The sequence below is a fragment of the Bacillus sp. HY001 genome (assembly GCF_007558965.1).
Taxonomy (GTDB): domain Bacteria; phylum Bacillota; class Bacilli; order Bacillales; family Bacillaceae_G; genus Bacillus_A; species Bacillus_A mobilis.
In genome coordinates, this window is the sequence record NZ_VLTE01000059.1 from 1 (window position 1) to 57,671 (window position 57,671).

General features: G+C 35.9%; 59 protein-coding genes (1 of these 59 running past the window's edge). 20 read left to right on the forward strand and 39 right to left on the reverse strand.

The window, feature by feature from the left end; all coding sequences use genetic code 11:
* Positions 1-340: 340 nt before the first annotated feature.
* On the forward strand, positions 341-697 hold the full coding sequence (locus FOT98_RS24060) for a YgzB family protein (RefSeq protein WP_000025063.1): 357 nt from the start codon (positions 341-343) through the stop codon (positions 695-697).
* Positions 698-898: 201 nt separating this feature from the next.
* Here FOT98_RS24060 and perR read toward each other — a convergent pair whose 3' ends face one another.
* From perR to FOT98_RS24090, 6 genes are all read right to left on the reverse strand, one after another.
* Positions 899-1,327, reverse strand: coding sequence for a peroxide-responsive transcriptional repressor PerR (gene perR / locus FOT98_RS24065; RefSeq protein ID WP_000237831.1), 429 nt, complete (start codon positions 1,325-1,327; stop codon positions 899-901).
* A gap of 298 nt (positions 1,328-1,625) precedes the next feature.
* Positions 1,626-2,081: a thioredoxin-dependent thiol peroxidase gene (gene bcp / locus FOT98_RS24070; protein ID WP_063263164.1), complete on the reverse strand. Its 456-nt coding sequence runs from the start codon at positions 2,079-2,081 to the stop codon at positions 1,626-1,628.
* Positions 2,082-2,125: 44 nt separating this feature from the next.
* Positions 2,126-2,530: a potassium channel family protein gene (locus FOT98_RS24075; RefSeq protein ID WP_061676758.1), complete on the reverse strand. Its 405-nt coding sequence runs from the start codon at positions 2,528-2,530 to the stop codon at positions 2,126-2,128.
* A 72-nt stretch (positions 2,531-2,602) separates the two neighbouring features.
* Positions 2,603-3,388: an ABC transporter permease gene (locus FOT98_RS24080; RefSeq protein WP_061676757.1), complete on the reverse strand. Its 786-nt coding sequence runs from the start codon at positions 3,386-3,388 to the stop codon at positions 2,603-2,605.
* 4 nt (positions 3,389-3,392) lie between these two features.
* Positions 3,393-4,184 (reverse strand): ABC transporter permease, encoded by a 792-nt coding sequence (locus FOT98_RS24085; protein WP_000521523.1) that lies wholly within the window; start codon positions 4,182-4,184, stop codon positions 3,393-3,395.
* Positions 4,177-5,190: an ABC transporter ATP-binding protein gene (locus FOT98_RS24090; RefSeq protein ID WP_000843649.1), complete on the reverse strand. Its 1,014-nt coding sequence runs from the start codon at positions 5,188-5,190 to the stop codon at positions 4,177-4,179. The genes FOT98_RS24085 and FOT98_RS24090 overlap by 8 nt, the downstream gene beginning before the upstream one ends.
* 127 nt (positions 5,191-5,317) lie before the next feature.
* On the opposite strand from FOT98_RS24090, the gene hemL reads away from it, so the two are divergent.
* The 3 genes from hemL to FOT98_RS24105 all read left to right on the forward strand — a co-directional run bounded on the left by hemL (position 5,318) and on the right by FOT98_RS24105 (position 12,598).
* Positions 5,318-6,616, forward strand: a complete 1,299-nt coding sequence (gene hemL / locus FOT98_RS24095; protein ID WP_061676755.1) for a glutamate-1-semialdehyde-2,1-aminomutase — start codon at positions 5,318-5,320, stop codon at positions 6,614-6,616.
* A gap of 198 nt (positions 6,617-6,814) precedes the next feature.
* Complete coding sequence (locus FOT98_RS24100; RefSeq protein ID WP_063263165.1) at positions 6,815-11,251, forward strand: glutamate synthase-related protein; 4,437 nt, start codon at positions 6,815-6,817, stop codon at positions 11,249-11,251.
* Between the two features lie 258 nt (positions 11,252-11,509).
* Positions 11,510-12,598, forward strand: a complete 1,089-nt coding sequence (locus FOT98_RS24105) for an aromatic acid exporter family protein (RefSeq protein ID WP_063263166.1) — start codon at positions 11,510-11,512, stop codon at positions 12,596-12,598.
* A gap of 15 nt (positions 12,599-12,613) precedes the next feature.
* Here the strand turns inward: FOT98_RS24105 and FOT98_RS24110 are convergent, their stop codons facing one another.
* The 4 genes from FOT98_RS24110 to FOT98_RS24125 all read right to left on the reverse strand — a co-directional run bounded on the left by FOT98_RS24110 (position 12,614) and on the right by FOT98_RS24125 (position 15,941).
* A complete protein-coding gene (locus FOT98_RS24110) occupies positions 12,614-14,374 on the reverse strand; it encodes an ABC transporter ATP-binding protein (protein WP_063263167.1) in 1,761 nt (586 codons plus the stop codon).
* Between the two features lie 54 nt (positions 14,375-14,428).
* Entirely contained in the window at positions 14,429-14,959 is a 531-nt protein-coding gene (gene ntdP, locus FOT98_RS24115; RefSeq protein WP_061676751.1) for a nucleoside tri-diphosphate phosphatase, read from the reverse strand.
* A 251-nt stretch (positions 14,960-15,210) separates the two neighbouring features.
* On the reverse strand, positions 15,211-15,471 hold the full coding sequence (locus FOT98_RS24120; protein WP_000997582.1) for a YgaB family protein: 261 nt from the start codon (positions 15,469-15,471) through the stop codon (positions 15,211-15,213).
* Between the two features lie 188 nt (positions 15,472-15,659).
* Positions 15,660-15,941: a gamma-type small acid-soluble spore protein gene (locus FOT98_RS24125; RefSeq protein WP_063263168.1), complete on the reverse strand. Its 282-nt coding sequence runs from the start codon at positions 15,939-15,941 to the stop codon at positions 15,660-15,662.
* Between the two features lie 125 nt (positions 15,942-16,066).
* Between FOT98_RS24125 and FOT98_RS24130 the strand changes: the two genes are divergently transcribed.
* Positions 16,067-16,291: a hypothetical protein gene (locus FOT98_RS24130; RefSeq protein WP_063263169.1), complete on the forward strand. Its 225-nt coding sequence runs from the start codon at positions 16,067-16,069 to the stop codon at positions 16,289-16,291.
* 34 nt (positions 16,292-16,325) lie between these two features.
* Here the strand turns inward: FOT98_RS24130 and mutY are convergent, their stop codons facing one another.
* Complete coding sequence (gene mutY, locus FOT98_RS24135) at positions 16,326-17,423, reverse strand: A/G-specific adenine glycosylase (protein ID WP_063263170.1); 1,098 nt, start codon at positions 17,421-17,423, stop codon at positions 16,326-16,328.
* Between the two features lie 150 nt (positions 17,424-17,573).
* Here mutY and FOT98_RS24140 point away from each other — a divergent pair, with 150 nt between their 5' ends.
* Complete coding sequence (locus FOT98_RS24140; RefSeq protein ID WP_061676747.1) at positions 17,574-18,554, forward strand: metal-dependent hydrolase; 981 nt, start codon at positions 17,574-17,576, stop codon at positions 18,552-18,554.
* A gap of 24 nt (positions 18,555-18,578) precedes the next feature.
* Here FOT98_RS24140 and FOT98_RS24145 read toward each other — a convergent pair whose 3' ends face one another.
* Complete coding sequence (locus tag FOT98_RS24145; RefSeq protein WP_000997857.1) at positions 18,579-18,845, reverse strand: YfhJ family protein; 267 nt, start codon at positions 18,843-18,845, stop codon at positions 18,579-18,581.
* 123 nt (positions 18,846-18,968) lie between these two features.
* Between FOT98_RS24145 and FOT98_RS24150 the strand changes: the two genes are divergently transcribed.
* Together FOT98_RS24150 and FOT98_RS24155 are read left to right on the forward strand one after the other, a co-directional pair.
* The gene (locus tag FOT98_RS24150) at positions 18,969-19,127 is read left to right on the forward strand and encodes a small, acid-soluble spore protein K (protein WP_000517891.1); all 159 of its coding nucleotides are present in this window, start codon (positions 18,969-18,971) and stop codon (positions 19,125-19,127) included.
* Positions 19,128-19,164: 37 nt separating this feature from the next.
* A complete protein-coding gene (locus tag FOT98_RS24155; protein WP_000122093.1) occupies positions 19,165-19,317 on the forward strand; it encodes a YpzG family protein in 153 nt (50 codons plus the stop codon).
* A 64-nt stretch (positions 19,318-19,381) separates the two neighbouring features.
* Here FOT98_RS24155 and FOT98_RS24160 read toward each other — a convergent pair whose 3' ends face one another.
* Both FOT98_RS24160 and recX read right to left on the reverse strand, forming a co-directional pair.
* Positions 19,382-19,699, reverse strand: a complete 318-nt coding sequence (locus tag FOT98_RS24160; protein WP_063263171.1) for a YfhH family protein — start codon at positions 19,697-19,699, stop codon at positions 19,382-19,384.
* A 10-nt stretch (positions 19,700-19,709) separates the two neighbouring features.
* On the reverse strand, positions 19,710-20,522 hold the full coding sequence (gene recX / locus FOT98_RS24165; protein ID WP_063263172.1) for a recombination regulator RecX: 813 nt from the start codon (positions 20,520-20,522) through the stop codon (positions 19,710-19,712).
* Positions 20,523-20,603: 81 nt separating this feature from the next.
* Between recX and FOT98_RS24170 the strand changes: the two genes are divergently transcribed.
* From FOT98_RS24170 to FOT98_RS24185, 4 genes are all read left to right on the forward strand, one after another.
* Complete coding sequence (locus FOT98_RS24170; protein WP_063263173.1) at positions 20,604-21,509, forward strand: TIGR01777 family oxidoreductase; 906 nt, start codon at positions 20,604-20,606, stop codon at positions 21,507-21,509.
* A gap of 140 nt (positions 21,510-21,649) precedes the next feature.
* Positions 21,650-22,780, forward strand: a complete 1,131-nt coding sequence (locus FOT98_RS24175) for an amidohydrolase (protein WP_000698308.1) — start codon at positions 21,650-21,652, stop codon at positions 22,778-22,780.
* A 241-nt stretch (positions 22,781-23,021) separates the two neighbouring features.
* Entirely contained in the window at positions 23,022-23,579 is a 558-nt protein-coding gene (locus tag FOT98_RS24180; RefSeq protein WP_000914737.1) for a GNAT family N-acetyltransferase, read from the forward strand.
* Positions 23,580-23,689: 110 nt separating this feature from the next.
* Positions 23,690-23,809, forward strand: a complete 120-nt coding sequence (locus FOT98_RS24185; protein ID WP_000358484.1) for a YfhE family protein — start codon at positions 23,690-23,692, stop codon at positions 23,807-23,809.
* Between the two features lie 525 nt (positions 23,810-24,334).
* Here the strand turns inward: FOT98_RS24185 and FOT98_RS24190 are convergent.
* From FOT98_RS24190 to FOT98_RS33300, 13 genes are all read right to left on the reverse strand, one after another.
* Positions 24,335-25,501, reverse strand: a complete 1,167-nt coding sequence (locus FOT98_RS24190) for a diglucosyl diacylglycerol synthase (protein ID WP_063263174.1) — start codon at positions 25,499-25,501, stop codon at positions 24,335-24,337.
* Positions 25,502-25,913: 412 nt separating this feature from the next.
* Positions 25,914-26,645 carry a pyruvate formate-lyase-activating protein gene (gene pflA, locus FOT98_RS24195; RefSeq protein ID WP_063263175.1) on the reverse strand — a complete coding sequence of 244 codons (732 nt, stop codon included), beginning with the start codon at positions 26,643-26,645 and terminating at the stop codon, positions 25,914-25,916.
* 68 nt (positions 26,646-26,713) lie between these two features.
* Positions 26,714-28,963 carry a formate C-acetyltransferase gene (gene pflB / locus FOT98_RS24200; protein ID WP_063263176.1) on the reverse strand — a complete coding sequence of 750 codons (2,250 nt, stop codon included), beginning with the start codon at positions 28,961-28,963 and terminating at the stop codon, positions 26,714-26,716.
* A 339-nt stretch (positions 28,964-29,302) separates the two neighbouring features.
* Positions 29,303-30,850: a glycosyltransferase family 2 protein gene (locus FOT98_RS24205; protein ID WP_063263177.1), complete on the reverse strand. Its 1,548-nt coding sequence runs from the start codon at positions 30,848-30,850 to the stop codon at positions 29,303-29,305.
* A complete protein-coding gene (locus FOT98_RS24210) occupies positions 30,843-31,808 on the reverse strand; it encodes an NAD-dependent epimerase/dehydratase family protein (RefSeq protein ID WP_063263178.1) in 966 nt (321 codons plus the stop codon). The genes FOT98_RS24205 and FOT98_RS24210 overlap by 8 nt, the downstream gene beginning before the upstream one ends.
* Positions 31,805-33,049: a nucleotide sugar dehydrogenase gene (locus FOT98_RS24215; RefSeq protein WP_063263179.1), complete on the reverse strand. Its 1,245-nt coding sequence runs from the start codon at positions 33,047-33,049 to the stop codon at positions 31,805-31,807. The genes FOT98_RS24210 and FOT98_RS24215 overlap by 4 nt, the downstream gene beginning before the upstream one ends.
* Complete coding sequence (locus FOT98_RS24220) at positions 33,039-34,619, reverse strand: glycosyltransferase family 2 protein (RefSeq protein WP_186292137.1); 1,581 nt, start codon at positions 34,617-34,619, stop codon at positions 33,039-33,041. Before FOT98_RS24220 ends, FOT98_RS24215 begins: the two co-directional genes overlap by 11 nt.
* A complete protein-coding gene (locus FOT98_RS24225) occupies positions 34,600-34,794 on the reverse strand; it encodes an LSm family protein (RefSeq protein WP_063263180.1) in 195 nt (64 codons plus the stop codon). The genes FOT98_RS24220 and FOT98_RS24225 overlap by 20 nt, the downstream gene beginning before the upstream one ends.
* A gap of 16 nt (positions 34,795-34,810) precedes the next feature.
* Positions 34,811-35,212, reverse strand: coding sequence for an LSm family protein (locus FOT98_RS24230; protein ID WP_000335520.1), 402 nt, complete (start codon positions 35,210-35,212; stop codon positions 34,811-34,813).
* A gap of 167 nt (positions 35,213-35,379) precedes the next feature.
* Entirely contained in the window at positions 35,380-36,195 is an 816-nt protein-coding gene (locus tag FOT98_RS24235) for a hypothetical protein (RefSeq protein ID WP_063263181.1), read from the reverse strand.
* A 136-nt stretch (positions 36,196-36,331) separates the two neighbouring features.
* The gene (locus FOT98_RS24245; RefSeq protein ID WP_063263182.1) at positions 36,332-37,573 is read right to left on the reverse strand and encodes a serine hydrolase domain-containing protein; all 1,242 of its coding nucleotides are present in this window, start codon (positions 37,571-37,573) and stop codon (positions 36,332-36,334) included.
* Positions 37,574-37,835: 262 nt separating this feature from the next.
* Positions 37,836-39,338, reverse strand: a complete 1,503-nt coding sequence (gene nagE / locus FOT98_RS24250; RefSeq protein WP_063263183.1) for an N-acetylglucosamine-specific PTS transporter subunit IIBC — start codon at positions 39,336-39,338, stop codon at positions 37,836-37,838.
* Between the two features lie 141 nt (positions 39,339-39,479).
* A complete protein-coding gene (locus FOT98_RS33300) occupies positions 39,480-39,593 on the reverse strand; it encodes a transcriptional regulator (RefSeq protein ID WP_071724377.1) in 114 nt (37 codons plus the stop codon).
* A 69-nt stretch (positions 39,594-39,662) separates the two neighbouring features.
* Between FOT98_RS33300 and glsA the strand changes: the two genes are divergently transcribed.
* A complete protein-coding gene (gene glsA, locus FOT98_RS24260) occupies positions 39,663-40,592 on the forward strand; it encodes a glutaminase A (RefSeq protein ID WP_063263184.1) in 930 nt (309 codons plus the stop codon).
* Positions 40,593-40,767: 175 nt separating this feature from the next.
* Positions 40,768-41,109 carry a DUF3969 family protein gene (locus FOT98_RS24265; RefSeq protein ID WP_000766602.1) on the forward strand — a complete coding sequence of 114 codons (342 nt, stop codon included), beginning with the start codon at positions 40,768-40,770 and terminating at the stop codon, positions 41,107-41,109.
* A gap of 122 nt (positions 41,110-41,231) precedes the next feature.
* On the opposite strand, the gene ytaF is transcribed toward FOT98_RS24265, so the two are convergent.
* Entirely contained in the window at positions 41,232-41,843 is a 612-nt protein-coding gene (ytaF, locus tag FOT98_RS24270) for a sporulation membrane protein YtaF (protein WP_063263185.1), read from the reverse strand.
* A gap of 130 nt (positions 41,844-41,973) precedes the next feature.
* Between ytaF and FOT98_RS24275 the strand changes: the two genes are divergently transcribed.
* A complete protein-coding gene (locus FOT98_RS24275; RefSeq protein ID WP_063263186.1) occupies positions 41,974-42,627 on the forward strand; it encodes a DUF1232 domain-containing protein in 654 nt (217 codons plus the stop codon).
* Positions 42,628-42,726: 99 nt separating this feature from the next.
* On the opposite strand, the gene FOT98_RS24280 is transcribed toward FOT98_RS24275, so the two are convergent.
* From FOT98_RS24280 to FOT98_RS24290, 3 genes are all read right to left on the reverse strand, one after another.
* Positions 42,727-44,001, reverse strand: coding sequence for an acetylornithine deacetylase (locus FOT98_RS24280; RefSeq protein WP_063263187.1), 1,275 nt, complete (start codon positions 43,999-44,001; stop codon positions 42,727-42,729).
* 108 nt (positions 44,002-44,109) lie between these two features.
* The gene (locus tag FOT98_RS24285) at positions 44,110-45,531 is read right to left on the reverse strand and encodes an amino acid permease (RefSeq protein ID WP_063263188.1); all 1,422 of its coding nucleotides are present in this window, start codon (positions 45,529-45,531) and stop codon (positions 44,110-44,112) included.
* Positions 45,532-45,629: 98 nt separating this feature from the next.
* Positions 45,630-45,884: a biotin/lipoyl-containing protein gene (locus FOT98_RS24290; RefSeq protein WP_000859483.1), complete on the reverse strand. Its 255-nt coding sequence runs from the start codon at positions 45,882-45,884 to the stop codon at positions 45,630-45,632.
* 275 nt (positions 45,885-46,159) lie between these two features.
* Between FOT98_RS24290 and FOT98_RS24295 the strand changes: the two genes are divergently transcribed.
* The 4 genes from FOT98_RS24295 (at position 46,160) to FOT98_RS24310 (ending at position 49,134) form a co-directional block, all read left to right on the forward strand.
* The gene (locus FOT98_RS24295) at positions 46,160-47,563 is read left to right on the forward strand and encodes a sigma-54 interaction domain-containing protein (protein WP_063263189.1); all 1,404 of its coding nucleotides are present in this window, start codon (positions 46,160-46,162) and stop codon (positions 47,561-47,563) included.
* A 149-nt stretch (positions 47,564-47,712) separates the two neighbouring features.
* Positions 47,713-47,910 (forward strand): hypothetical protein, encoded by a 198-nt coding sequence (locus FOT98_RS24300; protein WP_063263190.1) that lies wholly within the window; start codon positions 47,713-47,715, stop codon positions 47,908-47,910.
* A 224-nt stretch (positions 47,911-48,134) separates the two neighbouring features.
* Positions 48,135-48,770, forward strand: coding sequence for a hypothetical protein (locus FOT98_RS24305; protein WP_063263191.1), 636 nt, complete (start codon positions 48,135-48,137; stop codon positions 48,768-48,770).
* A 19-nt stretch (positions 48,771-48,789) separates the two neighbouring features.
* Entirely contained in the window at positions 48,790-49,134 is a 345-nt protein-coding gene (locus FOT98_RS24310; RefSeq protein ID WP_061676724.1) for a DUF4064 domain-containing protein, read from the forward strand.
* A gap of 41 nt (positions 49,135-49,175) precedes the next feature.
* On the opposite strand, the gene truA is transcribed toward FOT98_RS24310, so the two are convergent.
* From truA to FOT98_RS24340, 6 genes are all read right to left on the reverse strand, one after another.
* Entirely contained in the window at positions 49,176-49,913 is a 738-nt protein-coding gene (truA, locus tag FOT98_RS24315; protein ID WP_061676723.1) for a tRNA pseudouridine(38-40) synthase TruA, read from the reverse strand.
* Positions 49,914-49,969: 56 nt separating this feature from the next.
* Positions 49,970-51,349, reverse strand: a complete 1,380-nt coding sequence (gene rlmD / locus FOT98_RS24320; RefSeq protein WP_061676722.1) for a 23S rRNA (uracil(1939)-C(5))-methyltransferase RlmD — start codon at positions 51,347-51,349, stop codon at positions 49,970-49,972.
* Between the two features lie 10 nt (positions 51,350-51,359).
* Positions 51,360-52,223, reverse strand: coding sequence for a DNA-3-methyladenine glycosylase family protein (locus FOT98_RS24325; RefSeq protein ID WP_061676721.1), 864 nt, complete (start codon positions 52,221-52,223; stop codon positions 51,360-51,362).
* Positions 52,224-52,282: 59 nt separating this feature from the next.
* Entirely contained in the window at positions 52,283-53,065 is a 783-nt protein-coding gene (pdaA, locus tag FOT98_RS24330) for a delta-lactam-biosynthetic de-N-acetylase (RefSeq protein ID WP_063263192.1), read from the reverse strand.
* A 126-nt stretch (positions 53,066-53,191) separates the two neighbouring features.
* Positions 53,192-54,712, reverse strand: a complete 1,521-nt coding sequence (gene fumA / locus FOT98_RS24335) for a class I fumarate hydratase (protein WP_080467825.1) — start codon at positions 54,710-54,712, stop codon at positions 53,192-53,194.
* A gap of 206 nt (positions 54,713-54,918) precedes the next feature.
* Complete coding sequence (locus tag FOT98_RS24340; protein ID WP_000513558.1) at positions 54,919-55,101, reverse strand: SE1561 family protein; 183 nt, start codon at positions 55,099-55,101, stop codon at positions 54,919-54,921.
* A gap of 213 nt (positions 55,102-55,314) precedes the next feature.
* Between FOT98_RS24340 and yfkAB the strand changes: the two genes are divergently transcribed.
* Entirely contained in the window at positions 55,315-56,442 is a 1,128-nt protein-coding gene (gene yfkAB / locus FOT98_RS24345) for a radical SAM/CxCxxxxC motif protein YfkAB (RefSeq protein WP_063263193.1), read from the forward strand.
* 35 nt (positions 56,443-56,477) lie between these two features.
* Here the strand turns inward: yfkAB and FOT98_RS24350 are convergent, their stop codons facing one another.
* Entirely contained in the window at positions 56,478-57,275 is a 798-nt protein-coding gene (locus FOT98_RS24350; protein WP_061676717.1) for a YfkD famly protein, read from the reverse strand.
* Positions 57,276-57,356: 81 nt separating this feature from the next.
* A protein-coding gene (cax, locus tag FOT98_RS24355) for a calcium/proton exchanger (RefSeq protein WP_061676716.1) crosses the window boundary here: on the reverse strand, positions 57,357-57,671 show its 3' end. 741 nt of this gene lie beyond the right edge of the window; only the last 315 of its 1,056 coding nucleotides appear in the window; its start codon lies beyond the right edge, outside the window; its stop codon occupies positions 57,357-57,359.

Here is a 57,671-nt window from a genome sequence, read left to right on the forward strand (position 1 = left end):
GTTTTCAAAGAACTACTTGGTCGCTCATTTGCGACTTCCTTATGTTAACATCTTCGTTTTTCGATGTCAACTAAGTTTTTCAATTTCTTTTTTGTCGTTTTCTGCGTTTCCGCATCAGCGACGGTTATTAATATATCATGCAGTACATACAGGGTCAATACTTTTTATAAAAAAATTTCACATCCCGTTAAAATCTTAAAACCATGTTCCAAAAACCATTATAACCTCCCTTCATTCTTCATCATACTCCATATCTCCTATCTTATTGGTTTATCACATTTACGAACGAGTGAAAATTCTAAATTTTATGTTATATTATTATTATAGGGGAGTGGTGAGAATGAGCATTAAGTATTCAAACAAAATCAATAAAATCCGGACCTTTGCATTAAGTTTAGTATTTATCGGCCTCTTCATTGCATACTTAGGAGTCTTTTTCCGTGAAAACATTATTATTATGACAACATTTATGATGGTTGGCTTCTTAGCTGTTATCGCTAGTACTGTCGTTTACTTTTGGATTGGCATGTTATCTACTAAAACTGTACAAATTATTTGTCCAAGCTGCGATAAGCCAACAAAAATGCTCGGTCGTGTCGACGCATGTATGCATTGCAACCAACCTTTAACAATGGATCGAAATCTAGAAGGAAAAGAATTTGATGAGAAATATAATAAGAAGAGCTATAAATCATAGGTATATACGGGTACAATGTAGCCTTACAAAACTAAACAGTAAAAGGTGATTTCTTAACCAAGAAATCACCTTTTGTATTTATCCTTAATTAAATTAGATTCTTCACTGAACATTGTAAACCCTCCTGAACCTAACGCGATTCCCATATACAATAAAGAAAGAGGCTGACGTAAAGCCGTCAGCCTCTTTCTTTATTATATATTACGCCTTATGACACTCTGGACAAACGCCATAAATTTCTAAGCGATGACTATTAATAACGAAGCCTGTCGTTTTCGCAGCTTCCTCTTCAAGCTGTTCCAAACCTCCATAAGGAAAATCAACAATCTTACCACATTTTTCGCAAATCACATGATAATGTTGACTTGTAACATAATCAAATCTACTTGAAGCGTCTCCATAAGTTAATTCCTTTACAAGTCCAACCTCTTTAAATACACGTAAGTTATTATAAACAGTTGCAACACTCATATTTGGAAACTTACCTTCTAATGCTTTATAAATGTCATCCGCTGTTGGGTGCGTCATAGATTCCACAAGGTACTCTAAAATAGCATGACGCTGTGGAGTAATGCGTACACCCGTATTTTTCAGCATTTCTAGCGCTTCTTTTAATTCTTCTTTGACCACCGTCATGCACCCCGATTCTATACGGATTATTATTTTATAATTCTTATAAAGAGTGTACTCCTTTTCTTATAAATCGTCAATATTTCTACTATAAGTATGTGGTTTATTTTTGTATATAGCCCTATTCTTATATATCTTTCCCCATTTTCTATACATTTACATAGAAAAAAAGTGCGACATAATCGCACTTGGAATACTATCATCTGAGGAGGTATGCCCTACACTTCACTTTATGTAAGACGATAAAATATGTATAGACACTTGCCTTACTTCTATATATTTTATCTCCGCAGTGAATTTATTTTATATAAGAAAGAACATCCTCAATATGTCCTTTCACTTTCACTTTACGCCATTCTTTTACAAGCTCACCGTCTTTATTAATAAGGAATGTAGAACGCTCGATTCCCATGTACTCTTTCCCAAAGTTCTTTTTCAATTTCCAAACATCGTACAATTCTGCTACCTTATGATCTTCATCTACTAAAAGCACAAATGGAAGTTCATGCTTCTCAATAAATTTCAGATGTCTGTTCGCTGAATCAGGGCTTACACCAAGAATAACTGTATCTTTTTCTTGGAATAATCCATATGCATCTCGAAAATCACAAGCTTCAGTTGTACACCCTGGAGTCATATCTTTCGGATAAAAATATAGAACTACATTTTTATCACGAAAATCAGCTAAGCGAACTTGTTCCCCGTTACTTCCCTCTAATGTAAATTCTGGAGCCATTTCTCCTACTGTGATCATTGTTATCACTCCTACTCTTTTCTTTTACTATATCAAATGCTATCTTATTTTTCATTGTCTATTACAGACCTCATGACAAAAGCAAACGGTAATGTATATCCAATTAGCGCTTCTGCAATTGCAATCCATCTCCCTATTCCAATCGGAGCTATATCACCATACCCAACGGACAATAAAGTAACTGCGCTAAAATATAAGCAAATTTCTACAAGTTGAAAAGATTGGGCATGCAAGCTTTCTCCATCTTCTTTCAAAACTGCAAAGCCCATTTCTTCTAATACAACATAACTTAACCCAAACGCAATCAATACCGTTGTATAAATTAAAAATAAGGAGGCTAAATTATAAAGCGAAAAGAAACGCCTAGAATCTGAATATGAACTCCATAACAATTGGACACTTCTCAAAATAGCAATTGCTACAATTAATAGAATAAATCCCCATAACATGTCCTCCACCTCATTTTATATGTATGAGACAGCTATTGGATTTATCCCTTAGAAACAAACAAGCTTCTATAATTAATTCCCAGCACCACGGTACCTTTTTACCCCTTGATTCCAAAGAGTAATTGCAATCGTAAAACAGATAACCCCAACGAATGGTGTTGCAAATGCATAGCTATTCCACTCTGTTTTTCTTAAAAAGTATGCCGCTGGATACACTCCGACAAACGCAAATGGTAAAACAAACGTTAAAATGAAACGAATCACACGGTTATAAATGTTAACAGGATAGCGACCATAGTTACCTATGTTATACATTAGCGGCATAATTGAACTTTTCGCATCCGACCAAAAACCAAGGCTTGCAAGCGTAACAAATATCCCTCCGTATACAAGGGCGCCCCCTCCTACCATCAGTAAGAATAAGAAGAAATCGTACCAGTAAAAAGATAATTGCAACTCCACCGCTGCGTAGCCCATTACAATTATTCCTGTAATCGCTCCAATTAAAGATTCAAGCTCCATTCTTTCTAATATAATTTGGAACAAACTATGAATCGGTCTCGTTAATATACGATCCATTTCTCCTTTAATAATGTAACGATCATTAAAGTCCCATATGTTAAAGAAAGCTGAGAAAATGGCAAACGGCACTAAAAAGAAACCATAAATAAAGATAACTTCTTCTCTACTCCAGCCTTTTAATGCTTGCGTATGCCCAAACACAACGAGAATAAAGATTAAATTAACAGCCTGCAGTGATAAATCAGAAAGTAATCCAACGATAAAATCGCCCCGATACTCCAATTTTGTTTTTATATATTGACTTGCATATTGCAAAAATAGGTTTATATATATCATCTCATCATCCCCCCTGTACAATTAGACGTTTTCTCGCCGTTCTCCACATGAGTACAATTGGAATAATAAGTACAATTGCCCAAATTACTTGGAATAATAATGCCTCATACAATTTACTTCCTTGTATACCTTCTGAAAAAATCATACTCGGAATATAACTAATGGCCTGAAACGGTAAAAACACCATCGCCTTCTGAGCCCATAACGGATAAAAACTAATTGGTAATAATAGACCTGAGAACAAATCAATAACAACACGTTTTGCATACATAATTCCACTATTGTTAAATAGGAAGAACGTGAGCATTCCCGTCATTAAATTAATTTGTGTATTAATAATAAAACTAAATATTAAAGATAAGAAGAAATATAACCACGTTTGAAAATTCGTTGTGATTTGCAATGAAAATAATAAGGTAACGATAACCATACCTGGAATGGAAAAGAAGGCAAAACGAAATATTCCTTCACCGAGACCTTGCATTACTTTCATCCCTAAATAGTTATATGGACGAATCAGTTCTACCGCTACACGTCCTTCTTGAATCTCCATCGCAATTTCCCTGTCTATATTATTAAAATAAAAGGCACGTGCCATCCACGCAATTGCGATATACGTAGTCATTTGCGAAATAGATAAACTTTCAATATTCTCTTTTCCGCTATAAATTGCTTGCCATAAAAAATAATACGCACCGATATTAATTGTATAAATTAAAATCCCGCTATAATAGTTTGTACGATACGCAAGCATCATTAAAAAGCGAATCCGGATCATTTCAATATACTTACCCATGTTTAATACCTTCTTCATAAATGTTACGAATGATTTCCTCTGTAGACACTTCGTTAATTTTTAAATCTTTAATTTGAAATGCTTGTACTACTTTAGAAATAAGCATTGAAATGATAACTTCTTCATTCGGTATTTTTGCAACCCACGCGTTTTCCTCTTTTGCTTTCGACCAAACGACATGACTATCTGGCATAACCATTGATAAAGCCTGATAGGAAACTGGTGCAATAAATTGAAAATGTATTTCCTTCTCTGCTCCCCACTGCGTACGAAGATTATTTAAAGAACCGTCATACATAATATTTCCTTCATCCAGCATGATAACGCGCTCACATAAAGCTTCAATATCAGTAATATCATGGGTTGTTAATAAAATTGTTGTTTTATAGCGTTCATTCATTTCTTTTAAAAATTCACGTATTTTCAATTTCACAAGAACATCTAACCCAATTGTAGGTTCATCTAAAAATAATAATGGCGGATTATGAATTAATGCTGCGGCTAATTCACAACGCATTCTTTGACCTAGAGATAACTTTCGAACTGGCTTATCTAATAAAGGACCAATATCTAACGTTTCAATTACGTGCTCCATATGCTCTTTATACTGAGCGTCTGATACACCGTACACCTTTTTTAATAAACGAAACGATTCTTGTACAGCAATATCCCACCAAAGTTGCGAGCGTTGACCGAAAACAACACCAATTGTTCTTACAAATTCTTCTCTCTGCTTATGTGGGTTCATCCCATTTACTAAAATCTCTCCTGATGTCGGAGTCAAAATCCCCGTAAGCATTTTAATTGTCGTTGATTTACCGGCACCATTCTCACCAATATACCCAACCATTTCACCTTGTTTCACAGTAAAAGATACGTCATTTACTGCTGGTACTATTTTATAATTACGATTTAATAAATCGCGAAATGCACCCTTTAAACCTGGACGACTTGAATAGGCTGTAAACTCTTTACGTAACCCTTGTACCTCAATTACCGATTTCATAACCGGACCCCCTTCCTAAATGTCACAACGAATAGTTTACCCAACTGCCTTCTCTATCACAAACAATACGTCTTTTCGAAAAACATGTTAGAATAATACATAGATTTTTGTAAGGAGATGAATTGTAGTGAAATTCACAAAATCAGAAGCATTACATAAAGAAGCTTTAGAACATATTGTTGGCGGCGTTAATAGTCCTTCTCGTTCTTTTAAAGCCGTTGGCGGTGGCGCTCCTGTTGCTATGGAACGTGGAAAAGGTGCTTATTTCTGGGATGTAGACGGAAATAAATATATCGATTATTTAGCAGCATACGGTCCTATTATTACTGGACATGCTCACCCGCACATTACAAAAGCAATTACAACAGCTGCTGAAAATGGTGTACTTTACGGAACACCAACAGCGCTAGAAGTAAAATTTGCAAAAATGTTAAAAGAAGCAATGCCTGCATTAGATAAAGTCCGCTTCGTAAACTCTGGTACTGAATCAGTAATGACAACAATTCGTGTTGCTCGTGCTTACACAGGCCGCACAAAAATTATGAAATTCGCTGGTTGTTACCACGGTCATTCTGATTTAGTACTTGTAGCAGCTGGATCAGGCCCTTCTACGCTAGGAACTCCTGACTCAGCCGGTGTACCACAAAGTATCGCTCAAGAAGTTATTACCGTTCCATTTAATAATGTAGAAACTTTAAAAGAAGCATTAGATAAATGGGGACATGAAGTAGCAGCTATCCTTGTAGAACCGATTGTTGGAAACTTCGGGATTGTAGAGCCAAAACCTGGCTTCCTTGAGAAAGTGAATGAACTTGTTCACGAAGCTGGCGCACTAGTAATTTATGATGAAGTTATTACTGCGTTCCGCTTCATGTACGGTGGTGCTCAAGACTTACTTGGCGTAACACCAGACTTAACAGCGCTTGGTAAAGTTATTGGCGGCGGACTTCCGATCGGTGCTTACGGTGGTAAGAAAGAAATTATGGAACAAGTTGCCCCGCTTGGACCTGCATATCAAGCTGGTACAATGGCAGGAAATCCTGCTTCTATGGCATCTGGTATCGCTTGTCTAGAAGTTCTTCAACAAGAAGGGCTTTATGAGAAATTAGATGAACTTGGTGCGATGCTTGAAAAGGGAATTTTAGAGCAAGCTACAAAACATAATATCGATATTACATTAAACCGACTAAAAGGTGCTTTAACTGTATACTTCACAACAAATACAATTGAAGATTACGATGCAGCACAAGATACAGACGGTGAAATGTTCGGTAAATTCTTCAAGCTTATGCTGCAAGAAGGCGTTAACTTAGCACCTTCGAAATATGAGGCATGGTTCTTAACGACAGAACATACAAAAGAAGATATTGAATATACAATCGAAGCTGTAGGCAGAGCATTTGCTGCTTTAGCGGAGAATAAATAATCCCGTCATTACAAGGAAAAAAGAAAGCACATCTTTCTTTTTTCCTTTTTTCTATTTCATAAATCCCTCATTAATAGTATAATTATTCATAATTATCTGTTTAATTTTCTTTTATATCCTTACTATCCTTGTATACAAGGCTGCTCACGCCTTAAATAGTAAGATTATTCAAACTTCAATAAGAGGGGGGATTGACGGATGCTCAATAAAACAAATACATGGACACCGTCTTTATTTCGAGGTTATAAAAATGCAGAACACGATGCGTGTGGAATCGTTTCCGTTATGGAGAAACAAAAAATTCCTACAAAAGAAAACATTGACCTTTGTATACAATCACTAGTCAAAATGAATCATCGGGCTGGCTTCATTAATGGTGAAGGAGATGGAATCGGCATTCACATTGATGTCCCAAAAGCACTTTGGAATGAAAAACTAAAAAGTAGCGGATATAATCCAACGATCGTGGATCATCCCCACTTTATCGTTGGACATTTTTTTCTAAACAAAAATGCAAATATAGTTAATTTAAAGAATCATATTCGTACGCAATTAAATAACGAAAATTTCACTATGATTTTCGAAAGTGACGACGTAACAAATTCCGATGCACTCGGTCCACTTGGTAAACAGGAAGAACCTTTATTTTGGCAAGTTGCTCTTATCGCGGAAAATAAAGTTAAACATATTGAGCAAACATTATTTTCAGTAACGATTAAAATAGAGGAAAACGAAGCGATTCATGTTGCTTCTTTAAGTCGTGACCATGTTGTATATAAAGTTCTAGGTGCTGGGGATACACTTGTTGCCTATTACAATGATTTACAACACCCACTTATCGCTTCAACTATGACACTTGGACATAATCGCTATTCTACTAATACATTATCTAATTTTTTTCGTGTACAACCATTTAGCGTTCTCGGACATAATGGTGAAATTAACACAATTGCAAAATTACGCGATCAAGCTGAAATGATCCATGTTCCACTTACTGCTGGGGGCAGTGACTCCCAAGATTTAAACCGCACCTTAGAAACTCTACTTGTTCAATACGACTACAGTTTATTTGAAGCAATGGACATACTATTCCCACCAATTATTAATGAAATTAAACTTTATGAACCACATTTACAAGATTTATATACGTATATACGTGAAGCTTGGGGCCATTTTGCGCAAGGTCCAGCTGGTATTATTTCACGTTATAAAGATGAAGCTGTTTTCAGCGTTGATTCCCTTGGACTACGACCGGTATGGAAAGTTGAAACAGAAAGCTCTTATATTTTCTCTTCTGAACCTGGAGTTGTATCACCAACTGAATATGTAGCAGAACCGAAACCACTCGCTCCTGGAGAAAAAGTCGGCCTAAAGTGGAATGAACAAGATGAGCTTGTACTCTACGAATACGATGACTACCAAACTCAAGTATATAACCGTTTTAAAAAACGAGTGGATACTAAAGGTTATCATTTAAACTTATCCATCCCTGAAACGAAAGAAACCTCGGGACTATGTGATTCTATGCAAGTTGAGACGAAGCAATATGTTGCTTTTGGATGGGATCGAGAGCATATTCAACTTCTTGAACAGATGGCAACAAAAGGCGTTGAGCCAATTCGCTCACTGGGGCATGACTCACCACTTGCCGCACTCGATACTGATAGACGAAATATCGCTGACTTCATTAAGGAAAGTGTAGCTGTCGTTACAAATCCAGCAATCGATCGCGATCGAGAGGTCGAACACTTCTCCACACGAACGATACTTGGAGAACGCCCAAGTTTATTAAGCGGTGCTAAACAACCATTTGTAGTTGAAATGCTTTCCCCCGTTATTTTAGAAGGAAGTGTAGCACAATCTATTACAGAGGAATTACAAACAATTACGTACGAACAACTTATACAGCTATTCAATACTCATAGCTCTATCGCTACAATCTCTGCTACATTCAGTCCGGCAGAAACTTTACAATGCGCCTTAAATCGAATTAGTTCTGCAGCGATAAAGGCCGTGAACGATGGAGCTTCCCTACTATTAATAGACGATGCCGACGCTCATCTAAATGAACGGTTATGGATTGATCCGCATTTAATTACCGCTAAAGTACATCAAGTATTAAGCGAAAATAAATTACGCCGAAACTGCTCTCTCGTTATACGTTCTGGTGCCCTTCGCTCCTTACATGATATCGTCACACTGTATGGATTAGGAGCAGATAGTATTAATCCATATTTATTATTTGCAACCGTAAATGATGGGACAAAAACACCCATTACGAATTTATATCACGCTCTTAATAAAGGGCTGGAAAAAGTCATTTCAACAATTGGAATTCATGAATTACGCGGTTACGGTCGCCTCTATTCTTCTATCGGATTACATGAGGAAATCGCAAATATATTACAAATTACGAATTTCTTCGGTTCAAATAATTTAGCCTTTTCGCTTGCTTCACTTGCTGAAGATGCACAAATGCGCGCAGATGATTACAACGATCCTAAAGTTAGAATGCGAAAATCTTTTCATATATTCCCGCGAATTTGGAAAGCAATCGGCGATGTCGCAAAAGGAAACTCTTATGATGATTACCGTGACAAGTTAAGTGAATTAGAAGAAAATAACCCAATTGCAATTAGACACCTAGTTCAAATGAAAGAAACAAAACATATCGTTCCGGCTGAAGAAGTGTCGATCCGCATTCAAAATCATGATTTACCATTTATTATTAGTTCCATGTCATTCGGTTCTCAAAATGAAGTTGCCTTTCGTTCGTATGCAGAAGCAGCTGACCAGCTAAATATGATCAGTTTGAACGGTGAGGGCGGCGAAATTAAAGACATGATCGGAAAGTATCCACATACACGCGGACAACAAGTTGCATCTGGGCGATTTGGTGTAAACGCCGAACTACTAAATTCATCAAACTTAATTGAAATAAAAATTGGTCAAGGCGCAAAGCCTGGTGAAGGTGGACATTTACCAGGTTCAAAAGTAACAGCAAAAATCGCTGAAGCACGTAACGCTACAATTGGCTCAGATTTAATTTCACCTTCTAACAACCATGATATTTATTCCATTGAAGATTTAGCTCAAATGATTACAGAAATTAAAACCGCCAATCAACTTGCGAAAGTAGCTGTAAAAGTTCCTGTTGTCCCTAACATTGGAACAATTGCTGTCGGTATCGCAAAAGCTGGCGCTGATTTTATTAACATTAGCGGATTTGATGGCGGTACAGGAGCTGCACGTATTCACGCATTGCAACATGTAGGCCTTCCTGTAGAAATCGGTGTGAAAGCCGCTCACAATGCTTTATTAGAAGCAAATATGAGACACAAGGTAGAAATTTGGGCAGACGGTGGTATTCGAAGTGTGAATGACGCCTTGAAAATCATGCTTCTTGGGGCAAACCGTATTGGATTTGGTACATTATCCATGATTGCAATCGGCTGTACAACTTGTCGCGGATGTCATCTAGATACTTGTCACGTTGGAATTGCAACACAAATTGAGTCTGAAGCTCAGGCGAAAGAACATGGATTACGCCGCTTCGTCCCACGCGAATTAGAAAGCGCCGTTGCTGGATTATTACATTTATTCACCACTTTTGGTGTAGAACTAAAACGATTAACAGGAAATCTTGGTTATACAAATTTACAAGAAATTGTCGGACGTTCCGATTTATTAGAACAAGTTCGAGGCGAAAATTCATTAGACTTATGTAATTTACTACAAACGATAGAACATCCATCTGTTACACAAACAGAATACGTACCGGAAAAACAATTTGAAACAGTTCATTCCCCTCATTCGAAAGAATTAGTAGGCGTTGGCGTAGAGCAACGCGTTATGGGTGGTCTAGAATCTTGCTATCGCGTTCGTAGTAAATTATATGAAGACACGAAGCTTGAACCACTTACATTAAAGTATACGAATGGTTCTATTCCCGGAAATGGATTAGGTGCTTACAATAGCGAGAACTTATTTATACACGTAAATGGCGGTGCACAAGATGGCATTGGTAAAACCTCCTTTGGTGGTGGTATTTATATAACGAAAGCAAAAGGAAAAGACGGCATATATTATAACGGTTCTGTCGGAAAAGGTTTTGGATACGGTGCACAAAAAGGATCGCTATACGTTCAAGGCAATGCTGATGCTCGCGCTGGTATCCGCCTCTCTGGAGCAGACATGATAATTGGAGGGCGTATGACAAAGCCACTCCGTGAAAGAGAGCAAGGGAATATAGGGGCATACTCTAATATTAAAGGTTTCGCTTTTGAATATATGACAAATGGGCGAGCGCTTGTTTTAGGGGATCCTGGTCCATGGATTTGTGCTGGTATGACTGGCGGTGTTGTATATTTACGTCATGATTCAAGCTTAGGTTTAACTGAACAGGCTTTAAAAAGAAGAATCGCAAAAGGAGCAAATGTTACATTACAACCAATTAGTAAAAATGGTGTGCAAGATGTGACTGAGTTATTGCTAGATTATATTCGTGTATTAAATGAGCATGAGCAATACGAGGAAGTTGCTTTATTAACACCGTTACTCGATGATATGCAGCAACAGTTTTTTGAAATTATCCCGAAAAAAGAGCAGGCTGATCCATCTATCTCAACAGAGTGATATACCTAACTTTCATTTTCAAGAATAAATTGACGAAGTACACTTCTCATAGTAATCTATAGTAACAATTTGAAACCTGCTGAAATTCAGCAGGTTTTTTTACTAAAAATTGATGTTTAAAAAGAATTAGGAAAAAGTATAAATGAATCTTAATTTCTTATTAACGTCACTAAAATATCACTTGCTAACATATTGTAATGAATGTATAGTATCATGTTGTACATTCATTATGACAAGAGAAAGGATCTTATTAAGGGTATGAAACTTGGTGCTCGCATTTTAAAAACGGGTATTGCCATCACATTAGCTTTATTTGCTTGTATTTTACTTCAATTACCGAGTCCGGTATTTGCGGGAATCTCAGCTATATTCGCTGTTCAACCGTCTGTATACCGCTCGTATTTAACTGCTCTTGAGCAAATTCAAGCAAACGTCATTGGCGCGGTATTCGCTATCGTATTTGCTACTGCTTTTGGACATAATCCTTTTATTATTGGATTAACATGTATATTAGTAATTGCGCTTACGTTACAATTACGATTAGAAAACACAATATCAATTGCTTTAGTAACAGTTATCGCCATTATGGAGTATCAAGGCGAAGATTTCTTCAGTTTTGCCTTACTTCGCTTTGCGACGATTATGATTGGAATTATTGCGGCTTCACTTGTAAATTTAGTGTTTATGCCGCCAAAATACGAAACAAAATTGTATCATCGTATCGTTGATAATACAGAAGAAATTGTAAAGTGGATTCGAATGAATAGCAGGCAAGCTTCTGATTTTACAACGCTAAAAACTGATATTGATCGTATGAAAGAAAAAATGATCAAACTAAACCATTACTATTTGCTGTATAAAGAAGAAAGAAGCTACACGAAAAAAGTACAGTTCGCAAAAATTCGTAAGCTCGTTTTATTCAGACAAATGTTAGCGACGACAAGCCGTGCTTTAAGTACGCTAAAATCATTACATCGTACTGAAAATGAACTGCGCTATATGCCAGAAGAATTTCAGGAATCTATCCAAAACGAACTTGATTCATTAACGCATTATCATGAACAAGTGCTATTAAAATTTATTGGCAAAGCAAAAAAACAACAATCCGTTGAAATGCTTGATGAAGTTGAAATAGGTAAACAAGAATTAATTGATATCTTTATGGATTATCAAAACAAAGACGATGAGGAAGCGTATAAAACATGGCTACACCTCTTCCCTCTAATTTCTGCCATTATTAACTATAGTGAAGAAGTAGAGCACTTAGATTTACTTGTGGATAGCTTCTACACATACCATAAACCAGAAGCAGAACTCCAAATCGAAGATAAAAAAGAAGACGAATAAAGAAAACAGCTCCTTTTACGCTAAAGGAGCTGTTTCTGTTATATGTTGAAGTTGATATAAATTGTAATAAAACCCTCTTTTTTTCATTAACTCTTCATGAGAACCTGTTTCTTTAATTTCACCATCTTCAATATAAATAATCGTATCCACATGCGTAATCGTCGCCAATCGATGTGCGATTATGATCGTCGTTCGATCAGCAGCTAACGTCTGAAGCGCCTCTTGAATATACCGTTCATTTTCTAAATCTAAAGCTGATGTCGCTTCATCTAATATAAGTAACGATGGATTCTTTAGAAACACTCGTGCAATCGCTACACGTTGCCTTTGCCCACCAGATAACTTCACACCGCGTTCCCCAACGACAGTATCATAACCATCAGGTAACTCTATAATAAAATCATGAATTTGCGCAGCTTTGGCAGCTGCAATCACTTCTTCCTCTGTAGCTTTCGGATTTCCATATAAAATATTTGCCCCGATTGTATCACTAAATAACAAATTATCTTGCAGTACAATTCCAATATGACTACGTAAATTTCTCATATCATACTTTCTAACATCTATCCCATCTACATAAACTGCGCCTGAAGAAACATCATAGAAACGCGGGATTAAACTAGCAAGAGATGACTTCCCTCCCCCACTTGCTCCTACAAGTGCTACCTTTTCTCCTGGAAACATAGTTAATGAAAGGTTATGTAATATCTCTTTTTCATCTGAATTGTAACGAAAAGATACATTATCAAATATCACTTCACCATTTAATTTTTTCGTTTGTACCGCACTTGGCACATTCACAATATCGTATTTCTCATCTAACAATTCAAACACTCGATCCATCGATGCGAAAGACTGCGTTAATGTCGTAGAAGAATTAACAAGTCGGCGCAGCGGACTATACAAACTATCCATATATCCAACAAAGGCAACCATAGTCCCCAATGTTAATTGCCCCTGAATCACTTCGTACGCTGCAAAACCGATCACAAGTAACGGTCCTAAATCTGTTAACGTATTCACTGCCGAAAATGTTCTCGCCGTCCAACTCGTATGTGTTAACGCTTTCGTCAAAAACTCATTATTTCTTTTTTCAAACTGCCTACCCTCATACTCTTCTAACGCAAAGCTACGTGTCACTTGCATCCCTTGAATACGTTCATGTAAATACCCTTGCATCGTTGCTAAAGCTTGTGAGCGCTCTTTCGTCAATTTCCGAAGGCGTCCGAAAAAATATTTCACTGCCACTACATAAATAGGTAAAATTAATAGCGCAACAAATGTTAATTTTACATTCATAGAAAACATAACAATAATAGCAATGGCAATTGTTGCCGTATCTAACCAAACATTCATCAAACCAGTAATTACAAAATCCTTCGTTTGTTCTACATCATGAATGACACGTGAAATAATCTCTCCTGTTTTTGTATTCGAATAATAGCGTAAACTCAACTTTTGCAAATGACCAAAAATATGTTTTCGTAAATCATATAGTATTGTGTTCGCGATACGCTGCGCGAAATATTGACGATAATATTCAATCGGCGGTCTTAGTACTGCAAAAATAAAAAAGGCAATCCCAACAGCTGTTACTAATTGGGATGTTTTATCTTGAAGTGACCCTCCGCCTTGAATTACATCATCGATAATATATTTTAATAACCACGGCATAATAAGCGGGATGCCGAATTTAACTAGACCAATCATAATCGTAATCGCAATAAGCCATCGATATGGTTTAACAAATTGCAAATATCTTTTTATACCCTGCACATAATCCCCCCTCTAATAGGACAAACCTGCTGGGAAATCCCCTGCAGGTTCGTTTTAATTTCTGTACATTAAATATCTTTCATACCACATATCTACGAAATCAGGCGCGAATGGCCCTTTTCTCTGATGAATCCATTGCGTTAATTGTGCTACATTTCGTTTTAAAATCGTATCAATAACAGGTGGGTATTGCATAATTTGACTATGCTTTTCATACTCATCTTCATCTAAAAGCGTATATGTCATATCTGGATACACTTTAATATCTAAATCATAATCAATGTACTTCAATGCCTCAGAATCATATGCAAAAGGTGAGCCTAAATTACAATAATAATATACTCCCTCTTCCCTTAGCATCCCAATCACATTAAACCAATAGTTTGCATGAAAATAACAAATTGCTGGTTCACGAGTAATCCATGTTCGGCCATCTGATTCTGTCACTACTGTACGATCATTTGCCCCGATCACAAGACTCTGTGTCCCTTTTAAAATTGTTGTCTCTTCCCACATTCTATGAATGGAGCCATTATGTTTATAACTATGTATTTGTACTCTTTCTCCTTCTTTGGGAAATCCCATATATGCTCCCTTCTTTCAACTGCAAATGCCCTTTGAACTGCATCCACTTTTTTTCTATTATAACTTTTTTGTCGAAATTTTAAAACTAAAGCGACAAGACTCTGTTTTTTCACACTGTATACCATATCTCTAAGCTTCTTAGGTGCTAGATCCTTCGCTACATTATTTAGACACGAGGAAGTGAGAATAGAAAAAGCCCTTCCTTATTTCTCTCTAAAGAAGGGCCTTTCACCGAAAGGTAACAATATGTCTTATCCTAAATTCGAAATCATTTTTTCAGTTTCAAAAGATTGAATCACACTATTTGTTTGCTCTTCAAATTTCTCATGTAACAGTTTTAACGCTAATTCTGTTCTATATATTTCTTGGCGGATAAAATGTAATTCCTTTTTATCGCACGTATCCTTTTCGCTCATTTCAATTTGCTGATACTTCTCTAGATGCGCTTGTAACTTTAACAACTCATCCATCGTTTCCAATTGCTCTCCTACCAACTTATCAAAATCGTTCATTACTTACCCCCTTTTGGACTTATTTATCAGTTATTATTCCTCATTACATATTTCTAATCTTTAACTTCCTTCTCCTTTGACTACATTTGTTGACTTATTAGAAGTTATGTCGTTCACTTTCTTTTCATTACCATGGCCCAAGCACAAAGAAAACACTTCTCTTGAGTTAGAGAAGTGTTTTTCTTTCATTACTGATTTGAACTAGAAGATTGTGATTGTTTTGCAGCTGATTGTGCATTTTGTTTTTGTACAGCATGCACATCTGTTTCAGTTGCAAATTCTGTACCATAACTAGCGTTTGCACTTTGTGCACCAGAAGCTTGCGCTTTCTTTGCTTCTGATTGTGCGTTTGCTTGTTTTACTGCTTGTACATTTGTTTCAGTCGCAAACTCTGTACCATAACTAGCATTTGTACTTTGAATGCTAGCACCAGAAGTTGCTTTGTTATAACCTTGTTGTTTTTTACTCATCTTTCTCACCTCCACAACCAATAATGTAACCAATTCCTTTAGAAGCTATCCGTCATTTTCTTTTGAAAAAATTTTGTATATATCTCTCATCACCCATTCAAACTATAGAAAATGGAGGTGGAAATATGTATATAGGACGCGATATGACTGAACTAACGATGGTTTCAAAAAGTGAATGGAAAGAAGATGAATTAGCTTATTTTCATCATTCATTACAACAGATTTTGCCTTATTTAAATGCAGAGGGTCAAAGTATTTACAAAGAAATTGTAATAGAAATTGAATCAAGAGGTGGCTTACAAGAAGGTGAAGCTAATTGGACTCATGGGACAAGAATTTCTTATGATTAAAAAAGTGTTCCCAATCTAGGGAACACTTTTTTACTTATTGCATCGTAATTTTCTCAACGCAATTCTCATAAATCGTACGATGCGATTTCGAGAAAGGTAACTGCTCAAATGCTTCTTTCGATACAAATTTCAATGTATCTGTTTCAACAATATCACCGGTTACTTTTCCGTAAAACACAAATATATCCCAAGTACGATGTGTAAACGTATGTTGCACATTCATTGCGTATTCTTCAATAGAAATCGAGAGCTCAAATTTTTCTTTCATATAATCTGTAAGCTGCTCTTTCTGGTTCCGAATCCCTTCGCCAAGTTCAGCATTTGGAAACTCCCACATGTTAGCTAATAACCCGGTACTTGGACGTTTATTAATGACGTAACGACCATCTTCCGTTTGAAGTACCCCTGCAACGATCGGTACCATTGTCGGAGCCTTCGCTTTACTTTTTACTGGTAACTCCTTTTGAACACCTTCAGCGTATCCTCGGCAATGCTCACGTACTGGACAAAGTAAGCATGCTGGATTTTTGGGAATACAAATCAGTGCACCTAATTCCATCAAACCTTGATTAAAATAAGATGGGTTTTCAGCCGAAATAATTTCACGTACAATCTCTTCAAACACTTTTCTAGTTTTCGGTTTTGCAATGTCATCCCATACTGATAAAATACGGGATAATACACGCATAACATTTCCGTCAACTGCCGGCTCTGGTATACCATATGCGATACTTAAAATAGCACCTTTTGTATAGGGTCCGACTCCTTTTAATTTTTCGATCTTCTTTACATCATTCGGTACAATCCCGCCGTATACTTCTTTTACTTCTTTTACGGCCGCATGTAAATTTCGTGCTCTAGAATAATACCCTAAACCTTCCCACGCTTTTAACACTTCTTCATCATCTGCATTTGCCAAAGCTTCTAGAGTAGGAAACTTCCCCATAAAATTCGCGTAATATGGTTTTACAGCTTCTACCCTTGTTTGCTGCAACATAATTTCTGAAACCCAGACGCGGTATGGATCTTTATTTTTACGCCACGGTAAGTCGCGTTGCTCTTTTTCAAACCAACCAATTAAATCATTTTGAAACTGCTCTATGTTAAAATTATTTAATATTTCAAGTGTCAAACTTGATCCCCCTCATTTTTTTGCATATAAGTACTATTATAAAGATTTTAGGAAAAAATTTAAGTAAGATGACATAGGAAATAGAAGGCAAAGGACTTGAGGTATCGAATAAAAAGAGTTACATTAATAAAAAAACGGAGGTGTATTTCTATGGACACAGCCACTCACCTTGTTATGGGCGTTACTCTAGGCAGTTTGGCAACGTTAGATCCAGCCATAGCACAAAGTGATATTGGACCACAAGCAGTTATGCTTGCTACAATTGCCGGTTCCAATATTCCTGACATCGATACAGTTTTAAAATTGCGTAATAACGCTAAATATATAAGAAACCATCGCGGGATTACTCATTCCATTCCTGCAGTGATTCTTTGGTCATTCCTTATAAGTGGCATCTCTTTCGCCTTCTTTTTAGACGCCCCATATTTGCACCTACTACTTTGGTCATTTATTGCCGTCTTTCTTCATGTCTTTGTAGATATTTTTAATGCCTACGGTACACAGGCATTACGACCCTTCACAAAAAAATGGGTAGCGCTCGGTATCATTAATACATTCGATACCGTCATTTTCTTTATTCATCTACTCGCTATTGCATGTATGCTCGTCGGTTCCCATAAAGGTTATACTGCCTTAGCAGCATATATATTGATGATCGTTTACTATATCGGACGGATTATGATGCATCGAAACATACGTAGCGTCGTATATAAACGTTTCAATAACGTTGAGAAGATAATCATTTCCCCTTCTTACAGATTTTATCATTATCATTTAGCAATCGTTACAACTGATTATTACTACGTTGCTAGATGGCATCGTGGTAACATCATGGTCTATGATAAATTCGACCGGGTACCGTTCCCAGATAACGCTATTATGCGCGCAGCGAAACAAGATGAAAACATCTCAGCATTTCTATCTTTTTCCCCTGTATATCGCTGGGACGTTTTCGATTATGATCATTATTACGAAGTTCGATTCATTGATTTGCGATATCGCAGTAAAGACTATTATCCATTCGTTGCAATCGTTCAACTCGATCATAATTTAAATATTATTAGTTCCTATACAGGATGGATTTTTAGTGAAGAAAAACTTCGAAAAAAGCTGGAGTTACTTCCACATTAAAAAAAGCGACTTAAGTCGCTTTTTTTAATGTTTCAAATGATCTTCTTGATTGATTAAATGACTATATTTCGGATTATTTGTACGCATTTCATGAAGGCGACCTCCATGATTATTAATCCATGTTCGTACCACTTGTTCAGTCATTTCATCACCTTGATAACGACCTGATTTAGCATAAGTTGTTTGAAAATCTTCCCACAATAATTCAACCCACGCACGAGCTTGTGCGTAAGAAAGTTTGTCATTTTTGTCTAATAATTCTTTTGTTAATGTTTCGTGAATATCATTCATGTTCTATTCTCCTTTTACCTATTTATTCCCTTAATTTCTAAAGGATAGTTTCTTCTATTTTGCACATTCTATAAGTGATACTTCTTAAATAGGTATCAACTGATGATGAGGAGGGCGTTCGCAATGGGTAAACAAGCCGAATTTTGGTCTGAGTCAAAAAACAACAGCAAAATCGACGGTCAACCGAAAGCGAAATCACGCTTCGCTTCGAAACGACCTAACGGCACAATTAACACGCACCCACAAGAACGTATGCGTGCTGCAAATCAGCAGGAAGAGTAGTACAAATTAAATTAACTTCCTACACGAGGTGATAAAGATGAGCTACCGTGATCGCTTAGATAGTCGTTCTGAATTATTTAACCATACGTGGACTCGTCCGAAACATGCTAAAGCGCAAGTTAACGGACAGACGCAACAAACCCAGTCTCTCATTATACTGGCGAATGAATGTAAAAAACGCCAATTTTAGAATCTCCTATCTCCTGTAACGCCTACCAAAGATGAAAACCAGAGAGATATTCGCTCTCTGGTTTTTATTTTTCTTGCAGTAAGGAAATCGGTATTCCAATCTCTTCATTATCATTTTGCTTATGTCCCCAAGCAAATACCCCATTGAAATACGTAATTTTAAATAATATACCAGGTTCTTCTACTAATTCATATGTCTCACCAATATGGAATTTATTTATGTCCGTCATATAAGCGCGAGCCATTGCCATCTTTCTCATTAATACATCGAACTCATTTACAATTCCAAGCTGCTCTGCCTTTATTGCTTGCTCTTTCAAAACCCCAATTTCTTCCCTTAGCTCATGTGGTGTCATCTCACTGTAGCGCTTTGGCATATTCATCTTATTCCCCTCATCCCTCTTCGCGTTTCATCTGCAAATATATCTCTATCTCATCAATAGAGAATCCTTTGCGATATAACGCTTGTTTCATCTTATTTTCGAATGTCCATCCATCATACTTCTTATATTTCTCATAATATTTATTCCCATGATAGTGTAACGCTTCTTGTTGCTGCTCGTCATCTTTTTCGTCTTTCAATCCTTCTAAACAAATTTGAATCACATCTCTAGAATATCCTTTACGAACGAGCATTTCGTCTAACTTTAGCTTCATTTGTAAAAAGGAATGCTTTTGATAAGACCTTTTCTTCTTTTCTATAAGAATTAAAGCATTCTCAATTTGCTTTTCCTTCGGATATTCTTGTAAACTATGCGTAATAATTAGATCCTGAACACCTTTATTTAACAACTCTCTTTTAATAACAGTGGGACCTTTTCGATTCACATTACTTTGCGTTCTCGTATATAAAACAGCGTACTCTTTATCATTAATATATCGGTCATGTAATAATTTCGAAACGACTTCAGAGATGATGGCCTGTCCCACTTCTTTTTTTCGTAAAAAATCTTCTATTTCTTGTTTCGTTCTCATTTGATAGGATAAATAGGAGACTGCTTGTAAATATGCTTTTTGTACCTCTTCATTGTACAAAATATTTCCTAACGCTATTTCATCAATTTCTAAGCCCTTTTGTAATCCGTGTTTTATTAAGATTACTTCATTCACACTAAACCCGTACTCTTCACCTTGACCTTTATCAATATAAATATTAAACCGTTCTTTCGATCGTTTTTGCACTTCTATTTTTGTAATGACAGCCATACTCTCACCTCTCTATTATTTTAACATAGTCAAGGAACGTTTTTGCTTTTCAAGAATATATATAATGAGGAGGAAATAATTGTGAGAATCGCAATTTCTGGTGGTACCGGCTTTATCGGTAAATACCTTTCTACTTTTTTTATTCAAAAAGGATATAATGTTTACATTCTTACTCGAAACAAAACTATTGAAACTTCCCGCCCTAACCTTCAATACGTACAATGGACACCAGATTTACAAACATTCCCCCTCTCTTCTATTGATGTAGTTATTAATCTAGCTGGAGAGTCTATTAATAGTAGATGGACAAAGAAACAAAAAGACTCCATTTTAAACAGTAGAATTCAAACAACAAAAGGACTCATTAAACAATTGCAAAAACTAAATACAAAACCACACACATTTATTAACGCAAGTGCTATTGGCTACTATGGAACGTCTGAAACTGAGTCTTTTACAGAACAGCATGAGATTCCTGGAAATGACTTTTTAGCAAATACAGTATATTCATGGGAACAAGAAGCATCTAAAGCTCGTTCTCTCGGAATGCGAACAATCTACGCTAGACTCGGAGTTGTATTAGGCGCAGACGGAGGAGCTCTTCCCAAAATGCTACTCCCTTATCAATTCTATATCGGAGGTACAATTGGATCTGGAAACCAATGGTTATCATGGATTCATATAGACGATGTCGTTCACCTTATTGATTTCATCATACACAAAGAAGAAATTGATGGACCTTTTAACATTACAGCTCCCCTACCTATAAGAATGAAGGAATTTGGAGAAACCATTGCAACTATAATGAAAAAACCTCATTGGTTACCTGTCCCTTCATTTATGCTTCACGCTTTATTGGGTGAGATGAGTATACTTGTACTAGAAGGACAACACGTATTACCTAGTAAAGCAATTAAACATGGGTATCAATACACATTTCCGGCAATAGACCATGCATTACAAAATATACTTTCGCATACAATGTAGTACTTCTAAAACACAGTTTTACAGGGGCCCCTTTCAAAACTTTCATGTTCTAGAATCCGGAGCATTATTACACAAATAATCTTTCAGTTACTTTCCCTTAAATTCCATTAATATTGTAAAGTAACAGAAATGAGGTACCTATGAAAATATTGCTCAAACAAGCCATTGTCTACCCTATTACATCCCAAAAATTTCAAGGGGATGTACTCGTTATAGGAGAAAGAATTGCCGAGGTCAAACCTTCCATTCAACCTACACAAGATATGACAGTTATAGACGCTCGTGCTCTTCATCTTTTACCTGGATTTATTGATGTTCATACTCATCTTGGTCTCTATGATGAAGGTACTGGTTGGGCTGGCAATGATGCAAATGAAACATCTGAAGTTTCAACACCACATATCCGTTCTTTGGACGGAATCCACCCTTTTGATATTGCATTTCAAGATGCTGTACAAAACGGAATCACAACTGTTCACGTTATGCCAGGAAGTCAAAACATTATCGGTGGTACTACTTGTGTAATAAAAACAGCTGGAACTTGTATTGATCATATGATTATTCAAGAACCTGCCGGCTTAAAGATTGCCTTTGGAGAAAATCCTAAAAAGGTCCATAGTAATGGAACAAAAGAATCCATTACACGTATGGGAATTATGGGATTACTTCGGGAATCATTCTATGAAGCACAGCACTACGGGCATGAAGCTGATTTTCGAATGCTACCTATCTTAAAAGCATTACGCCGCGAAATACCTGTACGTATCCACGCTCACCGAGCAGATGATATTAGTTCAGCTCTACGCTTTGCAACAGAATTCAACCTTGATTTACGCATTGAACATTGTACAGAAGGACACTTTATTGTTGAAGAGCTTTCAAAACACAATTTGAAGGTTTCAGTTGGCCCCACTCTTACACGCCGTTCTAAAATCGAACTTAAAAACAAAACATGGGATACTTACCATATATTATCGAAAAATGGAGTGGAAGTTTCTATAACAACAGATCACCCTTATACACCAATTCAATATTTAAATGTTTGTGCTGCTGTCGCAGTAAGAGAAGGATTAGACGAAAAAACTGCACTAGAAGGAATCACTATATTTCCAGCACGAAATTTACGTTTAGAGGATAGAATTGGCAGCATTGAGGTTGGAAAAGACGCTGATCTCGTGTTATGGACTCATCATCCTTTCCATTATTTAGCCAAGCCTGTACTAACCATGATTGATGGAAAAATAATTTACAAAAAAAATAAAAAAAACTAGTTTATTTTTTTGACTAGATAAAGTATTATACGATTATAAACTGAATGAAACCATAATCAATTTGTGTCGTGATTATCATTTTCAAATTGATGAATGGGGAAGGCAAATGGTGCGCCACCAGCGTTAGAAACTGGTTCTAGTGGGTTCGATTCCCACCCCGAAATTTTTTAAAGATTGATATAAAAATTTCGAGGGTGGGGTGCTTTTTCGTCATGCTACCCTCGTGTGAGGAGGAGTTAGTATGTTGAAAAAACGCGACTTACACGACAGCCACGTTCTATACGAGTTAATGGTGGATCCAGCTGTCTTCCCTTTTGTGCGTCAAAAGGCTTATTCTTATGAGGAATATTTATTTTTAACGAAACAAACGATTGAAGCTGAAGAGCGTGGGGAATTAATTTCACGCACAATTTTAGATGAATGGGGTAACCCTATCGGAACAATTACTTTATTTGATGTGCAAGAAAAAGCCGGATTTCTTGGAACATGGCTTGGCAAACCCTATCATGGAAAAGGCTATAATAAATTGGCGAAAGATTCATTTTTTAGTGAACTTTTCTATGAATTAGATATTGAAACAATTTTTATGCGTATTCGCAAAATAAATATTCGTTCTATTAAAGCTGCCGAAAAACTACAATATGTAAATCTAGCAAACGAAACAAGAAAAGCCGTTTATGATGAAATTAACGCAAATGAAGAAGTATATAACTTATATGAAATTCCAAAAGATCAATATACACTTGCTACAATGCGAGATACAACGTTCCAAGATGCTCACCAATTAAAAGAAGCATAATCTAAATTTTTAGAAAAAATAATTAATCATTAACATTTTGCCATATACGTATATCACCCCATGTCTTTGGAAACGATAGATAGTGACTTTAGGACACGAGGTGATTTGTAATGGATAAAAAGAAACGTGACAAAGCAAAAAACACATTATCTAGTACACAAGAGGTTCTCTACCAACGAGAATTTCGCAAAGCAGATCGCGCAGCGGGTTATCGCTCGAAAAGTATTTAAAGTGAGAATGAATAATTAGAAGTTTTCCCCCCTAATTATTCATTCTCATTACATATTTTTTCTACGTGATAGAATAGACAAAAAAGGTTCCTTATAAATAAGGAACCTTTTTTGTGGATAACGTTATCCACAAAAAAATATAGAATTGTGAATAAATTCTGCAAACCCTTCACAAATTTATATATTGTAACGCATAGTAAATGTTAGAATTGTGGATATTTTTCTAAAAATTGTGGACAATGTGGATATAGTTGTTAATATTTAGACTTTACTGTTTAATGAAAGCGTAATCTTCATGTGGATAAGTTAATACTTACTTTATCTTATAAAGTGAAACTTTAATCAGTGGGGGTTTTCTTCATCCCCCACTGATTATTAGCCCTCACCAATCGGACTTTTATGGGCAGTTGATCCCACACCTAACTTCTTTGCTTTCGCTGCATTTTGAGGTGGGGGTCTTACTGCCCATTAAAGCGGGATAAAACATAAAGAACCCTCTTTAAACATATAAAAGAGGGTTTCATATTAAGTAAATAATTGTGCAAGAGCAGGTGATTTAATAGGTATATGATTCGGTTCTACATGATTTTCTGCCAAAATTGTATCCACAATATGACCAGCTGGCTCCGGACGATAAATGCTTTTCATCGCTTCTTTCATTTGAAGAAGCTTCATATCATCTTGTAATAATGCCTCTGTCTTTGCAAAAACCTCACTATCATCACGAATGACAACTGCAGCTCCTTTTCTTTCAAAGTACATCGCATTTTCATTTTCTTGTCCTGGAACAGGCTTATATAAAATGACAGGTACTTGCAATGCTGCCGCTTCACTTAACGTAATACCGCCTGGCTTCGTAATCATACAAGAAGTAACACGGAATAATTCATCAATATTTTCAACATAACCAAATACTTTTAATGCATCAGGATTCTTTTCCTGTAACCCTAATAAATCCTGTTTTAACGCTTCATTTTTCCCACAAACGACAACTACTTGTAAATCAGGTACTGACATAAAGGATTGGCATAGTTCTTTTACACTTCCTAATACCCCATGAGCACCTGCTACAATTAGTAAAATCTTTTTATTCTTACATAACTGATATTTATTATATATAATGTCTGAATTGATCTTTAGTTCAAAACTACTACGAATCGGAATTCCAGTTTCAACAATTTGCTCCGCAGGCACACCGATATCAACCATAACTTTTTTCACGTGATCAGTTGCTACAAAATAACGATCTACTTCCCGATGAATCCATATTTTGTGCACACAAAAATCCGTTAATACGTTATACACAGGAATTGAAATACCTGTTTGCTTTTTCAACTCTGGTACAGCTATGATCGGAAAAGTATTAATAACAATATCCGGTTTCTCTGCTTGTAAAAGTAATTTCAAACGTTTTCTTCCAAAGTTCGCATACCAAGATGCTATTTTTTTATCATAAATTTTTTCTACGCCGTAATAAAACAAGCGGTATAATTCTTTTCCTATTGTATAACTTTTCAAATATAAATATTTTGTAATATCGGTTATAACTGGATGTGATTCTCCGAACAAATCACATACAATTACATCTTCAATTCCTTTTTGGCGAAATGTTTGTTCTAATGTTTTCGCTACTTGCACATGACCATTACCGTAATGTGCAGTTAATATTAAAACCTTGGGGTTTTTTATCAAACAAATCCACTCCTAGCTTATTGTTTCTCCATATTGCATATACGACAATAGGAAAAACATTTTCCTTAAAAATTACATAAACAGATTCTAATACTTCTCTTTCAGCTATGTACCTGTCGTGGATATGCAAAGCATATAAGATTGACCCCTTAATCCTATCTGTGCTCATATCTTTACATTATACTTTCCTATAAGAGCTTTCGCAATAACTTACAAATGTTCTCTATTCCATGATACTCACTCTTTTACTTCTTAATTCTTTTTACTATTTTGATTTCCCTTTACAATTATGTAAATTTCTCCACTTATTCCTTACAAAAATATGGATATTCTATTTTCAGTATACTCTTTTCCATATACATACTCTAGGTTTTATTGTGAAGAAAGCAAAAAGCCTAACCCAATATTTGGATTAGACTGCTTGTAAAATATGTCTTGCTTGTTCTACATTTTTTTCAGTAGGTGGTTCTACATTCGCAAGTGGATACTTATGTCCAAGTGCCTCCCATTTATATACACCAAGCTTATGGTACGGTAGCACTTCGACTTTCTGAACATTAGACAGACTTTGAATAAAGCTAGATAATTTTTGTAGATCCTCTTCATTATCCGTAATACCAGGAACTAATACGTGTCGTACCCAAATCGGTTTATTTTTATCCGATAAATAACGAGCAAATTGTAAAATATGTTCATTTGGTTTTCCTGTTAATTTACGATGTTTCTTTGAATCAATATGTTTCAAATCCAATAAAACTAAATCTGTGTAATCCATTAAAATATCTAGCTTATTTTGGAATTCTGGTTCTTCAGAATAACAACCACCCGAAGAGTCAATTGTTGTATGAATTCCAGCTTCCTTACATTTCTTAAATAATTCAATTAAGAAATCTAGCTGTAATAATGGTTCACCACCACTAACTGTTATACCGCCTCCAGAAGCTTCAATAAACGGAAGGTAACATGTCACATCCTGCATTACTTCTTCAACTGTTATTTCGTTTCCTTTACCAATCTCCCACGTATCAGCATTATGACAATATTGACAACGTAATAAACACCCTTGTGTAAATATGACATAACGAATTCCTGGGCCATCGACAGTACCACAAGACTCTACAGAATGAATTCTTCCTTTTACCATGTTACTTCCTCCTTTATTGAAGCAGCCTCCCTCTGCTATTTATATAAAGCAGAGGGACACTTTTTCACTTACATACTTTCATGCATTGTGCGGTTAATTACATCGATTTGTTGTTCACGAGTTAATTTAATAAAGTTTACAGCGTAACCAGATACGCGAATTGTTAATTGTGGATATTTTTCAGGATGTTCCATTGCATCCATTAATGTTTCACGATTAAATACGTTAATATTTAAGTGATGACCTTCTTTTACTGCATAACCATCAAGCATTGATACTAAGTTACGTACTTGTACATCATCTTCTTTACCAAGTGCTTTTGGAATAATAGAGAATGTATTAGAAATACCATCTTGTGCATCTTCATATGGTAATTTAGCTACAGATAATAATGAAGCTAATGCACCTTTTGTATCACGGCCATGCATTGGGTTCGCACCTGGTGCAAATGGTTCTCCAGTACGGCGACCATCTGGAGTGTTACCAGTTTTCTTACCGTATACAACGTTAGATGTGATTGTTAAGATCGACATTGTATGAACAGAATTTCTGTATGTTTTATGTTTACGAAGTTTATTCATAAATGTTTTTACAAGATTTACAGCGATTTCATCTACACGATCATCATTGTTACCGTATTTAGGGAAATCTCCTTCGATTTCAAAGTCAACTGCAATTCCGTTTTCATCACGAATTGGTTTTACTTTTGCGTGTTTAATTGCACTTAAAGAGTCTGCTACTACAGATAGACCCGCGATACCTGTTGCCATTGTACGAAGAACATTTGTATCATGAAGTGCCATTTCAATACGTTCGTAGCTATATTTATCGTGCATGTAATGAATAACATTTAATGTGTTTAAGTATAGACCCGCTAACCATTCCATTGTCATATCAAACTTATGCATAACTTCTTCATAATCTAATACTTCAGAAGTAATTGGTGCGTACTCAGGACCAACTTGTGCTTTAGATTTTTCATCTTTACCACCGTTAATCGCATATAATAATGCTTTTGCTAAGTTTGCACGTGCACCGAAGAACTGCATTTGTTTACCAATTCTCATTGCAGATACACAACAAGCAATTCCGTAATCATCGCCGTAGTCAGCACGCATAATGTCATCATTTTCATATTGAATTGCTGATGTTTTAATAGACATTTTCGCACAGTAGTTTTTAAAGTTCTGTGGTAATTGTTTAGACCAAAGAACTGTTAAGTTTGGCTCTGGAGCTGGTCCTAAATTATCTAATGTATGCAAGAAACGGAATGAGTTCTTTGTTACTAATGGACGACCATCTAATGCCATACCACCGATAGACTCAGTTACCCAAGTTGGGTCACCAGAGAATAATTCATTATAATCAGGTGTTCTTGCAAATTTCACAAGACGTAATTTCATAATGAAGTGATCCACAATTTCTTGTACTTCTTCTTCTGTTAAAGTACCATTTGCTAAATCTCTTTCAATATAAATATCTAAGAATGTAGAAGTACGTCCAAGACTCATCGCAGCTCCGTTTTGCTCTTTAATTGCTGCAAGATATGCGAAGTATAACCATTGGAATGCTTCTTGCGCGTTTGTTGCAGGCTTAGAAATATCAAAGCCATGAGAAGCAGCCATTTGTTTTAACTCTTGAAGGGCACGCATTTGCTCAGATAACTCTTCGCGTAAACGCATTGTATCTTCACTCATTACACCGCCAGTTAAATTCAAATCAGCTTTTTTCACTTCAATTAAATGATCAATACCATATAATGCTACGCGTCGGTAGTCACCGATAATACGTCCACGTCCGTATGCATCTGGAAGACCAGTAATTACACCTGATCTACGAGCCGCTTTCATTTCTGGTGTGTATGCATCAAATACACCTTGATTATGCGTTTTTCTCCAATCCCTGAAAATACGACTAAGTTCTTTATCCATTTCGTATCCATAAGATTCACAAGCTTGTTCCGCCATACGAATACCACCATATGGTTGTAAAGAACGTTTAAATGGTTTTTCAGTTTGGAAACCGACTACTTTTTCAATATCTTTATTTAAATATCCTGGTTCATGTGATGTAATAGAAGAAACAATTTTTGTATCCATATCAAGAACGCCACCGTTTTCACGTTCTTTCGTTGTTAAATCCATTACTTGATCCCAAAGTTGTTTCGTTGCTTCAGTTGCTCCCGCTAAGAAAGATTCATCTCCTTCGAAAACGTTTACATTATTTAAAATGAAATCGCGAACATCAATCTCTGCTTTCCATTTTTCACCTTTAAAGTTTTCCCATGCGTTTTTAACATTTTCTAATACTTGAGTCATCCTAATCTCCTCCATTTTTGATTAGTACAGGACTAAGATTTTTTATATAACAGCTTACACACTTAGAATACTACTTTTTGGCGAAAGTGAACGAAATAGTTGTGACATGTTTGTGAAATGTTGAGCAATCTACTATATGCATAGTGTTAACTTCACTTAAAAGTCTTTATAATTAACCCTTTCCTTAATTGTATTTTTTTGGTATCCTTATATACGAGTCCTATTTTGTAATACAAGAACAATACCCATTGTAGAGCTGTAATACTCTTATCTCCTAATCTGTTATAGTTTTTATAACAGAACAAAAAAGTGTACATATGTTGTACACTTTTTTTGTTACTACTCTAAAACATCTCTTTTTCTATTCCCATCATAGAATCCACCACGACTACCCTCTAATACAATTAATTGCTCGAATCCTTCTATATGATCACCTATAATTCGCAAGACAGCTGGAGGGTGACCTATTTTTGCAAAATGTTCACTGGGACGAATACGGTTCATCCTATCAACCTCTACACGACTTACACATGCAATCTCGAATCCCGACAAAATAGCTTTCACTTGAGCTACACAAGGTGAAAGTAAAGATCTATACCCGATTTCTTTCAAACACTTACGACTAAACGCATTCGGTACAGCGATAAGAGAGCCTACTCCTAGATCTTTTCTATCACAAGCTAAATTTAATGCATATTTAAATGCAGTTACAAGATGAAGCGGTACTCTTAAATCTAAATAATGATTTAGATCATTTAAGGCGACATCCATTCCATCTGCAATAGCTTTTGCGAAAGGATATAATTCCCTAGCTGGAATAACAAAGTCACCGTCTATAAATAATACAATTTCCCCTTTTGCAAAATAAGTTCCAAGTGAACGCCCCACATCATTTCCAAGTGCTTCTTTATATACAATTGTTGTTGCTCCCTTGTCTTTTGCAATCGTTGCCGTTTGATCAGACGAACCATTTACAACAACGATAATTTCAAAAGGTTCAATTTTGCGGAGCTCTTCTATAACGTTTCCAATTGTTTTCTCTTCATCTTGTACAGGAATAATGACCGATAATTGCTTTCCTTTATACAACTTAGATGTGACGCCCCATCCTTGATAAAAATCTTCGAAACTTAAAGTATGATAAACACACTCTCTTTTCCTATTTCCATCATAATACCCTCCGCGCTCATCACTGCCCGCTATTCGCTCCGCTACAGCTTCTATATGGTCACCTATCATCCGTTTTTCAGATTGAGAAAGACCCGTGCCATACGCAGCATGCTCGGTTGGCCGAAATTTATTTGGCGTAATAACATCTATTGCACAATGACGACTAATTCTCCATTTGCTTTGTACTAAGCGTAAATGAGCTACAATAGGATTCACAAAACATTCATATCCAATGCTTTGAACAACTTCTTTCGTCAACGCATGAGGTACAGATAATAAAGAATCAATTTTTAACTCTTCACGCTCTAACATTGCATTTAATATTTGGCGCCATACTGTCACGGAGTGCGGTTTTTGTTTCTTTAAAAATAGTGCGTCCAAATTATTTAAAACGATGTCGGCCTGATCATGTAAAATTGGATTCAGGAATAATTGTAATTTTGAAGTTTGAATAGCAAAATCTCCATCTATAAATAGTAGTACATCACCTATCGCGTGTTTTGCACCGACTGCGCGTCCAACATCGTTCCCGAGTAGCTCTGTATACTCAATTACTTTACACCCTAAACGACTGGCAACCTCTTCTGTACCATCGTTACAACCGTTTGCTACTACAATAATCTCTACTGGATTTAATCCTTTTACCGATTGAATAACGTCTGAAATCGTATCCGCTTCATTACATACAGGTATAATAATTGATAGCGACTTAGCCATTGTTTTCTTCACGAAACCATTTAATAGTTTCTTTCAATCCTTGTTCCCACGTTACTATCGCTTCAAACTGCACAAGTTCTTTTAATTTCGTTACATCTGGTCTTCTATTTGGAATTTCTTCAAAGCCATGTGGATATACCTCTTCGAAAGGAACTTGGACAATCTTTGAAGAAGATTTCGTTAGCTTTTTAATTACTTCTGCTACTTGTTTTATACTCTTTTCATTCTCAGAACCTATATTAATAATCTCACCATTTACCTTCTCATCCATTGCCCGAATCGTTGCCTCTACGGCATCACTTACATACGTAAAGCAACGTGTCTGCTTTCCATCTCCATATACGAGAATGTCTTCTCCTTGCAGAGCCGCACTGATAAATCGTGGGATTACCCCTGCATACGGACCATCTTTCGCTCTTGGACCATAAATATTAAAATAACGAACAATCGTTACAGGTAAACCTTCTAAAGCGTATCCTAAACATAATGTTTCTTCTAATGTTTTACAAATTGCATAACTCCAACGTATTTTAGAAGTCGCCCCGTATAATCGATCCCCCTCTTCAGAGAAGGGCGGCTTTGCTTTACCATATACTTCTGAGGTAGACGCAAAGACTACTTTCTTCTTTTCTTTTAGCGCTGCTTGTAAAATGTTTCTCGTTCCATCAAAATTCGTTTCAATCAGCTCTATACTCTTTTCCATTGTCGTTTTCACACCTAAAATTGCTGCTAAATGAAACACTACATCATGTTGATTTACTAATTCATAAATTGAGCTTTTATCTAAAACGCTTATTGGAATAACCCGAATTTCTTTCATTAACTCATCATGATATTTATTTTTTCCTTTATAGAAGTTATCCACGATTGTGACCCCATAACCTCTTTTCACCAATTCTTCAGCTAGATGCGATCCAATGAATCCTGCTCCACCTGTAATTAAACATTTTTTACTCATACACTCACCTTCTTTACAATTCCACGTGTATCTACTACTCGCTTCATTCCTTTAAAAAGCTTCCAATCGATATTAGAGTGATCAGTTAAAATTAAAATACAACCCGCTTGTTTCATGACTTGTTCATCCAAAGAAACAGATTGGTACACCTTATCTCCAAATTTTGCAGAAGAAATATATGGATCATGATATTCTATCTCATATCCTTCTTCTATTAACAATTCAATAATTGGCAACGCTGGTGATTCTCTTAAGTCATTTACATCTTTCTTATACGCAATTCCTACAATTAAAACTGATGCAGGTGATTGCACCATGCCTTTTACTTTCCGAACTATTTTCTCTGGCATTTCTTCATTAATTACATGTGCCGCCTCAATTAATTGACTAATTGCTCCATTCTTTTTTATTCTCCATTGAAAATATAAAGGGTCTACTGGAATGCAGTGTCCCCCTATCCCTGGCCCTGGCCAATATGGGGTAAATCCAAACGGTTTTGTAGATGCAGCTTCAAGTGCCTCGTAAAAATCAATTCCTAAACTTTCACATAGTGTGTTTAACTCATTTACTAATGAAATATTGACTAGACGCTGAATATTTTCAAATAACTTACACATTTCCGCTACTTTCGGAGAACTAACTGGAACAACTACATCAAATATAGTGCTATATAACTCCTGTACTTTTTGTTTACACTTTTCTGTTTGTCCACTAATAACTTTTGGAATCGTTTGAACGGAATAGTGACTATTAGCCGGATCAATTCTCTCAGGGGAATATCCGATATAGAAATCTTCTCCTACCTTTTTTCCTGTTTGAGAAATAATCGGAATGATAACTTCCTCGAGCGTACCTGGATATGTGGAGCTTTCGAAAATGAAGGTTTGTCCTTTTTGAAGGTGTTGTTGTATATAATGCGAGGCTGAAATGAGGGCACTTAAGTCTGGTTCTCTTTTTTCATTAATTGGAGTCGGAACAGTGACAATAACATAATCACTATTTTGAAAATCAGCAATACCTTGATCCGGTGTATTTACTATTAATTTTTTTTTATCCAATAAACTTTGTAACAATTTAGAAGAAACATCTGGAATATAACTTTCTCCTTTTATAATTGATTCTATTTTTCTAGTATCTTTATCTAATCCAATTACTGTATGTCCTCTCTCTGCAAAATGAACTGCTAAAGGAAGGCCAACATATCCTAATCCGATAATAGCAACTGTACTACTAACATTCATCTGTATTCTCTTCTTCCTTTCTCAATTGTTGAATTATATTTCTATCCCGCTCTCCATCTGTAAAACTCCCGCGTTCATCTGTGGATTGCAATAAATATGCAATTGCCTCAAGTTGGTCACCGAAAATACGGTCAAATGCTGGAATACGTCCATTTACAAATCCATGTTGCTCTGGGCGTACACGATTTGTTTTTATAACATCTACAAACTCTACCGCTGTAATAAAGAATCCCTCCAAAATAGCTTTCATTTGAGCTAGTGGCGGAATGATAAGAGAATCATATCCTATTTTCTCTATTACCTTTTTATGCATAGCATGTGGTACTGCCGTTAATGAGTTATTCCATAAATCTGGTCGTTTCGCTACCAAATTCACAAAATATTTTCCCATGCTAATTGGATCTGCCGGATGAAACATATCTAATAAACACTGTAAATCATTTAATGCCACATCATGCCCATCTTCAATCGCATGTAAAAATGGAATTAATTTTTTTCCCGGAATAACAAAATCACCGTCGACAAATAAACAAATATCGGCCGTGGCATGCATAGCTCCTATCGCTCGGGCCACATTATGTCCGAGTGCTTCCTCAAATTCAATAACGATAACATGCTCTAACTTTGCTTGTTTAATTGTCTCCATATCAGCTCCATTCGCAACCACTATAATTTCATCTACACCTGCTTTTTTTACTTCTTGTATAACAGATCTTATAGTCATTTTTTCTTCTGATACAGGGATAATAGCACTATATTTTGCTTTTTTCTTTTGTAATACAACTGGTTTATACTTTCCTACAAACTCTCTATCCCTAGTTCCTTCCGAAAAACCACCACGCTTACCATAGGTTTCGATTACGTATTGCAAAGCACGTAAATGATCTCCCATAATACGACTAGTCGCTTTCGGATAAGGCGAACCGGGAGATGTACCAGTATGAACAGGACGCACTTTATTTGTATGAATAACATCGACCGAAGCCATATCGACAATATCTACTCCTCTAGACATCGCCATTGCTTGAAACAGTGCTGGATCGGCTAAATTCCACCAACCAAATTTCTGAATAACTTCTCTACTTATTGCATGTGGAATTGCGATTAAAGAACCAACAACAAGCTCTTTTTTATCCAAATAACGATTCAACATAAACTTTCCAACTGTCGTATAATGCGGCCTCATCTTTAAATAAACGGACCATGTTAAATTATTCACAACAATTTGGTGACCTTGCTGAATTCCTTTTATGAAACGTTGCAATTCTTTATTATCAATAACGATGTCACCGTCTAAAAATAAAACAATGTCACCCTTCGCTTCTCTTGCTCCAATCGCCCGTCCAACATCATTGCCAAGAGAATATTTATAATAAATTACTCGGCAATGGTGTTGTAACGCTATTTCTTTTGTCCCATCTGTCGATCCATTATCTACTACGATAATTTCATAAGGTTTCAATTTCTCTACTTCTACTAAAACTTGTGATACAGTACTTGCTTCATTATGCACTGGAATAACAACTGATACTCTCATACTTGTATCACGCTTACCCTTCCAAGCGAACATAAGAAATAATAGGGATACGTACAACTACATCTTCCGGTGGTCCATAAGAAGGCGAAGTACGAACACTTACTGCCCCGTCTGTCACAGATAACAGAATACCTGCAACAATTTCGACCGCTGTCACAACTTGCACTAACTCACCAATATGATTACGCAATTCATCAGTAAATAACATATATAAGTCTCCTTTCTTACGCCTCTTTAATTGATATAATACTTGTAAATGGTAATAAAACTTCTGTTCCTATTCCTTCTTGCAGTGTTAAGAAATCATCACCAACTGCTACAATCACACCCGTTAACTGTCCAACCGTTACAGTAATTTCTACGTTTTTACCCAAATACTGCTCTGCAATTTCTTTAAAAGGTGATGTATTACATTCTTTTAAAATGTTACAAATAATAGATTGAAATCTACTTGATTCAATAAATTCTTCCGTAGCTTGCTTAGAGTTTCTTTGAATAAACCTTGCAAAGTTTTGCGAAAATAAAAGTCGTTCCACAGCAGGTAATAACTTATTATCTAAAAAATAATCCAATTGCCTATTAAACAATCTCGATAACTTTTTCCAATACTTACCGAACAGACACATACACTTCTCCTCCTATTATTTTTAAAGTATACAAAATACATCTATACATCTTAATGTATACAAAGCAGGCTTTTTTTGTGATAGGTAAGACATACATTTTTCAACGAAACAATATGTTCTAAACACAAAAAAAGATAGATGGTATCCCATCTATCTTTATATATATATTAATTTTTAATTGTAATTATGGCAGAGACACTGTAATAAACCGCTCGTGGCAATTCTGCCTGTTCACTTATAGAAGCTGTAACAAGTGAACCACCGCTTGCTGAAAAATACTTAACAGCTTCTAACGGAATACCATCCTCTTTCACATCAATATGCGTTCCATCTCGCCAGTCTATTTTCTGCATTGTTGCTGAAAGGTCCCCAGTCACTTTAGCATATTCTTTACCATCCACCCCTAAAAAAATCCATTCCCACTTTGTTAAACTTAGTACTTGTTTCAATTCTCCAATTTTCTTTCCCTCTACATCGGAAAAAATATAGAAATGGCGTACTCCCATCTTCTTTTGAACACGCAACAATCTTTCTCCCGAGTAATTATATAAATAAAATTGTTGCTTATGTAGTCCCTTAACAAAAAAAGAAAGTACAGCTTGCCATACACGTTGCATAACAAAATCATACTCTTCTTTTAAAAACCCTACTGCACTGCCATCTAACCCAAAGTATGTTATTACTTGAAATATCCCTACCTCTTTGCGAACAACAAATTTTCGTTGCTCTAATAATTCAGAAGCCTCTATATTATAAATTTCCTGCTTAAGCATTTTCGATCTTCTTTTTTCTATAAAGCTATATATTAATAATCCAAATGCTGGTAGTACAACACCTATTAATTTTAGATTTTCTTTCTCCGAAGTGAATAGCATCCCCTTTTTATATTCCATTACTAATCCAATTGCGACAATAATCCATACGATGACAGCTACAAAAAAAATGCGTTTCGCGTTACGTGCGTGATGCTTATGTATACCCATATCCCTCTCCCTTTTCCATTTATCCCGCTATTCGCCGTGCAGTGAGACCCCCACTGATTAAAGTTTCACTTTATTTCATTATCTCATTGCACATACACGTCCTCAATAAAAAAAGACCATCCAAAAGGATAGTCTCTTACACTTCAACATTTCGCAACATCGTGTAAATGTCGTTATTCACTTTACCAAATGATTTAATGTTGTTTTGAATGTTAGATAATAAAACGACATACACACTTCCGTTTTTACTAAATCCATTTAAACAATTCCATCCTGGCATTACACCGTGATTCGAATAACTTCCTGGGTCTACATACCAACCAAATCCGTAATCCTTTTTCACGGCCGTAAACATTTGATCATAACTCTCTTTTGAAATTAACTTTCCAGAGAAGAGTGCTTCATTAAATAAATATAAATCATGTGCACTTGTATATATATCACCACAACCATATAGTTGTGACATACTTGGAATATTAGGTGTTGTCATATTGTTATTTACTATTTTATAACCTGTCGATGGAAACCTTGTTTGCTCTAGCGCTTTGCCGAAACCAGACTGCTTCATACCCGCAGTAGCAAAAATATGTTGTTTAATATACTCATCTAACGGTTGTCCACTTACCTTCTCAGCGATGTAGGCCAGTATCGAATAGTTCGAATCAGAATACTTCCATTTCTCTCCTGGACTCCCAATACGCTTTTGTTTTCCTATTCGTTTTATCAATTCCTCATGAGAAATATCCTCTGTTCCCTGTTCATACTCTGGAATCCCTGATGTATGTGTTAGTAAATGTTTTAACTGAATACCATTACCTTGAGGGAAATCTGGAATATACTTTGCAACCGTATCCTCTACGTTCAACTTATTTTGATCTTTTAATTGCATAATAGCAGTTGCTACAAACGCCTTTGAAATAGATCCAATATAAAAAGTTGTCTCTGAATTATTCGGTACTTGTTTCTCTTTGTTCGCCATACCGTATCCTTTATTCAAAAGAACTTTTCCGTTCTTCACAATAACAGCTGTCCCGCTAAATCCTGCGTTTTGTAAATATTGATCTAATTGAGCGTTTTCATTAATTTCTTGAGGTGGTCCCTCGGCAGGCTTCTCCACAGCTTGCGCTTGCTTCACTTGTTCTTCCTGCTCTTTTTGTTTTTGTGCTTCTTGCTTCTTTTTTTCTTCTTTCTTTTTTAGCTCTTCTTGTTTCTTCATTTCTGCCGCTGCTTTTAAAGTTTCTTCTTTCTTATTATCCGCAACAATTTTTGTATACATGAAATATACAACTGAAAATAGTAAGACGAGAATGATTGTTCTTTTTATGTATACAATCGGCCGACGTGCTTTCCCATTCGCATTAATTTTTTCCTGATCCATGATTGCTTTTTTCCCCTTATTTACCGATAATTTAATTCCACTACACAAGATTCATTTCGGATCTTTTTCATAGATTTTCGACATTCCATTCGACGTCATCCCTACTTTATCACGCACTGCACATATTACCAACCTATATGTATAAAAAAGAAAAAGAAAATTTACAAAAGTAAGATTGCTGTTAAAATTTTAATATAAAAAAGAGGATATCCCCTAAAAGTTGATGTTATCAATCTTTTTGGATATCCTCTTATCTCATTATTTATACGTGTTTTTTCATATCATCGGCAACAGATTCAACATTTGTACCTACGATAACTTGGACACTCGTGTTACTTAATTTCATAACACCTTTTGCACCAGCACGTTTTAATGCTGCTTCGTTTACTTGACCAGCATCTTTCACTTGTAAGCGTAGACGTGTTGCACAGTTATCAATAACTGTTAAGTTTTCTTTTCCACCTAAAGCTGCTACGTAAGTTTCACCAATTGAACCTGCAACTGGAGCTTCTTCACCTTCAGCTAGCTCCTCTTCGTCTTCACGACCAGGAGTTTTTAGGTCGAACTTCTTAATTAAGAAGTAGAATACAACGAAATAAATTACTGCGTAAATTAAACCGACTCCCGCGAGTAATACTGGTTTTGTTGCAATACCGAAGTTTAAGAAGTAATCGATTGCACCGGCACTAAACGTGAAACCATCGTGAATGCCAAGAGTTGTTGTAATGAATAGAGACAGACCTGTTAATACAGCATGAATACCATATAATACTGGTGATAAGAACATGAATGAGAATTCAATTGGTTCTGTAATACCAGTTAAGAATGAAGTTAATGCTAGACCACCTAACATACCTGTAACCATTTTACGTTTTTCTGGCTTAGCAGCTGCAATCATTGCGAAACATGCTGCTGGTAAACCGAACATCATAACTGGGAAGAAACCAGTCATAAACATACCCGCTGTTTTATCTCCTGCAAGGAAGCGAGCAATATCACCATTTACAACATTACCTGCTGCATTTGTAAAGTCACCAAGTACGAACCAGAAGTATGTGTTCATTACATGGTGCAAACCGATTGGAATTAATAGACGGTTTAATAAACCAAATAGACCTGAACCAACTGCCCCTAAATTAACAATTCCATGAGCTAATGCATCGATAGCATTTTGAATTGCTGGCCAAATTTGTGCGAATAGAATTCCTAATAGTAACATCACAACCGATGTAACAATCGGAACGAAACGTTTTCCAGCAAAGAATCCTAACCATTCTGGAAGTTTAATCTTATGGAATTTATTATAAAGAAGTCCTGCTATAACACCGACAATAATACCACCTAAAACTTTCATATCCACTTTAGTCGATAATTCGGCTGCTTTAGATACCTGTGTCATTGTATCTGCAAGCTTAGATGGATCTACATTAGCGCTATTACCTATTAAATCTTGAACTTTGCCTAACTTATCTTGTAATTCTACAGTAGAATATCCCTTACTAAGTGCATCAATACTATTTTTCATAACTAGATAACCAATTGCACCTGCAAGACCTGCCGCACCACTACCATCAACAGACAAACCGATTGCAATACCAATTGCAAAAATAAGTGCTAAATTATCAAAAACTGCTGCACCGGCCTGTGCCATAACAGGAATATTAAATACATCTGGTTGCCCTAAACGAAGCAATAATCCTGCTGCTGGTAGCACTGCGATTGGAAGCATTAATGCTTTACCAATACGTTGTAGAAACTGCAACATTTTAATTCCCCCTATCAAATTTATGAAATCGTTATCATTATAAGTACGCCTTAGAAAACGCTTTCTATTTACATAACCATAATAACATATAGTTGTATAGATGTGTAGTTTTTATTTTCGAATTTTTTATGGATAAATCTCCTATTTCCAAACTGTTATATAAAAGGGAAATTCTCCTTTTTCAATATAGAATACTCGAAACGAAATACCTACTATAGAACATGTAACTTTCGTTTTATCATTCCACTTTTTCATGTTATTATTTATTTCCGAGCATATCGGGAAAAGTAAACTTAGTTAATTCGAAATAGGAGCGTTGGTACTATGCAGTGCATTGAGACAAACAACTTACAACAGTTGTTAGAACAAGTAAAACCATATACGAAAAAAGGAAATCTTGCTACTTATATCCCCGAACTAGGAAATGCAAATCCAGATGATTTAGGGATTGCCATTTTCCATAAAGAAACAGAATACATCCATGCTGGCAACTCACAAACACTATTTACTCTTCAAAGTATTTCAAAAGTAATTACACTTGCGCTTGCCCTTTTAGATCGTGGTGAAGAATATGTATTTTCTAAAGTTGGAATGGAACCAACTGGTGATCCATTTAATTCTATTATTAAGTTAGAAACGACAAGTCCTTCTAAGCCACTTAATCCAATGATTAATGCAGGGGCACTAGCCATTACAAGCATGTTAACAGGAAAAGATAATGAAGAAAAAATGGAGCGTATCCTTCATTTTGTACGTGAAATAACAGATAATCCTACTATTAATTATTCTTCTAAAGTTGCCACTTCAGAATTAGAGACAGCTTACTTAAACCGTTCACTTTGTTACTATATGAAACAAAACGGAATTATCGATTGTGACATCGAAGAACTTATGGATTTATACACTCGTCAATGTGCTGTTGAAGTAAACTGTATCGATTTAGCGCGTATCGGCTTAATTTTTGCGATGGATGGATATGATCCATATAAGAAAAAACAAATTATCCCTAAACATATTACAAAAATCTGTAAAACATTTATGGTTACATGCGGTATGTATAACGAGTCTGGTGAATTTGCGATTCGTGTTGGTATTCCAGCAAAAAGTGGTGTAGCTGGTGGCATTTTCGGCTGCGTAAAAGGAGAAATGGGAATTGGTATTTTCGGACCAGCTTTAGATGCAAACGGAAATAGTATCGCTGGTTTTAAAATTCTTGAACTTCTTTCTGCTCAAGAAGGTTGGAGTATTTTTTAATTCTGAGTTATCCTGCTATACTAGCAGGATTTTTTTATTACATAAAACACTCAACTGTATCAGCTATCCGTCCCCTCACAAAAACCGTACTGAAAGTTTCTCTATATCATGCATATTTGCTCCCCCCTCCTGAATAATATAGTACAACCTAGCGCTATATGTGGAGGTGTGAAAGATGAAACTAATATTTCAAATGGAAAAACAGCCTGTTCTTGAAAAAACAATTCTTCTCTTTATATTGAGTATTGTAGAAAGCTTGAAGTTAAAAGTGGTTTCACTCGATGAAGCTCACCGATACATATTCAATTTAGAAGTACTTGAACTACTCATGGATCGGAACATCGATGATCAAGTGCTTGAACTTATTCATTTCGGAATGGGACTTGAAGACATTCATCACGTGCTTCCTGAAGAACTTGAACATACTATCGAAGAACTAAAGTGGCTCTGTATTCAAGTTTTAAGTGAGTACAGTATGCATGAAGAATCGGAACAATTAATTGAAGATATACGTTAAAAAAGCACCTATGTAGGTGCTTTCATATTTATAAAAACAGTAACATTTCAGTAATTGCGCATCCGATGTCGATATATGCAATTCATTCGAGTATTTCCGAGGAAATGCTCGAACGTTGTATGTTACAATAACTGATCTATCCCAATAAGAATTAATAGCACGCCCGCAATCACAGTAGCCCATTTCCCTAAGTATGCTGCTAAAAATCGTTTTCCTACATACGTAAAACCACTAATACAAATAAAACTAAACACCCCAGAAATACATGCCGTAAGCCACAGATTCAAGTTTGTTACCCCAGCATCAAATCCACCTGCGATATTATTAATAGACAATGCAACGCCTAAAACAATTGCTTCAGAAAAACTAATTGTTTTAGATCCATCAAAATCTGCTTTTTCTGGATCGCGTAAAATTCCAATAAGTACACTATCATCTTTAGAGTCTACGGTCTCTTTTTTACTCAAGAAAGGCTGACATAAAATAAACAGTCCAATTATTCCTAAAACAATTGCCCCAATCAAATTTGCCGTAAACTCTGAAATAAATAATGCGATCCAATTCCCAAAAAATCCAGCCAATAAAGTAAATAAAAATCCAAAAAATGCAATGATAAAATTATTAAACCACGAAATTCGAATTTTACGAATGCCATAAGCAATCCCAACACCTGCATTATCTAAATTAGAAGCAATTCCGATTAAAAAAATTGAAAATAGACCTGCCGTACTCATAAACAGCCACCCCTTTTTCTCACTTTTCCATGCATCTTATGAAAATGTTGAGCAACTGTGCCTGTCTGTTTCATATACATGTAATAAATGCTCAACATTTTTTCAACAATAAAAAAGGAGTGCCTTCACTATGCCTAAAGAAAATCCAAATGAGCGGCTTAGTACATTAATAAAAAAACTTTTAAAAGAGCGTGCCTTATCCATGCGCCAATTAGGAATGCATACAAATATTGATCCCGCAACAATCTCAAGAATTATGAATGGTAAACAACCGCCAAAACAAAAACATATACAAAAATTTGCAGAATGCTTGAAAGTTCCACCCCAACTATTATTTGATGAAATGTATCCTGATTCTCCTCACATTAATAAAGAAAAGACGGATATGTACACATCTCTTGATACCATTCAGCAAACGCTGCAATCCTCTAACTTATTCGATTTCGACTATACAACAACGCGCGTAAAACAAGAACTTGAAAACTATGAACGCTATGCTCAAACAACAGAAGGTGAAAAACGTATTCATGAAAGTTTCGCGAGTAAATTAGAACAAATTGATAGCGCTGGCCCTTTTATTGAACAATTAACAGATATGTATCAACAATTTTGCAATGAGACTATTTCAAATGAGGAACGTGCGGTTCTCGGAGGCGCATTACTGTATTTCATTTTATCAACAGACATTATCCCCGATTATCTCTTTCCAATTGGCTATTTAGATGATGCAATTGCTGTTGAATTAGCGAAAGAGAAATTAATCGAACTAAAACGAAAGACATAGAAAAACAAAGAACTATTTCAGTTGTTTCTGTTCAACTCTGAAATAGTTCACTAAAAAATCGTACAAGTATACATACTTGTACGATTTCCACATACGAATCTATTTTTTTGTATGACACCATTCATATATAAATACTGTTATTACTTTTGTAAATTCAATTAACTGTTCTACTTCAATTTTCTCATTTATTGAATGAGCTTCTTCTAATGTACCTGGTCCGTAAATAACAGCTGGAATATGAAATTCACTAAACCAACCACCATCCGTTACCGTTGCAGACATATCTACAATTGCATGTTTAGATAGAATTGATCCGTGTACTGAGCTAAGAATTTTTACTGCTGCATGTTCACTATCTACTTCTAAAGAAGGGAAAATTTCGCCACGATCCACAATCATTGATTCCCCGCCCCACTTAAATTGTGGTGGATTTTCACTTAACCATGGATCGGCAGCTGCTACTTTCCCAATATACTCTTCAATTTCTTTTATTATTTGTTCATGTGTTTCATTCGGATAGAAGTGCACTGTTATCCATAACCGGCACTCATCCGCAATAAACGCTGCATGCCGTCCGCCTTCAATAACAGCTGGGTTAATTGTTGTTGTTCCAGATGGATAGCCTTCATATGTTTTCATAACTGCCCAATGACGCTCTAATTCTTGTAAACTTTGCACAATTTTCATCATTTTTTCAATCGCACTCGCTCCGAATAAACGTCCGCCAGCATGGATCATTTGCCTGCGTGTTGCATCATGAAATGTTTGAGGGCTTTTCACAGTAATCCATCCAGTAATTACGCCGCCCTGTCCTTGCATATGTAAATCACTCGTATCCACTACGACTGCAAAATCAGCATCATACCCCCTTTTGCAGCATTGAAGTGTACCTGCCTCTCCAACTTCTTCCCCAATCACTGATTGAAAGATTAAATCTCCAGGTAATTCAATGCCAGCTTCTTGTAAAAGCTGAATAGCAAATAGCGCTCCAGCCAGTCCACCTTTCATATCTGCCGCACCACGTCCAACTAACCAACCATCTTTTATAAACGGCTCAAACGGATTGGTTTCCCACGCCTCATCTGCTGACACTTCAGCTACATCCATATGTCCGTTAATAATAAGACTTTTATGTGTGTCACTTTCTATCCCTTTTTTCACCCCAACAACGTTCGGGTCATTCGGATATACATCCCATTTATCAACACTAAAATTTCGTTTTCTTAGAAAATCCGCAACAAATTCTTGTGCCTCATTTGTGTTTCTCGCCGGCGGTGCTGGTGTTTCAAAACGGATTAGATTCTTTGTAAGCTCTAGTAACTCATCTTTTCGTAAATCAATCTGTTCTAATAGCTGTGAAACTTCTTGATTCATCGCTAATTCCCCTTTGCATACATAGTATGTTTCCAGGTTTATTGTCACAAAAAAAGAGACTGTTTACAATTTTACAGTCTCTTTTTTCAGTATAAGTTTCTAATATATTTATAAACCTTCTGCTTCTGTTGTATTTACTTTTTCAACATGTTCTATTTTGCTTTCCTTATTTTTTGTCGCACGGTAAAACAGTAAACAAACAATCATAAATGGAATTCCACAATATAACGCCATTCTTTGCTCTGGGATAAAAGCCATAGCAACTATAACTGTTACATTTAATGTTAATGCAAGGAGTGGTACGAATGGATATAGCGGGGTTTTAAATTTCAAGTCCTTCACATCCCCGCCCTGCTTAATATATGACCTTCTAGCTAATAAGTTAGATAGAGCAATAGATGCCCAAACTAATATTGCCCCAAATCCGGCAATAGAAAGTAGCCATAAATAAACTGTATCTTCCGCATAAATACCTGATAGTAATGAGAGACAACCTACAATTGTACTTACAATCAATGCATAAATAGGAACACCATTTTTAGATAACTTACCGAAAATTGGACTAATCATTCCTTGATTAGACATAGACCATAGCATACGAGAAGTTGCATATAACCCTGAATTCGCAACAGATAGAACTGCTGTAATAATAACGAAATTTATAATATCAGCCGCATAAGGAATACCAATTTTATCAAATACAACTACGAATGGACTTTCTATTACTCCCGCTTGCTGCCAAGGGAATAGTCCTGCAAGAATAAAAATAGATAATACAAAGAACACCAGTATACGCCAAACTGTATTATTAATTGCCTTCGGAATCGTTTTTTCTGGAGTTTCACTCTCTCCAGCCGCAATACCAACTAGTTCCGTGCCTTGGAAAGAAAAATTAACTGCAATCATCGTAATTAAAATAGCTGATAATCCATTTGGGAATAAACCACCATAATCAGTAAAGCTGGAGAACATCGGTGCTGGTTCATTTCCTTTCATATCTAGAAAACCAAACATCGCTGCCCCGCCCAAAATAATAAATGCAATAATTGTAATGACTTTAATACTTGCAAACCAAAATTCAACTTCTGCAAAACTTCTTGAAGATAATGCATTGATAGCAAAGAGAAGCACCGCAAATGCTACACACCAAATCCATGACGGTACATCAGGAAACCATCGTTTCATTAAAATACTAACTGCAATCAGTTCAATACCTATCGTAGCAGACCAGTTTAGCCACGACATCCATCCGACTACATAACCCGCTGCAGGGGAAATGTGCTTTGTAGCATACGTTTGATAAGATCCTGCGTCGGGCATCGCAACAGCTAACTCTCCAAGACAGAGCATCGTTAAATACATAACAAATCCTCCAACAAGATACGCTACAATCGCTCCTCCAGGCCCAGCTTCATGAATTGTATACCCAGATCCTAAAAAAAGACCGGTACCAATAACTCCTCCAAGTGCAATCATAAATATGTGCCTGCTTTTCAATTCCCGTTTTAACCCTTGGTTTTGATCCATCATATAAATCCCCCCTTTTCCCTTTGGAAACCCACTCCATGTAAGCGTTTTTAAAATCATTCATATTAAAAATAATTATTGAAAAGAGCAAAATACATAGATTAATCACTACCTGTTATTAAAAGATCATCCCTCACTGTTATTAATAACTTTTTATCAGCGATAGCTTGTCCTTCTACTACTTCTAATGATTCGATATACCCACTGATTCCTACCTTAATTTCTACTTTCTGTTTATCTATTGTTTCAATCAACGCTAATTTCTCCCACTCGTATACGTATGAACTTTCCGCAACAAATAACTTCTCTACTTTCCCGTAACAAGGACTATACACGCCTTCTATAACCGTCTTCACTTTATAAACTCCTCCTTCTTATTAATCGCTACTGAAACGTTGCATATCCCTCCTTTAGAGATTTCAACTATTATTTATGCAAAATGCGTACCAATATCCAATTCCTATTTAAAATGAAGGTTTCTCAAAAAAAAAATCTTCATAACCGCAAAATTTTTCTATCATTTGAGAATTTTTAAAAGGAAAATAGCAAAAAAATTTTGCGATTTTATAAGAATTTTAATAAAATTATAAAAAGTCAGTCTTCATAGGGTGAAATGAGGAGAAGATAATCTATGCGTACAGAAGAAATTAATTTTAAACAGATCATTGAAATGAATATGCTATATGAAACTTTGCTCAATGAGCTCGATATCGGGATTCATATTATTAATGAGGAAAGTAAAACGATTATCTACAACCGCAAAATGATGGAAATTGAATCAATGGAACGCTCAGATGTGCTATATAAAAGTCCTTTAGAAGTATTCGCATTTGAAGAAAATAAAAATAGTACTCTTATAGAGGCATTAAAATTAGGAAAAACAAACAAAAATATAAAACAAACGTATTTTAACAATAAAGGGCAAGAAATTACGACGATTAACAACACTTTCCCTATAATAGAAAATGGAAAAATTAAAGGTGCTATTGAAATTTCAACAGAAATTAACCATTCCAAACAAACAATGAAAACAAGCCTTTCTCGAAAACCAAATAATAAGTTTACCTTTGATCACATAATCGGGGATTCTAGCGCCATTCAATCCGTCATTACAGAAGCAAAGAGAGTAATTCGTACATCCTCATCCATACTTCTCGTAGGAGAAACAGGGACCGGTAAAGAACTATTTGCACAAAGCATCCATAATGAAAGTCAGCGTGCAACAAAACCATTTATTTCACAAAATTGTGCCGCCATACCCGACACACTCATGGAAAGCTTATTATTTGGTACGAACCGAGGTGCATTTACAGGAGCTATCGATAAAGCTGGTTTATTTGAAGAAGCAAACGGAGGCACTTTATTATTAGATGAAATCAACTCATTAGGTCCAGCTCTTCAAGCGAAATTACTACGAGCTATACAAGAAAAAACAATACGAAGAATCGGAGGCACACAAGAAAAAGAAATTGATGTTCGTATTATAGCAACTATTAATGAGGACCCTCTTGAAGCTATTACACACAATCGATTACGGGAAGACTTATATTACCGATTAAGCGTCGTTACTTTATGTCTCCCGCCTTTACGCGAACGAAAAGAAGATATTCCAGCTCTTGTTCAGCACTTTATCGAAAAATACAACATTCAATTTGGGCTCAGCGTGACGGATCTAGATGTACATGTAAGAGAATTTTTGTATGCATATGATTGGCCTGGAAACGTACGAGAATTAGAACATATCATTGAAGGTTCAATGAATTTAGTTGAAGAAGAAAATATCATTACAGCGTTTCATCTTCCCACTCACTTTCGCGAACGAATAAAAAAAGAATTCAATATGCAACCTTTCCTAACTAATAACGATGCTGATGCACCTAAAACGTTAAAGCACACAATAGAGGCAATGGAAAAGAACTACATCAATCAAATTCTGAAAGAGTACCACGGTAATATCTCACAGGCTGCAAAGTTTTTGGGATTAAGTAGGCAAAACTTACAATATCGAATTAAAAAATTGCATTTACACATATGAAATGAAGCTTGGATGAGTGGATTACTAGCCCTCACCAATTCGACTTTTATTGCTTTTTAATGCAGCATAAATCCGCTTTAATGTACAAATAAACATTTGGTAAAATATGCTACAATGAACATATAACATACTAGAAAGGAACGATATATATGAGTAATGATAAAAAATTAAAATTATTACAATACTTAGCCTTCTTCCCTACCATTGTATGTATGATGTTACTAGTTGATATAAACGCATATCCTTATGCAAAACTATTCGCAACAATTAGCGGCTCCTTTGCAGCCATTATGCTTGCTGTTTTTTGGAATTTGAAGATACGTATGAAAAACGAGAAATCTTCTTAAACCGACAAAGTTACTTATCCTATTTAAACACGAGATGTTTACTACTCTCGTGTTTTTTCTTTATATCCCCTCTACCCCACAACTTTAAAATTTAATTTAAAATTGATTATATACAGAATAAATGCTTTTTAATTTCATCGACAAATTCCGACATTTAGTATTCATTATGTTTGTTATTATGTAAGTTCTAAATCTGACATTTCAACATCTAGGAGGAAGAATTTATGTATAAAAAACTTTTGCTTACATTAGCATGTAGTTCATTAATTTTCGGATTAGCGGCTTGCGGATCAAATGAACAAAAAGATAATGGTGTACAAACAAAAGAAAAAGAACAAGCTCCAAAAGAAACACAAAAAGAAAAAGAATCCAAAACAGAATCAGCTAAAGGAAATCGTTCTAACCCAATCAATTTTAATGAAACTGCTACTGTTAATGATGTTATCTTCAATAGCGAAGACGGCAATTTTGAAAAATTCAAGACTAAAGTCGAATTATCGATTTTAGAAGTAATTCGTGGCGAGCAAGCCTTCGAAATATTAAAAAAGGAAAATCAATTTAATGAGGCTGCTCCAGAAGGAAAAGAATGGGTTCTAGTGAAAATTAAAGGTAAAGTTACTGATGCTAAAACACAAGATCACGAATATGATTTATTCGGTTCGAGTTTCAAACTTGTTTCAAATGATGGACATGTTTACAATAATGACCAGTACGCTGTAACACCAAATGAACTACATCAAAAACTTTATAAAGGCGCTGAAGGAGAAGGGTACATCTCTCAATTGGTTAACACTGGCGATGATTTTAAAATTCAATTCGAAACTCACGAAAGTAAAAAAGTTTTCTTTAACTCTAAATAAAATATAAAAGGTGATTACTATGAAAAGAACGACAGAATTTGTATTAGGACTAATCGGTGGTATATTCGGGATTTTATGTGCATTTATCGCTTTATTTATCGGAGGCGTCGGAGCAGCAGTTGAAGCTGACGGAGCTAATCAAATTATTGGATTAGGCTGGGCTGCTGTAGCTCTTTCTATTTTAGGAATTGTTGGATGCGTTATGGTTAAGAGCAAAGCTAAAGTAGGTGGCATTATGATGACGATCGCTGCAATTGGTGGATTTATTTGTATTTCTATCGTTTACTTATTACCAGGAATTTTATTATTAATCGGAGGGTTAATGGGGATTTTCCGAAAAGATAAAACGGCTGCATCAGCATAAAAAAAGCACTCACATGAGTGCTTTTTTTATATCCATATCTTTTAAAACTCAACATTCTCCAAATACAAACCACTCGCCTCAGCAAGGCAATTAATTTGATTGCGTTGTTTCGCCTCTAAAATATGTGGAATTGCTTCTGCATCTAATTGTCCTAATCCAACTTCAATTAATGCCCCAACAATTTTTCGTACCATGTTATGAAGGAATCCGTTGCCACTTACTCTAATTTGTACAAATCCAGCCTCTTCCATCACATCAAGTGTATATACTTCTCGAACCATAGACTTTTTCTTTGATTTCGCATTTGAAAAAGCAGTAAAGTCATGTGAACCAACTAAATGTTTCGCAGCTTCTTTCATGCTTTTCACATTTAATTTTTTATTCACATGCATGCTGTATTTACGCATAAATGGATTTGTATGCTCTTCATTCCAAATCTTATAAAGGTATGTTTTTGCTTTAGAGTTGTAACGAGCATGGAAGCGATCTTGAACTTCTTCTACATCTGTAATGCTAATATCGTTAGGTAAATATTGATTTAAATATTTTTTCACTTTATGTTCCACTAACTTCTCATCACTTTGAAAGTTAGCAACTTGATTCAAAGCATGTACACCAGCGTCTGTTCTACTACAACCGATAATTTCAATTTCTTTTCCGACCATTTCAGATATAACACTTTCGATTTTCCCTTGAATCGTATTATCGTTATTACCGAGACGTTGCCATCCTTTAAAACGTGCACCATCGTACTGAATCGTTAATTTATAATTGTTCATTTTATTCTCCTTCATAGAAAATATTCCCTCATATCGTGAGGGAATATGAATACACTTTACTTTCTAACAAGCTTCACTACATTTTCTACATGAGCTGTATGCGGGAACATATCAACTGGTTGCACATACTCCACTTCATAACTCTTCATTAATGCTTGTACATCACGTGCTAATGAGGAAGGATTACAAGATACGTAAACAACTTGTTTCGGCTTCACTTTTAAAATTGTTTCCAGTAATTTATCATCGCAACCTGTACGAGGTGGATCGACAACAATTACATCTGGACGCCATCCTTCTTTTACCCATTTCGGTAACCACTGTTCAGCTTTACCTGCTTCATATTTCGTATTTGTAAATCCGTGACGCTTCGCATTTTTTCTTGCATCTTCAATCGCTTCTGGAATTACATCCATACCACGTACTTCCGCTGCATCATTTGCAAGCCAAAGACCGATTGTACCAACACCACAATACGCATCTACAATTTTCTCATCGCCTGTTAAAGCAGCTGCTTTTTTCGCTTCATCGTATAAAACAACTGTTTGTTCTGGATTTAACTGGAAGAATGCACGCGCTGATAATTCAAATGATAAATCACCTAGTGTTTCTTGAATTACTTCTTTTCCAGCTAATTTAAATGTTTTATCACCGAAAATAACAGATGTTTTACGCCAGTTTACGTTTTGCATAATTGATTTCACACTTGGCATTTGCTTTTGTACTTCTGCGATAAACTGCTCCTTATTTGGCAATTCTTCTTTTGTTGTAATAAGTGTAACTTGTACTTCCCCTGTTTGAACCGCAGTACGTGTCACAATTGTACGTACTAAACCTTTTTGTTTTTTCTCATTATAAATAGAAACATTTAACTTTTCTAATATACGTCTTACAACTTTTGTCGCTTCATTCGTTGCTTTATGTTGAATCATACAATGAGCAATATCAATTAACTGATGTGAGTTTTGCTTATACAGCCCTGTAATAACCTTTTCGTCTTTACGTCCCACTTGTAGTTGACTCTTATTACGATAATGCCATGGATTTTCCATACCAAGCGTTGGGCGGATTTTCTCTTCCAAACTGTTATTCATATACTTCTCAAATGCTTGTACAACGATATCACGCTTTTGATTTAATTGTTCTTTATAATCTAAATGTTGCAGCTGACAACCGCCACACTCTTCATATACCGGACATGGTGCTTTCACACGATGTGGTGAAGCTTTACGAACTTTTTTCACTTTTGCTTCAGCGAAGCCACGCTGAATTTTCGTTGTTTCTGCAACAACTTCTTCTCCTGGTAATGCCCCTGGAATGAAAACGACTTGTCTCTTAAAATAACCAACGCCTTCTCCGTTAATCCCAAGACGTTTAATTGTCACAGGAAATGTTTGACCAACTTCCAACTTACTCTCATGTTGCTTTTGTATCATTATTACACCTCTACTCTATACTTTTCCATAAATATAACGCTGCATAACTGCAGTATGGTTCACACTCTTGTTTCACTTTTTCTAAAAATACATCATCAGGTTTATCATCTAATTGAAATATCCCTTGCACCGCACGCTGGATCCCAATGTCCGTTTTTGGAAACATATTTTTTCGTCCAAGCCCAAACATTAAAAAGTTTTGCACTGTCCATGCACCAATCCCCCTAATCGGTAACAATTGTGCCGAAACCTCTTCTTCCGCCCTGGTTTCTATACTCGCTAAGTCTAATGTACCACTGACAATACTTTGACCTAATCCTACTATATATTCAGCCTTTCGTTGACTAAACTTCTGCTCTCTCAATTCTTCTATTGAAATATTTGCTACTATTTCCGGAGTGGGGAAAAAGAATACACCATTCTTTTCTGTTCCATATCGTTTCACAAACTGTTCTGTTAGCACAGTAGCAAATTTCAAATTTATTTGTTGATGAATGATACAGCGAAGAAGACAAGCGAAATAATCAAATTCTAAAATAATTGGAGTATAAGCATATGTTTCAAATAGTGGACGTAATGATGTGTTTAAAAAATGATTTTGTATATCTTGAAACGGTTCATTCCAATGAAAAATGGCTCTCATTCGTTTCATTACTTTCTCCGGATCTCCTGTTTGACTAGAAATCCAAAACTGTGGATTTTGCACAGTACCAATCCCTTGCAAGCGAACAACAACCTGTTCCTCATCTATACAAAGCGGGACATAGATAACTTTCTCATCTAATTGAATGACGTTAAGAGGATCAAAAGATAACCGTTTTAATACCTCTTCAAAATGATACGGATACTCTAACGTAACATGTTCGCTCCACATACGTTTCCCCATCCTTTTTACACATCATTATAGCATGAGAAAACCGCAAGCATACATGCTTACGGTTGATCGCTTTTTACTAAGTCATCTAGACTTTTAAAATGATACCCTTTCTCGCGCAAATCATCAATGATTTTCGCAAGTGCTTCTGCATTATCTTTCGAGATTGCATGAAGTAATAAAACAGATCCTGGATGAATCATCGTCATGACATTATTATGCGCATATTGCCATCCTCTTTGTTCATCCACTTTCCAATCCAAAAATGCAAGTGACCAAAATACATTATAATAGCCCATTTCTTTCGTAAGAGCTAACGTTCTTTCACTAAACACGCCTCGCGGTGGGCGTACATATTTTACTTCTTTTTGCCCAGTTACTTTTTTAATTTCCTCTGTTACACTCGTTAATTCTTCACGAAGTTTCGCATCATTTACCGTTGTAAAATCAGGATGACTCCACGAATGGTTTCCAATAATATGTCCTTCATCCTTCATTCTTAATAACAAATCTTTTTGTGTTTTAATATAATGACCCGTTACAAAGAAAGTTGCCGGTACTTTTTTCTCTTTTAATACATCTAAGATTTTCCCTGTGTATCCATTCTCGTACCCATTATCGAATGTTAAATAAATATCTTTTTTCTTTGTATCCCCTAAATAAAACCCACCATTTTTTTGTAGTAAATCTGTATATAACTTTCCTGCATCTGGTACTGTTTCATTTTTAGGGCGCGGGATTCCCCAGTTATGTGGAGTATTTGTATAAGCTAATGCCGAAACTGGAACAAGTGCCATCATAATTGAAAAAATGAGACCGATATATAACCATTTATATTTCATAAATAGTCTCCTTTCCATATATAATCGTACTTGTAGTTTCTGTTGCTACGCATTTTTTCATGCTGAGCATGTTTTTCTATATATACCAAAAAAATGCATCTCGAATAATTCGAGATGCATTTTTGTTTACTTAAATACTGGCTCTTTAAAGCTAGCTAATTTTTCAAGTGATGTTTTATCAACATCTGCATGTAAGCTATTACCATGAGAATCCATCGTTACAACTGCTTTAAATCCTTCGATACGTAAATGCCACATTGCCTCTGGAATACCAAATTGTAAGAAATCAACATCTTTTACTTCTTTAATACATTCAGCATAATATTGTGCTGCACCGCCAATTGCATTTAAATATACACCGCCGTGCTCTTCTAAAGCCGCTAATGTTTTCGCACCCATACCGCCTTTTCCAATGACAGCGCGAATACCGAATTTCTTCATAATATCGCCTTGGTACGGTTCTTCACGAATACTTGTCGTTGGACCTGCCGCTTTAATTTGCCAGTTTTCATTTTCATCTTTCACGACAACTGGACCACAGTGATAAATAACTTGTCCATTTAAATCTACCGGACAATCGTTATCCATTAAATGCTTATGGATTGCGTCACGACCTGTATACATCATGCCATTAATTGTTACAACATCACCAACGCGAAGTTCACGAATTTGCTCTTCTGTAATTGGAGCTTGTAATACAATCTCACGTTGCTCTGTTTTTTCTTGTGCTTCTTGCTGAAGTGTATCGTCACCTTCTTGGTATAGCCAATCCATAATTTCACCTGTTTCAGGATGGATTGTTACACCAAGGCGACGATATGCCCAGCAATTATATGCAACAGATACGTAGAAGCTAGCTGGCAGACGGTTATACACGCCAATTTTACAGCCAAGTAAAGTTGTTTCTCCGCCAAATCCCATCGTACCAATGCCCAGCTTATTCGCATTTTCTAATACATACTCTTCAAGTTTTTGTAACTCTGGTACTGGATTGACATCATCTAATGTACGGAATAATTGATTTTTTGCTAATTCGTAACCTGATGTGCGGTCTCCCCCGATACCAACACCAATTACACCTGCACTACATCCTTGACCTTGTGCTTGATATACTGCATGAAGAAGGCATTTACGAATCCCTTCTAAATCACGGCCAGCTCGTCCAAGTCCTTCTAATTCACATGGTAAGCTATACTGAATATTTTTATTCTCACAGCCGCCACCCTTTAGAATTAAACGTGCATCAATATAATCTTTTTCCCATTGTTCAAACTTAATAACCGGTGTACCTGGTCCTAAATTATTTCCACTATTGTCTCCAAAAAGAGAATCAACAGAATTGGGACGAAGTTTACCATCTTTTGTCGCCCGCTCAAGCGCATGATAGATAGCTTCCTTCAACTTTAGTTGATTCACACCAACTGGTGTATAAATTTTAAACGTTGGCATCCCTGTATCTTGGCAAATTGGTGAGATGTTATCATCAGCCATTTTAATATTATTCGTAATTGTGCCAAGTGCCATCGCAGAACGAGTCCCTGCATTTTCTCGTTCTTTTGCTTGTTGAATCGCACGACGAACATCTTTCGGTAAGTTCGTTGACGTTTCAACAATTAGTTGATACATGCTTTCTTGAAGCTTTTCCATTGTTACTTCCCCCTCAATTGTGAACGCTACCAAAACGTTATGAGATGAAAATCCCATTGTTATGCTCTTCAGCTTTTTATTTGTTCCACGTTATTCAAGCATAAATGAAATTTTTCACAACTTGATTATACCTCTTTTTCTATCGTCCTTCTATTATCCGCACAGAAAAAGGCTACCAAATTGGAATTGGCAGCCTTTTTAATATATTATTCGTCTTTTTTAAATTGCTCACATTTTAATTCTAATTCATCTAACATCGCAAGAAGACGATCCACATCTTCTAATTCTACTTCTTCAGGTTCAATTGTATCAATTACTTCAATGAACATATTTAAACGTTCTTTTAAATATACTAATTGTGTATCTTTATCTTGAATTGCTTTTCCCATGAAGGCACTCTCCTTTTAATTCGAGTTGCTTTTATTATACCGCAAAAATGATTGCTATGGGCATGAAATTTCATCAATTTTGTCACAGTAATTCATTCAAATGTAAGCCCTATCTCTTTTTTTACAAAAAAGTTTCACTTTATAAAAAGCACATATTCTTCTATTATAGAGAATGGACAAATTGTTATTTCAATAGTCAAAGGAGTATTTCATATGACGATATCACAAAAAATGAAGCCGATTACTCCTTCTTACGATCCATGGGAAGCGTATATGGACCTTGAAGAGTACGGCAAACTACTATTAACAAATGTTGAGTTTACAACGACGACGTTATGCAATATGCGCTGTGAGCATTGCGCTGTTGGTTACACGTTACAGCCGAAAGACCCGAATCCGCTTCCGATGGATCTTTTATTAAAACGATTAGATGAGATTCCTCATTTACGTTCTTTAAGTATTACTGGCGGAGAACCTATGCTTTCAAAAAAATCCGTCGACAACTATGTAACACCACTCTTAAAATACGCCCATGAACGAGGCGTTCGCACTCAAATCAACTCAAACTTAACTATAGATTTAGCACGTTACGAACAAATTATTCCTTATTTAGACGTATTGCATATATCTCATAACTGGGGAACAATTGATGACTTCGTTGAAGGTGGATTTGCAATGATGGAGCGTAAACCTACGTATGAACAACGTGCAAAATTATTTGAACGAATGATTACAAATAGTAAAGCTCTATCAGATGCAGGTGTACTCGTATCAGCCGAAACAATGCTGAATAAACGAACTCTACCACACATGGAGCATATTCATCGTCAAATCGTTGACGAAATGGGATGTAAACGTCATGAAGTTCACCCGATGTATCCAAGTGACTTCGCGAGTAATTTAGAGATTTTAACAAAAGCTGAAATTCGTGATGCAATTGAGCATTTACTAGAAATTCGCGATGAAAATGTATGGATGTTATTTGGAACTTTACCTTTCTATGCTTGTAGTGATGACGAGCGAGACATCGCCACATTTAAGAAATTACAAGAAAGCAAAAATGTAACAGTTCGTAACGATCCAGATGGCCGTTCTCGTTTAAACGTCAACATTTTCGATGGAAATATTATTGTAACTGATTTCGGTGACGTTCCCCTTCTAGGTAACGTACAAACAAACACACTACAAGAAGCATATGACAAATGGAGTGCCTCAAAAACTGCAAAATCATTAAGCTGTCACTGTCCTGCAGTGAAATGCCTAGGGCCGAATGTTCTTGTAAAAAACAGCTACTATCCGACAGAAGATTTCTTATCAAAAACAGCAAATATTACATTATAAAAAAACGTCAGCTTATAAGCTGACGTTTTTTTATATTATTGCGAATGAGAAGAAGAAATGAATTTAAAATACAAATGATCATGAATTGGAATAGCAGCTCCGATTCCTTGTGAGGTAATGTTTTTTACAACAAGCCTTTTTTGATTTCCTTTTAACACAAGATACACTTCTCCAAACGTTACTTTTCCTTTTTCATTTACTGCTGGTGTATAAGCGTATAAATATCCAAGTTGACTCGGACTAATATTATACACGCGCTCATGCCCTGTACCATACCCAATGGTGGTTTTAAATGAAAGTGGCAATTGTACTTTTTCAAGCGCTTTGAGGAGCATCATTTTTTTCACATCCGCAGTATCTTTCATATCTGCTGTTAAATCGCCTTCAACCGTCTTTTGCGTTTCTTGTTTATAGCGTAGTGGATATAAGCGATCTCCTCCGCGATTATCGTACACATTGCGATTTACTTGTTTATATTCCCAATTAATCGATGTATCAACCGATTCATAATTCAAAGCCCATTGACCTAAATAAATCTTCGCTCGGTACCCTACCGCAAGCGGCGCATTCGATATTGTCGTTTCATTAAACATTCGAATTAAGTCCGGATTTTCAATTTTAATATTTGCTGTTTTCAATAGTTCTTGAGCAAACTTACTCGGCTGTAAGCGCGGCAAATCTTGCGCATCATTTGGAAACGTATTGTCTTTGGAAATATTTAAAACAGATGAAGGCATTTTTGTTTCTACCGTTGTCTTTGCAAAACTCATGTTAGGAAATAATAGAATAAACGAGACCATAGTTGAAAGACATATGCTGTATACTCGTTTCACCTGTCTGGCTCCTTCCTACGTAAAGGTATATATACTACTTTGTTTATTGTTTTCTCTCAATACAATTGTTATGCCTATTTTTCATAATAAATAAAAACCAATTCCCATAATGACATACGCTGCTAGTAAAGTACCGCCTTCAAACCAGTTTGTATCTCCATCATTTGAAATTGCAATCGTTAAGAAAACAGCTGTAATCATAGAAACAAGTTCTGGTATTGTAAATACTAAAGGCATCCTTTGCGTGAAGAACATAGAAAGCAGTACTAATACAGGAGCAACAAACATGGCAATTTGTAACGTAGAACCTATTGCAATCTCAACTGCAATATTCACTTTATTTTTATACGCCATAATAATTGCAGATGCATGTTCCGCTGCATTCCCAACAATCGC

What these genes read in the sequence shown, in the direction of transcription:
- FOT98_RS24060 (WP_000025063.1), top strand. Translation starts at nt 341, where the DNA reads ATGAGCATTAAGTATTCAAACAAAATCAATAAAATCCGGACCTTTGCA.
- bcp (WP_063263164.1), bottom strand. Translation starts at nt 2,081, where the DNA reads ATGATCACAGTAGGAGAAATGGCTCCAGAATTTACATTAGAGGGAAGT.
- FOT98_RS24075 (WP_061676758.1), bottom strand. Translation starts at nt 2,530, where the DNA reads ATGTTATGGGGATTTATTCTATTAATTGTAGCAATTGCTATTTTGAGA.
- FOT98_RS24080 (WP_061676757.1), bottom strand. Translation starts at nt 3,388, where the DNA reads ATGATATATATAAACCTATTTTTGCAATATGCAAGTCAATATATAAAA.
- FOT98_RS24085 (WP_000521523.1), bottom strand. Translation starts at nt 4,184, where the DNA reads ATGGGTAAGTATATTGAAATGATCCGGATTCGCTTTTTAATGATGCTT.
- FOT98_RS24090 (WP_000843649.1), bottom strand. Translation starts at nt 5,190, where the DNA reads ATGAAATCGGTAATTGAGGTACAAGGGTTACGTAAAGAGTTTACAGCC.
- FOT98_RS24100 (WP_063263165.1), top strand. Translation starts at nt 6,815, where the DNA reads ATGCTCAATAAAACAAATACATGGACACCGTCTTTATTTCGAGGTTAT.
- FOT98_RS24105 (WP_063263166.1), top strand. Translation starts at nt 11,510, where the DNA reads ATGAAACTTGGTGCTCGCATTTTAAAAACGGGTATTGCCATCACATTA.
- ntdP (WP_061676751.1), bottom strand. Translation starts at nt 14,959, where the DNA reads ATGGGATTTCCCAAAGAAGGAGAAAGAGTACAAATACATAGTTATAAA.
- FOT98_RS24120 (WP_000997582.1), bottom strand. Translation starts at nt 15,471, where the DNA reads ATGAACGATTTTGATAAGTTGGTAGGAGAGCAATTGGAAACGATGGAT.
- FOT98_RS24125 (WP_063263168.1), bottom strand. Translation starts at nt 15,941, where the DNA reads ATGAGTAAAAAACAACAAGGTTATAACAAAGCAACTTCTGGTGCTAGC.
- FOT98_RS24130 (WP_063263169.1), top strand. Translation starts at nt 16,067, where the DNA reads ATGTATATAGGACGCGATATGACTGAACTAACGATGGTTTCAAAAAGT.
- FOT98_RS24140 (WP_061676747.1), top strand. Translation starts at nt 17,574, where the DNA reads ATGGACACAGCCACTCACCTTGTTATGGGCGTTACTCTAGGCAGTTTG.
- FOT98_RS24145 (WP_000997857.1), bottom strand. Translation starts at nt 18,845, where the DNA reads ATGAATGATATTCACGAAACATTAACAAAAGAATTATTAGACAAAAAT.
- FOT98_RS24150 (WP_000517891.1), top strand. Translation starts at nt 18,969, where the DNA reads ATGGGTAAACAAGCCGAATTTTGGTCTGAGTCAAAAAACAACAGCAAA.
- FOT98_RS24155 (WP_000122093.1), top strand. Translation starts at nt 19,165, where the DNA reads ATGAGCTACCGTGATCGCTTAGATAGTCGTTCTGAATTATTTAACCAT.
- FOT98_RS24160 (WP_063263171.1), bottom strand. Translation starts at nt 19,699, where the DNA reads ATGAATATGCCAAAGCGCTACAGTGAGATGACACCACATGAGCTAAGG.
- recX (WP_063263172.1), bottom strand. Translation starts at nt 20,522, where the DNA reads ATGGCTGTCATTACAAAAATAGAAGTGCAAAAACGATCGAAAGAACGG.
- FOT98_RS24175 (WP_000698308.1), top strand. Translation starts at nt 21,650, where the DNA reads ATGAAAATATTGCTCAAACAAGCCATTGTCTACCCTATTACATCCCAA.
- FOT98_RS24180 (WP_000914737.1), top strand. Translation starts at nt 23,022, where the DNA reads ATGTTGAAAAAACGCGACTTACACGACAGCCACGTTCTATACGAGTTA.
- FOT98_RS24185 (WP_000358484.1), top strand. Translation starts at nt 23,690, where the DNA reads ATGGATAAAAAGAAACGTGACAAAGCAAAAAACACATTATCTAGTACA.
- pflA (WP_063263175.1), bottom strand. Translation starts at nt 26,645, where the DNA reads ATGGTAAAAGGAAGAATTCATTCTGTAGAGTCTTGTGGTACTGTCGAT.
- pflB (WP_063263176.1), bottom strand. Translation starts at nt 28,963, where the DNA reads ATGACTCAAGTATTAGAAAATGTTAAAAACGCATGGGAAAACTTTAAA.
- FOT98_RS24205 (WP_063263177.1), bottom strand. Translation starts at nt 30,850, where the DNA reads ATGGCTAAGTCGCTATCAATTATTATACCTGTATGTAATGAAGCGGAT.
- FOT98_RS24210 (WP_063263178.1), bottom strand. Translation starts at nt 31,808, where the DNA reads ATGAGTAAAAAATGTTTAATTACAGGTGGAGCAGGATTCATTGGATCG.
- FOT98_RS24215 (WP_063263179.1), bottom strand. Translation starts at nt 33,049, where the DNA reads ATGAATGTTAGTAGTACAGTTGCTATTATCGGATTAGGATATGTTGGC.
- FOT98_RS24220 (WP_186292137.1), bottom strand. Translation starts at nt 34,619, where the DNA reads ATGTTCGCTTGGAAGGGTAAGCGTGATACAAGTATGAGAGTATCAGTT.
- FOT98_RS24225 (WP_063263180.1), bottom strand. Translation starts at nt 34,794, where the DNA reads ATGTTATTTACTGATGAATTGCGTAATCATATTGGTGAGTTAGTGCAA.
- FOT98_RS24230 (WP_000335520.1), bottom strand. Translation starts at nt 35,212, where the DNA reads ATGTGTCTGTTCGGTAAGTATTGGAAAAAGTTATCGAGATTGTTTAAT.
- FOT98_RS24235 (WP_063263181.1), bottom strand. Translation starts at nt 36,195, where the DNA reads ATGGGTATACATAAGCATCACGCACGTAACGCGAAACGCATTTTTTTT.
- FOT98_RS24245 (WP_063263182.1), bottom strand. Translation starts at nt 37,573, where the DNA reads ATGGATCAGGAAAAAATTAATGCGAATGGGAAAGCACGTCGGCCGATT.
- nagE (WP_063263183.1), bottom strand. Translation starts at nt 39,338, where the DNA reads ATGTTGCAGTTTCTACAACGTATTGGTAAAGCATTAATGCTTCCAATC.
- FOT98_RS33300 (WP_071724377.1), bottom strand. Translation starts at nt 39,593, where the DNA reads ATGAAAAAGTGGAATGATAAAACGAAAGTTACATGTTCTATAGTAGGT.
- glsA (WP_063263184.1), top strand. Translation starts at nt 39,663, where the DNA reads ATGCAGTGCATTGAGACAAACAACTTACAACAGTTGTTAGAACAAGTA.
- FOT98_RS24265 (WP_000766602.1), top strand. Translation starts at nt 40,768, where the DNA reads ATGAAACTAATATTTCAAATGGAAAAACAGCCTGTTCTTGAAAAAACA.
- ytaF (WP_063263185.1), bottom strand. Translation starts at nt 41,843, where the DNA reads ATGAGTACGGCAGGTCTATTTTCAATTTTTTTAATCGGAATTGCTTCT.
- FOT98_RS24275 (WP_063263186.1), top strand. Translation starts at nt 41,974, where the DNA reads ATGCCTAAAGAAAATCCAAATGAGCGGCTTAGTACATTAATAAAAAAA.
- FOT98_RS24280 (WP_063263187.1), bottom strand. Translation starts at nt 44,001, where the DNA reads ATGAATCAAGAAGTTTCACAGCTATTAGAACAGATTGATTTACGAAAA.
- FOT98_RS24285 (WP_063263188.1), bottom strand. Translation starts at nt 45,531, where the DNA reads ATGATGGATCAAAACCAAGGGTTAAAACGGGAATTGAAAAGCAGGCAC.
- FOT98_RS24295 (WP_063263189.1), top strand. Translation starts at nt 46,160, where the DNA reads ATGCGTACAGAAGAAATTAATTTTAAACAGATCATTGAAATGAATATG.
- FOT98_RS24300 (WP_063263190.1), top strand. Translation starts at nt 47,713, where the DNA reads ATGAGTAATGATAAAAAATTAAAATTATTACAATACTTAGCCTTCTTC.
- FOT98_RS24305 (WP_063263191.1), top strand. Translation starts at nt 48,135, where the DNA reads ATGTATAAAAAACTTTTGCTTACATTAGCATGTAGTTCATTAATTTTC.
- FOT98_RS24310 (WP_061676724.1), top strand. Translation starts at nt 48,790, where the DNA reads ATGAAAAGAACGACAGAATTTGTATTAGGACTAATCGGTGGTATATTC.
- truA (WP_061676723.1), bottom strand. Translation starts at nt 49,913, where the DNA reads ATGAACAATTATAAATTAACGATTCAGTACGATGGTGCACGTTTTAAA.
- rlmD (WP_061676722.1), bottom strand. Translation starts at nt 51,349, where the DNA reads ATGATACAAAAGCAACATGAGAGTAAGTTGGAAGTTGGTCAAACATTT.
- FOT98_RS24325 (WP_061676721.1), bottom strand. Translation starts at nt 52,223, where the DNA reads ATGTGGAGCGAACATGTTACGTTAGAGTATCCGTATCATTTTGAAGAG.
- pdaA (WP_063263192.1), bottom strand. Translation starts at nt 53,065, where the DNA reads ATGAAATATAAATGGTTATATATCGGTCTCATTTTTTCAATTATGATG.
- fumA (WP_080467825.1), bottom strand. Translation starts at nt 54,712, where the DNA reads ATGGAAAAGCTTCAAGAAAGCATGTATCAACTAATTGTTGAAACGTCA.
- FOT98_RS24340 (WP_000513558.1), bottom strand. Translation starts at nt 55,101, where the DNA reads ATGGGAAAAGCAATTCAAGATAAAGATACACAATTAGTATATTTAAAA.
- yfkAB (WP_063263193.1), top strand. Translation starts at nt 55,315, where the DNA reads ATGACGATATCACAAAAAATGAAGCCGATTACTCCTTCTTACGATCCA.